At 33.4% G+C, this 57,671-nt stretch carries 48 protein-coding genes and 1 riboswitch (1 of these 49 running past the window's edge); of the genes, 36 read left to right on the forward strand and 12 right to left on the reverse strand.

Annotated elements, in window-relative coordinates; genetic code table 11:
- From CCE28_RS17360 to CCE28_RS17430, 15 genes are all read left to right on the forward strand, one after another.
- Positions 1–857 (forward strand): peptidase G2 autoproteolytic cleavage domain-containing protein (locus tag CCE28_RS17360; RefSeq protein ID WP_207652922.1); only part of this gene is annotated, 857 nt, incomplete at its 5' end.
- A gap of 195 nt (positions 858–1,052) precedes the next feature.
- Positions 1,053–2,444 (forward strand): sigma-54 interaction domain-containing protein, encoded by a 1,392-nt coding sequence (locus tag CCE28_RS17365; RefSeq protein ID WP_095134995.1) that lies wholly within the window; start codon positions 1,053–1,055, stop codon positions 2,442–2,444.
- A gap of 139 nt (positions 2,445–2,583) precedes the next feature.
- A complete protein-coding gene (locus tag CCE28_RS17370; protein WP_095134996.1) occupies positions 2,584–3,720 on the forward strand; it encodes a glucose-1-phosphate adenylyltransferase in 1,137 nt (378 codons plus the stop codon).
- Positions 3,721–3,760: 40 nt separating this feature from the next.
- Entirely contained in the window at positions 3,761–5,197 is a 1,437-nt protein-coding gene (gene glgA / locus CCE28_RS17375; RefSeq protein WP_095134997.1) for a glycogen synthase GlgA, read from the forward strand.
- Positions 5,198–5,363: 166 nt separating this feature from the next.
- Positions 5,364–6,116 (forward strand): hypothetical protein, encoded by a 753-nt coding sequence (locus CCE28_RS17380; RefSeq protein ID WP_095134998.1) that lies wholly within the window; start codon positions 5,364–5,366, stop codon positions 6,114–6,116.
- Positions 6,117–6,394: 278 nt separating this feature from the next.
- The gene (gene ord / locus CCE28_RS17385; protein ID WP_095134999.1) at positions 6,395–7,444 is read left to right on the forward strand and encodes a 2,4-diaminopentanoate dehydrogenase; all 1,050 of its coding nucleotides are present in this window, start codon (positions 6,395–6,397) and stop codon (positions 7,442–7,444) included.
- Positions 7,445–7,453: 9 nt separating this feature from the next.
- Positions 7,454–7,762 carry a 2-amino-4-oxopentanoate thiolase subunit OrtA gene (gene ortA / locus CCE28_RS17390; protein WP_095135000.1) on the forward strand — a complete coding sequence of 103 codons (309 nt, stop codon included), beginning with the start codon at positions 7,454–7,456 and terminating at the stop codon, positions 7,760–7,762.
- The gene (gene ortB, locus CCE28_RS17395) at positions 7,755–9,161 is read left to right on the forward strand and encodes a 2-amino-4-oxopentanoate thiolase subunit OrtB (protein WP_095135001.1); all 1,407 of its coding nucleotides are present in this window, start codon (positions 7,755–7,757) and stop codon (positions 9,159–9,161) included. The genes ortA and ortB overlap by 8 nt, the downstream gene beginning before the upstream one ends.
- A gap of 85 nt (positions 9,162–9,246) precedes the next feature.
- Positions 9,247–9,612, forward strand: a complete 366-nt coding sequence (locus CCE28_RS17400) for an ornithine aminomutase subunit alpha (RefSeq protein ID WP_095135002.1) — start codon at positions 9,247–9,249, stop codon at positions 9,610–9,612.
- Positions 9,612–11,822 carry a D-ornithine 4,5-aminomutase subunit OraE gene (oraE, locus tag CCE28_RS17405; RefSeq protein ID WP_095135003.1) on the forward strand — a complete coding sequence of 737 codons (2,211 nt, stop codon included), beginning with the start codon at positions 9,612–9,614 and terminating at the stop codon, positions 11,820–11,822. Before CCE28_RS17400 ends, oraE begins: the two co-directional genes overlap by 1 nt.
- The gene (locus CCE28_RS17410; protein ID WP_095135004.1) at positions 11,812–13,167 is read left to right on the forward strand and encodes a GlmL-related ornithine degradation protein; all 1,356 of its coding nucleotides are present in this window, start codon (positions 11,812–11,814) and stop codon (positions 13,165–13,167) included. The genes oraE and CCE28_RS17410 overlap by 11 nt, the downstream gene beginning before the upstream one ends.
- A 291-nt stretch (positions 13,168–13,458) precedes the next feature.
- On the forward strand, positions 13,459–14,523 hold the full coding sequence (gene orr, locus CCE28_RS17415; RefSeq protein ID WP_095135005.1) for an ornithine racemase Orr: 1,065 nt from the start codon (positions 13,459–13,461) through the stop codon (positions 14,521–14,523).
- A 110-nt stretch (positions 14,524–14,633) separates the two neighbouring features.
- Positions 14,634–16,010: an alanine/glycine:cation symporter family protein gene (locus tag CCE28_RS17420; RefSeq protein ID WP_095135006.1), complete on the forward strand. Its 1,377-nt coding sequence runs from the start codon at positions 14,634–14,636 to the stop codon at positions 16,008–16,010.
- A gap of 11 nt (positions 16,011–16,021) precedes the next feature.
- On the forward strand, positions 16,022–17,677 hold the full coding sequence (locus CCE28_RS17425) for a M20/M25/M40 family metallo-hydrolase (protein WP_095135007.1): 1,656 nt from the start codon (positions 16,022–16,024) through the stop codon (positions 17,675–17,677).
- 66 nt (positions 17,678–17,743) lie between these two features.
- Positions 17,744–18,955 (forward strand): M20 family metallopeptidase, encoded by a 1,212-nt coding sequence (locus tag CCE28_RS17430; RefSeq protein ID WP_207652923.1) that lies wholly within the window; start codon positions 17,744–17,746, stop codon positions 18,953–18,955.
- Between the two features lie 36 nt (positions 18,956–18,991).
- On the opposite strand, the gene CCE28_RS17435 is transcribed toward CCE28_RS17430, so the two are convergent.
- On the reverse strand, positions 18,992–20,611 hold the full coding sequence (locus tag CCE28_RS17435) for an amidohydrolase (RefSeq protein WP_095135008.1): 1,620 nt from the start codon (positions 20,609–20,611) through the stop codon (positions 18,992–18,994).
- Positions 20,612–20,733: 122 nt separating this feature from the next.
- On the opposite strand from CCE28_RS17435, the gene CCE28_RS17440 reads away from it, so the two are divergent.
- The gene (locus CCE28_RS17440; protein ID WP_095135009.1) at positions 20,734–22,179 is read left to right on the forward strand and encodes an alanine/glycine:cation symporter family protein; all 1,446 of its coding nucleotides are present in this window, start codon (positions 20,734–20,736) and stop codon (positions 22,177–22,179) included.
- Positions 22,180–22,230: 51 nt separating this feature from the next.
- On the opposite strand, the gene CCE28_RS17445 is transcribed toward CCE28_RS17440, so the two are convergent.
- Genes CCE28_RS17445 through CCE28_RS17455 form a run of 3 tightly spaced genes read right to left on the reverse strand, consistent with a single transcriptional unit; the run spans position 22,231 to position 24,607 of the window.
- On the reverse strand, positions 22,231–22,932 hold the full coding sequence (locus CCE28_RS17445) for a cobalt-factor II C(20)-methyltransferase (protein WP_095135010.1): 702 nt from the start codon (positions 22,930–22,932) through the stop codon (positions 22,231–22,233).
- 49 nt (positions 22,933–22,981) lie between these two features.
- Positions 22,982–23,713, reverse strand: a complete 732-nt coding sequence (locus CCE28_RS17450) for an ABC transporter permease (RefSeq protein ID WP_095135011.1) — start codon at positions 23,711–23,713, stop codon at positions 22,982–22,984.
- Positions 23,714–24,607 (reverse strand): ABC transporter ATP-binding protein, encoded by an 894-nt coding sequence (locus CCE28_RS17455; RefSeq protein ID WP_242973010.1) that lies wholly within the window; start codon positions 24,605–24,607, stop codon positions 23,714–23,716.
- 64 nt (positions 24,608–24,671) lie between these two features.
- A riboswitch (cobalamin riboswitch) is annotated at positions 24,672–24,863 on the forward strand.
- Positions 24,864–24,991: 128 nt separating this feature from the next.
- Here CCE28_RS17455 and CCE28_RS17460 point away from each other — a divergent pair.
- From CCE28_RS17460 to CCE28_RS17480, 4 genes are all read left to right on the forward strand, one after another.
- On the forward strand, positions 24,992–26,047 hold the full coding sequence (locus CCE28_RS17460) for a FecCD family ABC transporter permease (RefSeq protein WP_242973011.1): 1,056 nt from the start codon (positions 24,992–24,994) through the stop codon (positions 26,045–26,047).
- Positions 26,048–26,057: 10 nt separating this feature from the next.
- Positions 26,058–26,816, forward strand: a complete 759-nt coding sequence (locus tag CCE28_RS17465) for an ABC transporter ATP-binding protein (RefSeq protein ID WP_095135013.1) — start codon at positions 26,058–26,060, stop codon at positions 26,814–26,816.
- Positions 26,817–26,841: 25 nt separating this feature from the next.
- Complete coding sequence (locus tag CCE28_RS22880; RefSeq protein ID WP_330396882.1) at positions 26,842–28,575, forward strand: sirohydrochlorin cobaltochelatase; 1,734 nt, start codon at positions 26,842–26,844, stop codon at positions 28,573–28,575.
- A 63-nt stretch (positions 28,576–28,638) separates the two neighbouring features.
- On the forward strand, positions 28,639–30,072 hold the full coding sequence (locus CCE28_RS17480) for an ABC transporter substrate-binding protein (RefSeq protein WP_095135014.1): 1,434 nt from the start codon (positions 28,639–28,641) through the stop codon (positions 30,070–30,072).
- Here CCE28_RS17480 and CCE28_RS17485 read toward each other — a convergent pair.
- Positions 30,069–31,190: an MGDG synthase family glycosyltransferase gene (locus tag CCE28_RS17485; protein ID WP_095135015.1), complete on the reverse strand. Its 1,122-nt coding sequence runs from the start codon at positions 31,188–31,190 to the stop codon at positions 30,069–30,071. The genes CCE28_RS17480 and CCE28_RS17485 overlap by 4 nt on opposite strands.
- 329 nt (positions 31,191–31,519) lie before the next feature.
- Here CCE28_RS17485 and CCE28_RS17490 point away from each other — a divergent pair, with 329 nt between their 5' ends.
- From CCE28_RS17490 to CCE28_RS17555, 14 genes are all read left to right on the forward strand, one after another.
- On the forward strand, positions 31,520–32,143 hold the full coding sequence (locus CCE28_RS17490; protein ID WP_095135016.1) for a hypothetical protein: 624 nt from the start codon (positions 31,520–31,522) through the stop codon (positions 32,141–32,143).
- 116 nt (positions 32,144–32,259) lie between these two features.
- Positions 32,260–32,823 (forward strand): hypothetical protein, encoded by a 564-nt coding sequence (locus tag CCE28_RS17495; RefSeq protein ID WP_095135017.1) that lies wholly within the window; start codon positions 32,260–32,262, stop codon positions 32,821–32,823.
- Between the two features lie 62 nt (positions 32,824–32,885).
- Positions 32,886–33,773, forward strand: coding sequence for a triphosphoribosyl-dephospho-CoA synthase CitG (gene citG, locus CCE28_RS17500; RefSeq protein ID WP_095135018.1), 888 nt, complete (start codon positions 32,886–32,888; stop codon positions 33,771–33,773).
- 224 nt (positions 33,774–33,997) lie between these two features.
- On the forward strand, positions 33,998–35,029 hold the full coding sequence (gene citC / locus CCE28_RS17505; RefSeq protein ID WP_176461898.1) for a [citrate (pro-3S)-lyase] ligase: 1,032 nt from the start codon (positions 33,998–34,000) through the stop codon (positions 35,027–35,029).
- Positions 35,030–35,041: 12 nt separating this feature from the next.
- Complete coding sequence (citD, locus tag CCE28_RS17510) at positions 35,042–35,338, forward strand: citrate lyase acyl carrier protein (protein ID WP_095135020.1); 297 nt, start codon at positions 35,042–35,044, stop codon at positions 35,336–35,338.
- Complete coding sequence (gene citE / locus CCE28_RS17515) at positions 35,339–36,226, forward strand: citrate (pro-3S)-lyase subunit beta (RefSeq protein WP_095135021.1); 888 nt, start codon at positions 35,339–35,341, stop codon at positions 36,224–36,226.
- A gap of 1 nt (position 36,227) precedes the next feature.
- Positions 36,228–37,715 carry a citrate lyase subunit alpha gene (gene citF / locus CCE28_RS17520; RefSeq protein ID WP_095135022.1) on the forward strand — a complete coding sequence of 496 codons (1,488 nt, stop codon included), beginning with the start codon at positions 36,228–36,230 and terminating at the stop codon, positions 37,713–37,715.
- The gene (citX, locus tag CCE28_RS17525; protein WP_095135023.1) at positions 37,715–38,254 is read left to right on the forward strand and encodes a citrate lyase holo-[acyl-carrier protein] synthase; all 540 of its coding nucleotides are present in this window, start codon (positions 37,715–37,717) and stop codon (positions 38,252–38,254) included. Before citF ends, citX begins: the two co-directional genes overlap by 1 nt.
- A complete protein-coding gene (locus tag CCE28_RS17530; protein ID WP_095135024.1) occupies positions 38,248–39,276 on the forward strand; it encodes a Bug family tripartite tricarboxylate transporter substrate binding protein in 1,029 nt (342 codons plus the stop codon). The genes citX and CCE28_RS17530 overlap by 7 nt, the downstream gene beginning before the upstream one ends.
- A gap of 55 nt (positions 39,277–39,331) precedes the next feature.
- A complete protein-coding gene (locus CCE28_RS17535) occupies positions 39,332–39,832 on the forward strand; it encodes a tripartite tricarboxylate transporter TctB family protein (RefSeq protein ID WP_095135025.1) in 501 nt (166 codons plus the stop codon).
- 15 nt (positions 39,833–39,847) lie between these two features.
- The gene (locus CCE28_RS17540; protein WP_095135026.1) at positions 39,848–41,353 is read left to right on the forward strand and encodes a tripartite tricarboxylate transporter permease; all 1,506 of its coding nucleotides are present in this window, start codon (positions 39,848–39,850) and stop codon (positions 41,351–41,353) included.
- Positions 41,354–41,436: 83 nt separating this feature from the next.
- Positions 41,437–43,857: an ATP-binding protein gene (locus tag CCE28_RS17545; RefSeq protein ID WP_176461899.1), complete on the forward strand. Its 2,421-nt coding sequence runs from the start codon at positions 41,437–41,439 to the stop codon at positions 43,855–43,857.
- Positions 43,850–44,626 carry a Na-translocating system protein MpsC family protein gene (locus tag CCE28_RS17550; RefSeq protein ID WP_095135028.1) on the forward strand — a complete coding sequence of 259 codons (777 nt, stop codon included), beginning with the start codon at positions 43,850–43,852 and terminating at the stop codon, positions 44,624–44,626. The genes CCE28_RS17545 and CCE28_RS17550 overlap by 8 nt, the downstream gene beginning before the upstream one ends.
- Positions 44,627–44,690: 64 nt before the next feature.
- Positions 44,691–46,088, forward strand: coding sequence for an oxaloacetate decarboxylase subunit alpha (locus CCE28_RS17555; RefSeq protein WP_095135029.1), 1,398 nt, complete (start codon positions 44,691–44,693; stop codon positions 46,086–46,088).
- A 106-nt stretch (positions 46,089–46,194) separates the two neighbouring features.
- Here the strand turns inward: CCE28_RS17555 and CCE28_RS17560 are convergent, their stop codons facing one another.
- The 7 genes from CCE28_RS17560 to CCE28_RS17590 all read right to left on the reverse strand — a co-directional run bounded on the left by CCE28_RS17560 (position 46,195) and on the right by CCE28_RS17590 (position 55,717).
- Positions 46,195–46,518, reverse strand: a complete 324-nt coding sequence (locus tag CCE28_RS17560; protein WP_095135030.1) for a hypothetical protein — start codon at positions 46,516–46,518, stop codon at positions 46,195–46,197.
- 26 nt (positions 46,519–46,544) lie between these two features.
- Positions 46,545–47,945, reverse strand: a complete 1,401-nt coding sequence (locus CCE28_RS17565) for an aldehyde dehydrogenase family protein (RefSeq protein ID WP_095135031.1) — start codon at positions 47,943–47,945, stop codon at positions 46,545–46,547.
- 100 nt (positions 47,946–48,045) lie between these two features.
- Positions 48,046–49,620, reverse strand: a complete 1,575-nt coding sequence (locus CCE28_RS17570) for a BCCT family transporter (RefSeq protein ID WP_095135032.1) — start codon at positions 49,618–49,620, stop codon at positions 48,046–48,048.
- Between the two features lie 102 nt (positions 49,621–49,722).
- Positions 49,723–50,889 (reverse strand): mandelate racemase/muconate lactonizing enzyme family protein, encoded by a 1,167-nt coding sequence (locus CCE28_RS17575; RefSeq protein ID WP_095135033.1) that lies wholly within the window; start codon positions 50,887–50,889, stop codon positions 49,723–49,725.
- Positions 50,890–51,150: 261 nt separating this feature from the next.
- Positions 51,151–51,897, reverse strand: a complete 747-nt coding sequence (gene pflA, locus CCE28_RS17580; RefSeq protein WP_207652924.1) for a pyruvate formate-lyase-activating protein — start codon at positions 51,895–51,897, stop codon at positions 51,151–51,153.
- A gap of 9 nt (positions 51,898–51,906) precedes the next feature.
- Complete coding sequence (pflB, locus tag CCE28_RS17585) at positions 51,907–54,138, reverse strand: formate C-acetyltransferase (RefSeq protein ID WP_095135034.1); 2,232 nt, start codon at positions 54,136–54,138, stop codon at positions 51,907–51,909.
- A gap of 217 nt (positions 54,139–54,355) precedes the next feature.
- Complete coding sequence (locus CCE28_RS17590; RefSeq protein ID WP_095135035.1) at positions 54,356–55,717, reverse strand: sigma-54 interaction domain-containing protein; 1,362 nt, start codon at positions 55,715–55,717, stop codon at positions 54,356–54,358.
- Between the two features lie 763 nt (positions 55,718–56,480).
- Here CCE28_RS17590 and CCE28_RS17595 point away from each other — a divergent pair.
- Together CCE28_RS17595 and trhA are read left to right on the forward strand one after the other, a co-directional pair.
- Positions 56,481–57,107, forward strand: coding sequence for a class I SAM-dependent methyltransferase (locus tag CCE28_RS17595; protein WP_095135036.1), 627 nt, complete (start codon positions 56,481–56,483; stop codon positions 57,105–57,107).
- A 140-nt stretch (positions 57,108–57,247) separates the two neighbouring features.
- Positions 57,248–57,671: the 5' portion of a PAQR family membrane homeostasis protein TrhA gene (trhA, locus tag CCE28_RS17600; RefSeq protein WP_095135037.1), read on the forward strand. The gene runs 218 nt beyond the window's last position; the window shows 424 of its 642 coding nt (coding positions 1–424); it begins with the start codon at positions 57,248–57,250; its stop codon lies off the right edge, out of view.

Raw genomic sequence — 57,671 nt, forward strand, 5'->3', positions numbered from 1 at the left:
GATATAAAACAATAGCAAGTGGAGACTCTTCCCATGCAGAAGGTGGAGGTACTATTGCTAGTGGATCTTATTCACATGCTCAAAATGAAGGAACAATAGCACAAGGTAAGTCACAAACAGCTATTGGACGATATAATGTAGCACAGGGAACATCAAATTCATACGTGGATACAGATAATGCTTTTATAATAGGAAATGGAACAGATTCTAGTAGAAGTAATGCATTAGAAGTTAAATGGAATGGAGATACCTGGGTTAGTGGAAGTGGGGATTTTGCTGGAGATATATCTGTCGGTGGAGATGGACATTTTACTGGCAATGTATATGCAGCGGGATTTAATCCAGATTTTGCTGAGATGTTTGAAACAATTGATGGTAATCCAATTGATGTTGGATACTGTGTTGCACTAGTTGGTGATAAAATAAGAAAAGCAAATTCTAAGGATGAATATATCTTAGGAATTACTAGTGCTACTCCAGCTATAATAGCAGATGGTGGAGAAATGAGATGGAAATATAAGTATGTAATAGATGAATGGGGTAGGGTTCAGTATGAGGATGTTGTAGTCCCAGCAGAAAAAGATAAAGACGGGAAGGTCATAATTCCAAAGCGTACAGAAACTAGGCCTATTTTAAATCCTGAATATGACAATACAAAAGAGTACATTCCCCGTTCAAAAAGACCAGAATGGGTTGCCGTTGGCCTAATTGGACAGCTTTTAGTTAGAGATGATGGAACCTGTAAAGTAAATGGCTACTGTATGCCTAACGATGAAGGAATTGCCACAGCTTCTAGTACAGGGTACAGAGTAATGGAACGAACAGGAGAAAATCAAATATTAGTTTTGGTAAAATAAAACTATATAAAATTTAAGTTATGTGGATAATTTTAATGGTTAAGAGTTTAGGGTTCAGAGTTGAGAGCTTTTGACCCTAAACTCTAATCTATTAACCCTGTTAATGTAAAATTAAAGATTTTTTTCTTTAAAAGGAAAAAGTCCTTCTAAGATAGAAATTATCTATATACAAATAATTTTAAAGGTAGTGAAAGAATGAAAGAATACTTAGATGATTTGTTATATACCATAATGGAGAGCATAGATGAAGGAATTCATGTAATAGATAAAGAGGGAAAAACTATTTTTTACAATAAGGCCATGGAAAATATGGAAGGTATGGATAGGGAAGAAGTACTAAATAAAAAATTATTAAAGGTATTTCCCACATTAGATAAGGATACGAGTACTTTACTAATGGCTCTAGAACGGGGAGAAGCCATAAAAGAGAGACCACAGATTTATTATAATAATCACAATAAGGAGATAACTACCATAAACAATACTATTCCCATAATAAAGGACGATGAAATTATGGGAGCTATAGAAATAGCAAGGGATATAACTAAAATAAAGGAATTATCTACAGAAGTAGTTCAGCTCCAAAGAAAACTACAGGAACAAAACGATAAAACAGGAAAGAAAAAATTTACTTTTGATTCTATAATTGGACATAGTGAAAAATTCATTAAGGCCATAGAATATGCTAAACGAGCATCTAATTATTCTTCCAGTGTTCTCATATATGGAGAGACAGGAACAGGAAAGGAGTTAGTTGCCCAAAGTATCCACTATGCCAGTGAGAGGGCAGACAAGCCCTTTATAGCCCAAAACTGTGCAGCCATACCAGAGAGCTTGCTTGAAGCCATGCTATTTGGTACGGAAAAGGGAAGTTTCACAGGAGCCATGAGCAAAGTTGGGTTATTTGAACATGCTAATGGAGGAACCTTATTTTTAGATGAGATAAATTCCATGGGAGAAAAGCTTCAAAGTAAATTATTGAGGGTATTACAAGAAAAGATCATAAGGCGAGTTGGAGGACTTAAGGACATTGTGGTAGATGTGAGAATAATTGCATCTACAAATGAAGAACCCTATAAAATTATTGAAGAGAAAAGGCTAAGAAAAGATTTATTTTATAGAATAAATGTAATGCCTGTAAATTTACCTCCCCTTAGGGAACGAAGAGAGGATATTGAAGTTTTAGTAGAACATTTCATAGAGAAGTATAATAGAAAATTGAATGTAAACATTAAAAAAGTAGAGAAGGATGTAATAAAGTACTTTAAAAAATATAACTGGCCAGGGAATATTAGGGAACTAGAAAACTATATTCAGGGGGCTATGAACGTGGTTGGTGAAGATGAAATATTGAGAAAAGAACATTTTTCTCCCCATGTAAATACTAATGTTTTCAAGTTTCATGCTGAAAATAAATATAAACTACAGGGAACATTACCAGATACCCTAATAGCCATTGAAAAAGAAATGATTAAGGATGCATTAAACAATAATAATGGAAATATTTCAAAGGCAGCAGACCTATTAGGAATAAAAAGGCAGACTCTACAGCACAAATTAAAAAAATATAATTTAAAAGGTGATTAATAAATTGAGCAAATGGTCATTCATATGTAAAACTCTGATAAGTAAAATTACTTATCAGAGTTTTTTTGTTACTGGAACAATTTGGAAAAAGGTGCATAGTATGAAGGGAAAAGGGGGAGACAAGCAAAGGAGATGACTTATGATAAAGTCAAAAGAAGAAATAGTTGCAATGTTATTAGCAGGAGGTCGTGGATCACGATTAAGAGAATTGACTAGGAAGATGGCAAAGCCTGCAATTTATTTTGGAGGAAAATATAGACTTATTGATTTTACCTTGAGCAATTGCTCCAATTCAGGAATTAATACTGTTGGGGTACTGACGCAATATAACCCTTTAGAATTAAATTATCATATAGGAATTGGCAGTGATTGGCATATTCATAGGCCAAATGGTACTGTAACCATTTTACCACCTTATGCAGGATTAGGAGGAGGTAGATGGTATAGGGGAACTGCAAATGCCATATATGAAAATATTGATTTTGTAGATAGATATGAACCTGAATATGTTCTCATTTTATCGGGAGATCATGTCTATAAAATGAACTATTATTCATTATTAGAATATCATAAAAAGAAAAAATCATTAGTTACCGTTGCTGCTACTAGAGTGCCATGGCAGGAAACAAGTAGGTTTGGAATAATGAATATAGATAAGAACAATAGAATTTATGAATTTCAAGAAAAGAGAAAAGATGCCACAAGTAATTTGGCTTCAATGGGAGTGTATATCTTTAACTGGAATGTACTAAAAAAATATTTAATTGAAGATGAAAAGAACTCTAACTCTAGTAATGATTTTGGAAAAGATATTATTCCAAAAGTATTAGAGGATAGATTAGATATGTTTGCTTATGAATTTAAGGGATATTGGAGAGATGTGGGAACAGTAGAAAGTTTATGGCAAGCCAATATGGACTTACTAAAAGAAAATAGTGAGTTAAATTTATATGATAATAGCTGGAAGGTATACTCAAAATACCTTATTTATCCACCTCACTATGTGGGTGAAACTGGTAATGTTAAATCCACCATTTTAAGTGAAGGATGTATTATTCATGGAGAAGTACAAAACTCAGTTTTATCTCCAGAAGTGTATATAGGGAAAAATTCTAAAGTTATAGATTCAGTAGTTATGCCAAATGTCATTATTAAAGAAAATGTAACTTTGGAAAGGGTTATTGTCATGGAGAATACTGTTGTAAAGTCAGGAACTAGAATAAACAATAGAAATAATAAAATTTTAATTATAAACGGTAGCTTGAAAGGACTGTGAAAAAGCCTTTGAATAGAAAGAACCATAAGGAGTTGATAAAGTGTTAAAAGTACTATATGTGGCATCTGAAGCTGTTCCCTTTATGAAGGTAGGAGGACTTGCAGACGTGGCATTTTCTTTACCAAGGGAACTAAGAAAACTTGGAATTGATATAAGAGTTATAATCCCAAAATATAAGGGGATTTTAAAAAAGTTTAAAAGTAAAATGGCGTATGTGACTAAATTCATGGTTCCAGTAGGATGGGAAAAACAAAAGTGTAAGATTGAATATTTAGAATATGAGGGTGTTCCCTTTTACTTTATTGATGAAGAATACTATTTTCATAGGGATGGCATATATGGATTTTATGATGATGAAGAAAGATTTTCATATTTTTGCAAAGGCGTATTGGGAACAATAGAAAATCTGGATTTCAAACCACATATTATTCATTGTAATGATTGGCATAGTGGTATGATTTGTCCCCTATTGAAGGAATATAAAAGGGACAACCCTAAGTTTTCCAATATAAAAACTATGTTTACCATACACAATTTAAAGTATCAAGGGATTTATGATAAAAAAATTCTAAGATCCTTATTAAACTTGGGAATGGAGTATTATAATGATGATGCTATTAAACTTTACGACGGAGTAAGTTTCATGAAGGCAGGAATCAATTATGCTGACGTAGTTACAACCGTTAGCAAGACCTACGCCAAAGAAATACAAAACCCATCATATGGTGAAGGGCTAGATGGGCCTCTAAGGAAGAGAAAGGATAACTTATATGGCATTGTAAATGGAGTAGATTACCAAATTTATGATCCTAACAAGGATGATAATATTTTTGCTAAATACAATATAAATTCTTTGGGAAATAAGGTGGAAAACAAAGTTAATCTACAAAAATTATTAAATTTGCCACAAAATAAAGAAGTACCCGTAGTTGCTATGGTTTCTAGATTGACATATGCCAAAGGAATAAAATTATTGATCCCTATACTTGATGAGCTATTAGCTAAAGATATACAGATGGTAATTTTAGGGACAGGTGATAGGGAAATTGAATCTAGAATAAAGGATTTTGCTCATAAGTATCCTGAAAAATTATCAGCTAATATTTTGTTTCATGAGAATTTAGCACATAAAATATATGCTTCTTCGGACATGTTCTTAATGCCTTCTTTAAGGGAACCTTGTGGATTATCCCAGTTAATCGCTCTTAAATATGGAAGTATTCCTATTGTAAGAAGCACTGGAGGATTAAAGGATACGGTCAATCCATACTGTGAATCTACTGGAGAAGGTAATGGCTTTACTTTTATTGATTGTAATGGGGATGAAATACTCAATACAATTAATATGGCATTGAAGTTTTATGAAGATAAAAATATGTGGAAAAAAATTATTACAAATGCCATGGGATCAGATTATAGTTGGAAAAATTCTACTATAGAATATAAAAAGTTATATGAAAGTTTAGTTAAGGGTTAAGGGATTTTTTTCTAAACCCTTAACTCAAATTTAGTAACCTTATTAATAGAAAATAAAAATTGGACCATGTAATTAACAGGGAGAATATCTGAAAATTCCATGCATATATTAGTAAAAAGTTATCTATATAGATAACTTTTTTAATTTACTTAAAGTGGGTGAGATTATGGGGAAAGACACTTTAGACAAAATTTATGACACTCTAAAGAACATAGAAAGGTTACTTGAAAATAAAAAAACATATGACTTTAGGTTTGAAGAAAGTAATACTTTAGAAGAGGAGTTATTTAAAATAACTACAAAGGTGTACTATGATGAAGAAAAATTAAAGCAGAAAAAGGGCTTAAGGAAAAAGTCATCCATAAGAATTTACAAGAATTTAATGAAAGAGTATATGGATTTTTTTTCTACTAGAATGGAAAATTTCCAAATAGAAGAAAGCGATAACTATGGAATGATTTTATTTAAAAAGGATAATAGGTATACGGGGGCTGTTAGAATACTTACGGATCTAGGATATTATAGAAAAGAAGCCTTTTATAATTTAACTAAAAATTTGGTGAATGAGTGTTTGAGATATGGAATAAATAGAAGAAATATATACATAATAGTCCTATCACACCACAATGGATTAGATAAGGAGTTTACTAAAAAATTAATAGATAAGGGTATTGATAATAGCCAAATATTAAAGGATGAGAATAGAGAAATACTTGAAGCCTATGAGAAAAAGCATATATATAATCTAAATTCATATTTAAAGGAACCAGACAAACAGGTATTTTTCCTAGGAGCTCATATACATCCCAATTTAGTAGCAAATAGTTATTTTAATAATGAGGAATTAAAAATAACCAATTATAATTGGCTGAGTAATCCTATGGAAGACATAATAAATGAACTTAAAAGAAAAAATTAATATTATTTTTGTTAAAAGAACACCTTATTTTAGGTGTTCTTTCTATTTTGTCATAAAGAGATGCAAAAATATTTGCGTTAAGACAAGTGTAGGGTCAAAACAGGAAAAGATGCCAATGCAAAAATATTTGCACTGATGCAAATGTTTTTGCATTATGAATAAAAATATTCAGAATAGTCCAAAATAAATGGGGTTTTTATTAAAAAATTCCAAAAAAATGTGGCATGACAATTGCAAATAAAAATAGCATGAAAAATTTAATGGAGGTGCACTTTATTATGAGCAGAGAAAATGTAAAAGTGATTATTTGGGGATTAGGAGCCATGGGCGGCGGAATGGCTAAAATGTTACTTAAAAAGAAAGGTGTAGAAATAGTAGGAGTAGTAGGAAGAGGAAAGAAAATTGGAATGAGTATGTTTGACCTTCTAGGCGTTGAAAGAGGAGACAGAGAAGACGTACTTATGGGGTCTATGGAAGATGTTATTACTGAGAAGGCTGCAGATGTGGTTTTACTTTGTACTGACTCCTTTACTAAAAATTCTTTTGAGAAGATTCAGTATTGTTTAGAGAGAAAGATAAATGTTGTTTCTAGTGCAGAAGAAATGGCTTATCCAATGGCACAAGAACCAGAACTTACTAAGGAAATGGATAGAATAGCTAAGGAAAACGGTGTAACTGTACTAGGTACAGGAATAAATCCAGGACTTATTATGGACTTATTAGTAGTAACTTTAACTGGAGCTTGTGAAGAAGTAGATAGTATAACTGCAAGAAGAGTAAACAGTTTATCACCATTTGGTCCAGCAGTTATGGAAGAACAAGGTATCGGTATTACAGTAGATGAATTCAACAAAGGTGTAGAAGAGGGAACATTAGCAGGACACGTAGGATTCCCTGAGTCAGTTAGAATGATTTCAGATGCTATTGGTTGGGAATTAAGTGGAGATATTAAACAATCTATGGAACCAATCGTATCTAATGTATATAGAAAGTCTCCATATGGAGAAGCGAAGGCAGGTAATGTGGCAGGTTGTGCTATGAAGGGCTTTGGTTATGTGGATGGAGAAATGAAAATCGAAATGGATCATCCTCAACAAATAGAGCCAGAATTAGAAGGAACTAATACGGGAGACTATATCATTATAAAGGGAACTCCTGATATAAATATGAGTATAACTCCAGAAGTACCAGGTGGAATAGGAACAATAGCTATGTGTGTAAACATGATCCCTCATGTTATAAATTCAAGACCAGGAGTTAAAACTATGTTAGACTTACCTGTTCCAAGAGCTATTATGGGAGACATGAGAGATTTAATAGAAGGGTAGGTTAGTATTATGATGGCGAAGGCTGGAGATTGGGTGTTAATACACAATATAGTGTTAAAACCAGAAGAAAGAGCACCTCAAGTGCCTGATGATACAAAGAAGGTACCACTTGAGTGCTTAGTTAAAGGTTTTTTAATAGAAGATGGTGTAGTGGGAGATACAGTAAGAGTAAAGACTATTACTGGAAGAATAGAGCAGGGAACATTAAGAGAAGTTAATCCTACTTATACTCACGACTATGGAAAGTTTATTCCAGAATTACTTCAAATAGGAATTACTTTAAGAGAAACACTATTTGGAGGTGAAGACAATGAGTAAAGACATGAGTTATGCTGGTGTAATGTCAAGACGTAATGAAATAATGAAAAACGCCATAGGTATAGATTATGACGTATTTGAATCTGGAGGTATATCCTTTGACTATGAAAAGATGATGAGAGAGACTGGGTATACTCTAGAGGAAATGACTAAAATACAAAGAAGCACAGGAGTTGGAAATACTCCACTTTTAGAAATGAAAAATATAACTAAATTAGTTAGAAAAATTTCTCCTGAAGGAAAGGGAGCTAGGATTTTCATAAAGGATGAAGCCGCAAATCCTTCAGGAAGTTTTAAAGCAAGAAGGGCTGCAAATGCAGTTTATCATGCTAAAAAATTAGGATATAAGGGAGTAATTGCAGCCACTAGTGGAAACTACGGAGCAGCAGTTGCATCTCAGGCAGCCATGTATGGACTTAAATGTATTATTGTGCAAGAATGTTATGACTCTCAAGGTAAGGGACAGCCAGAGATTATAGAAAAGGCTAGAAAATGTGAGGCCTATGGAGCAGAAGTAATACAGCTTACAACAGGACCTGAACTTTTCTATACTTTCTTAAAACTACTAGAGGAAACTGGATATTTCAATGCATCTTTATATACTCCATTTGGAATTGCAGGGGTAGAAACATTGGGGTATGAAATTTCAATGGAATGTAGAGAAAAATTTGGAAGAGATCCAGACGTGGTAGTTTGTACTAATGCAGGAGGAGGAAACTTAACAGGAACAGCTAGAGGTCTACAAAAAGCTGGTGCTGATTTAGTGGAAGTAGTAGCGGCAAGTGTGGATTTGTCAGGACTTCATATGGCCAGTGATACGCAATTTAACAAGAAGTCCTTCACAACGGGACATACAGGGTTTGGAATTCCTTTTTCAACTTGGCCAGACAGATCAGATGTTCCACGTTCAGCTGGAAGACCACTTAGATATATGGACCGATATGTGATTGTTACTCAAGGAGAAGTTTTCTATACAACGGAAGCATTAGCACAACTTGAAGGTGTAGAAAGGGGTCCTGCTGGAAATACATCCCTAGCAGCGGCCATATCAATAGCAAGAGAATTAGATGAGGATAAGATAATAATAGTACAGGAAACTGAGTACACAGGAGCAGGAAAGCATATTCAACCACAATTATCCTTTGCTAGAGACAATGGTATAGAAATTAGATTTGGTGATCCTAAAGATGAAGTACCGGGGGAAAATATAATTTTACCTAAGGACCCAAGTTATATTAAAGCTAATGACATTGATTTAAATAAGTTAAAGAGATCTTATATTAAGAATTGCATAGAAAAAAATCCTGATTCTCATGTAACTAAAGAAGATATTCAGTTCTTAGCTGAGGATACTAAGAGCAGTGTAGAATTTGTAGAAAGTATATTAAAGGATCTTTAGATAGTTAGGTTAGAAGTGTGAAGGTTAAAGATAATAGAGATTACCTTTAACCTTCTAGCCTTGACTTTATTTAGGAGGGAAAACTTTGAAAAGACAAGACGATTTTAATAAAAGAAGAGATCACTTAAAAAACTTAAGTGATGAAGAATTAAAAGATAGATTTTGGCAGTTAGCAGAAAAAATAGTAGAGCCTATGCTTGAGTTGGCTCATAAAAATACATCTCCTTCTATTGAGAGATCAGTTCTTTTAAGAATGGGTTTTTCAAGTATAGAGGCACAAACTATAGTAAAGGGTGTTATGGATAGAGGTCTTATGCCAAAGGGTGCAGGACATGTGGTTTATAAGCTGGCCCTAAAAAAAGATATACCTGTTAGAGATGCTGGACTTAAACTTTTAAACGGAGAGTGTTGGGATGAGGTACAAACTCTTTTTGAAGGAGGTACTAAGTAATGAAGTTAGATATGAATGAAAAGATAAATGTTAAAGAGATACTAAATGATTTAGAAAATTATAGACCTAAAAGACGTGGATGGGTTTGGAGAGAAGAAGTTCCAGGTCTTAAAATGGGTCCCTTTGAATTTAAAAACTGCTCAGCACCTCTAAAAAATAGTGTTCCTCTACCTAGTGCTAAATATTTTGGTGACATTGACCCACAACCAGAATACACAATAACTACAGAAATAGCTTCTGGTAGATTTGAAGATGACATAAGAAGAATGAGAATGGCAGCATGGCATGGAGCTGACCACATAATGGTTATAAGAACAGCTGGACAATCTCACTTTGATGGACTTATAGAAGGAACTCCTCAAGGAATTGGTGGAATACCAATAACAAGAAAACAAGTTAGAGCACAAAGAAAGGCTCTAGATTTCATTGAAGAAGAAGTGGGAAGAGATATAAATTATCATTCCTATATTAGTGGAGTTGCAGGTCCTGAAATAGCAGTAATGTTTGCTGAAGAGGGAGTAAATGGAGCTCACCAGGATCCACAATACAACGTACTTTATAGAAATATAAATATGGTTCGTTCTTTTGTAGATGCGGCAGAATCTAAAAAGATTATGACTTGGGCAGATATAGCTCAAATAGATGGAGCTCACAATGCTAACGCCACAGCAAGGGAAGCTTGGAAGGTAATGCCTGAACTTATGGTACAACATGCCTTAAACAGTATATTCTCTGTTAAAGTTGGTATGAAAAAGTCTAATATTTGTTTATCTACAGTACCACCAACTGCACCACCAGCGCCTTGTCTACACATAGATCTACCTTATGCAGTAGCATTACGTGACTTATTCTCAGAATACAAAATGAGAGCACAGATGAATACAAAGTATATGGAGTCTTCCACTCGCGAAGCTACAGTAACTCATGTACTTAATCTACTTATTTCAAGACTTACAAGTGCAGATATTCAATCAACTATCACTCCTGATGAAGGTAGAAATGTGCCATGGCATATCTATAATGTGGAAGCTTGTGATACGGCAAAACAAGCACTAGTTGGTATGGATGCATTACTAGATTTAGTAGAACTTAAAACTGAGGGATATTTACCAGAAAAGGTTAGAGAACTTAAAGAAAGAGCCGTTTTATTCATGGAAGAAATATTAGAAGATGGTGGATACTTTAAGTCTGTAGAAGATGCATTTTTCGTAGATTCAGGTTCTTATCCAGAGAGAAATGGAGACGGAATAGGAAGAAAGATAAATGGAGGTATAGGTGTAGGTTCAATATTTGAGAGAGACGAAGATTACTTGGCTCCTGTAACTGCCCATTATGGATATAACAATGTGGCTCAATATGATGAGTATTGTGTAGATAATCCAGCAGAGCTTATAGGTGGTGGTACATTTGAAGAGCCAGATAAGATAATTTATATAGATGAATTAGATGAAATGGATAATGTTAATGTAAGAATGGAAGAAACAAAGGAATTAAGAGAAAAGAATATAGTAAAGCCAGAAGTAGAGTGGCTTGGAGATGGAGTAGTTCAATTTGACTTATTCTTACCTGTATCTAAGAGGGTTGCAGAGGCTGCAGCTTTAGAAATAGGAAAGAAAATGGGACTTGAAGAAGTGGAAGTAATCCACAGAGAAATCATGCATCCAGCAGAAGGAACTAGAGTACAAGTAAAGGGTAAGGTTGGATTTAGCATAGATCTTGATTCTTTAGTTATCCCTCCAGAGCCAGAGATCATGTCTGATGATGAAATTAGGGAAGATATTGAAAATAATCCGTTTAAAATAGTATGTGCCACAGTAGGTGAAGATGAGCACTCTGTTGGATTAAGAGAAATTATAGATATTAAACATGGTGGTATAGAAAAGTATGGTATTGAATGTCACTACCTAGGAACTTCTGTACCAGTGGAAAAATTAGTAGATGCAGCAATCGAAACTAATGCAGATGCAATCCTGGCATCTACTATAATAAGTCATGATGATATTCATTATAAAAATATGAAAAGAATCCATGAACTATGTGTAGAAAAGGGAATTAGAGATAAGATAATCATAGCTTGTGGAGGAACACAAGTAACTCCAGAAATAGCTGTAAAACAAGGTGTGGACGCTGGATTTGGTAGAGGATCTAAAGGTGTTCATGTGGCTACTTTCTTTGTTAAAAAGAGAAGAGAGATGTTAAATGAAAATTAATGTATTAGTAGCGGAAATTGGGAGCACCACTACTGTAGTTAATGGATTTAATTATATAGATAGCCCTTGTCCTAAGTTTATAGGACAGGGGCAAGCTCCTACCTCTGTTATGGAGGGGGATGTGAACATTGGCTTAAATGGAGCTATAGAAGACCTAAGGAAGAAACTACAAGTGGAAAAAATAGAGTATGATGAAATGCTAGCCACAAGTAGTGCGGCTGGTGGACTTAAAATGACAGTTCACGGTCTTGTTTATGATATGACAGCTAAAGCAGCTAAAGAGGCCGCTTTAGGAGCAGGAGCCATAATACACAAGGTAACGGCCGGTAAACTTAGAAGAACTGATATAAAGGCAATAAAGGAGATTGAGCCTAATTTAATATTAATTGCTGGTGGAGTAGATTATGGTGAGAGGGACACGGCCATATATAATGCTGAAATGATAGCTAATTCTGGTATAAAGTGCCCAATCATATATGCAGGAAATGTGGAAAATCAAGAGGAGATAAAAGAAATATTTAGTGACTTAGACAACAAGTTATATATAGTTGAAAATGTATATCCAAGAATAGATGAATTAAACATAGAGCCTACAAGGAAAGTCATACAGGATGCATTTGAAGATCATATAATCCATGCACCAGGTATGGCTAAAGTAAGGGAACTTGTAACGGGTCCAATAATTCCAACACCTGGAGCTGTTATGGAAGCTTCTAAAGTACTAAAGGAAGAGATTGGAGATTTAATCACATTAGATGTGGGTGGAGCCACTACAGATTTACATTCTGTTACAGAAGGTTCTGAAGAAATACAAAGGATAGTATTAAGTCCAGAACCCATAGCTAAAAGAACTGTGGAAGGTGACCTAGGCGTATACGTTAATATGGAGAACATAGTACAAAGGATAGGAAAAGAGAAATTAACTGAGGAATTAGGAGTACCGGTAGAGGATGTAATAAAAAATCATAAACCTATTCCTGACACACCAATACTGAAAAAATTCGTAGAAATTCTTACAAAGGAAGCAGTTATGACAGCCACCATGAGGCATGCAGGCAGATATAGAAGTATCTTTGGTCCAGGTGGAAAGAAAACCTTTGCAGAGGGGAAGGACTTGACCAGTATAAAGTGGATAGTTGGAACAGGTGGAGCATTAACTAGACTAGATGGAAGAATAGAAATATTAAAAGGTATTATGAATCTAGTTAAAGGAGATTATTTACTTCCTAAAGAGACTGCCGGGATTCTAATAGACAATGATTATATAATGGCATCCTTAGGAGTTTTATCTAAAAGACATAGGGACGCTGCAATTAACTTACTGAAAAATAGTTTGAATATTTAGGCAATGTTTAAGCTGAAGGTATAGGCACCTACTTCGTCTCAATAAGTTCAAAATTTTTTAAAAGGAAGTCACTATCAGACTGAATAGTATGAATCTTATACTTACGGTAGAAGGTTCATAATTGTTTACAGCATAAGATGTTCTGATGTTCCACCTTTTCAAAAATTATTGAACTTATTTCAACTTGTAGGTGAGCAGAATTTATTGAATTTTAATGTAGTTTATTTATAGATATGGAAGTCTATGAAATGGAACAAATTGAAAATACTTCAAGGGAAGGAGTGACAAAGTATGAAAAAGTGTCCAAGAATTGAAGTGAACTTAGAAAAATTAAAGGAAAATGCCAAAGCATTAGTTAATCTATGTTCAAAGGAAGATATAAGATCTGCCATAGTTACTAAGGCTTTTTGTGGTGATAAAAGGATTACTAAGGCCATCGTTGAAGAGGGAATAGATCTAATAGCTGATGCTAGAACTGAGAACCTGAAAAACTTGGCAGAATTTAAAGAAGAAAAGTTACTGTTAAGATTACCTATGATGAGTGAAATAAGTGATGTTATAGATTATGTGGATATAAGTCTGAACTCTGAAATAGACACTATGAGAAAATTGTCAGAAGAAGCTCTAAAGAAGGATAAAATCCATAAAGTTGTACTTATGTTAGACTTAGGGGATCTTAGAGAGGGAATTTTGGAGAAGGATATATTTTTAACAGTAGAGGAAATATTAAAGTTAAAGGGAATTAAATTAATAGGGGTTGGAACTAATTTAACTTGTTTTGGAGCAGTTATACCAGATGAAGTTAATCTTGGAAAGTTACAGGAGTATGCTGAAGAAATAGAAGAGAAATTTAATATAGAATTAACTTTAATATCAGGAGGAAATTCTAGTAGCGTATATCTTTTAGGCCAGGATAAGATGCCTAAGAGAATAAATAATTTAAGATTGGGAGAAGTGATTTTACTAGGGAATGAGACAGCCTATGGAGAAAAAATAGAAAATACTCACAATGATGTATTCCAATTAGTTGCTCAAATCGTAGAGTTAAAAGAAAAGCCATCTGTACCAACAGGGGAAATTGGTAAAGATGCCTTTGGTAATGTGCCTACATTTGAAGATAGGGGAATAAGAAAAAGAGCAATTTTAGGAGTAGGAAAACAGGATATTATGTTAGACAGCTTATATCCAATAGAAGAGAATATGATTGTATTAGGAAGTAGTAGTGATCACTTAATTGTGGATGTTACAGACTGTCATAGGGAATATAAAATAGGGGATGAGATTAAATTTAATATGGGATATGGTACTTTACTTCGCAGCATGACATCTAAGTATGTGCATAAAGAATACCTTTAAAGAAAGAGACAGTTATTTAGGATAAGACATAAATGACTGTCTTCTTTAAATAAATTGTTAAATGTTTTACAATGTTTAACAACTAAAAATCAAAAGGGGGAAAATTTTTTATGGAAGGCTTTTTGAAGTTAGTAGCAGATTTATCGGGGTGGATATGGGGGACACCTATGCTCTTAATTTTAGTGGGAGGAAGTTTATGGCTCACCATAGCTCTAGGATTTTTTCAATTTAAATACTTTCCTTTTATTATGAAAGAAACCTTTGGGAAGATATTTCAAAAGGCTGAAGGAGAAGGAACCATATCACCATTTCAGGCGGCAACATCAGCATTGGCATCAACTATTGGAGCATCTAATATAGTTGGAGTTCCAGTTGCTATTGCTTTTGGAGGGCCAGGGGCTGTATTTTGGATGTGGTTAGTATCCTTAATTGGAGCTGCATCAAAGTTTTCAGAAATCATACTGGGAATTAAATACAGAGAGAAAAATGAAAATGGAGAATATGTAGGTGGACCTATGCACTATCTAAAAAAAGGTCTAAAGTCTCCAGTTATGGGAGCTTTATTTGCCTTTGGTTTAATGGTAGAGTTAGTACCATCCATAGCCACTCAAACTGTATCCGTAGTACAAACGGCAAATACAATAGGTATACCTAATATGGTTAGTGGTGTAGTTGTTGCAATAATAGTAGCTTTAGTAGTATACGGGGGAATAAAGAGAATTGCACAAGTAACAGAAAAGCTAGTTCCATTCATGGCTATTCTATATTTAATAGGAGCATTTATTATAATAATTAGTAATGCTTCAAGAATACCAGAAGCTATAATGTTAATATTTGGTCATGCCTTTACTCCAATAGCAGCAACAGGTGGATTTGCAGGAGCAGCCATAGCCCAATCTATGAGATGGGGTATAGCAAGGGGAGTATATTCTAATGAAGCAGGTATGGGAACAGCTCCTATAGCTCACGCTGCAGCTATAACTGATCATCCAGCAAGACAGGCCATGTGGGGAATATTTGAGATCGTAGTAGACACATTAATCGTATGTACTACAACTGCATTTGTAGTATTAACTACAGGTCTTTGGAAAGAAGTTCCTGCAGACCAGGCTGCATCTATGCCAGCTAGAGCATTCCAATCTTTATTAGGAGATTCCCTAGGTGGAGGTATTGTAACATTTAGTATATTAATGTTTGTTATATCTACAATTATAGTAGTAGTTTATTATGGAGAAAAACAAGCAGAATATTTATTTGGAATAGGTTTTTCTAAAGTAATGAGAGTTGTTTATATTGCATCTATATTCCTAGGGGCAGTAGGTGGAATAGAATTCTTATATCAATTCTTAGATATTTTATTAGCAGCTATCATAATACCAAATATGATTGGTCTAGTATTAATGACCAAAGAAGTCAAGGAAATTAAAGATGATTTCTTTAATAATCCAAAGTACTATCCAGGAGCAAAGACTAAAGAGCGAGTATAGGAGGAGTAACCATGTTAAAGTGGAATAGTCCACAGGGACTTAAGGACTTGTCAATAACTTTAGTTAATCAGGAGAGTGTATCTGGAACTTGTTCAGAGAAGAGTATGGCACAACTTGTGTATGACTTGTTGAAAAATACAGAATATTTCAAAATTAATCCACAGAATGTTTTTATGAAGCCACTTAATGATTCATTAGATAGGCATTTTGTATGTGCCTTAGCTGAAGGTAATGGAAATTCTAAGGATACTTTAATATTAGTAAGCCATATGGATACGGTAGATGTGGAGGATTTTGGGAAACTAAAGGAATTTGCCTTTGATCCCTATGAATATACTAAAAGACTAGACCCAAATACATTGGGAGAAGATGCTAAGAAGGATTTACTGTCAGGAGAATGGTTATTTGGTAGAGGAATAATGGATATGAAAACTGGTATGGCCATTCAAATGTCCCTTTTAGAAGAGTATGGAGTTAGAGAGGACTTTCATGGTAATTTATTATTAATAGCAGTTCCAGATGAAGAATCTAATTCAGAGGGAGTTATAGCAGGAATTCCTTTTTTAAATAAATTAATAGAAGAGAGGGACTTAAATCCAATAGCTGTACTTAATTGTGAACCTGATTTTGCATCTTATCCAGGAGATGATAATAAGTATGTGTACTCCGGAACAGCTGGAAAATTATTATTAGGATGTTTCTTTGTTGGGAAAGAGGCCCATGTGGGAGAGTCTTTAGCAGGAGTTAATGTGGATTTAATAGCATCAGAGTTTATGAGAAGAATAGAAGTTAATACAGAACTATCTGATAGGGTAGGCTCTGAAGTCACATTACCACCGACTTGTTTAAAATATAGGGACTTGAAGGAATTATATTCTGTCCAAACTCCAGTTAGGGGAGTTTCCTATATAAATATACCGACCCTACAAAAGAACCCAAAGGATTTTATAGATAAAATACGAACATATGCGCAAGAGGCAGTAGAAGAGGCTTGTGATAAAGTAAATAGGCAAAGGGAAATATATAAGGACATGTCTAACTTACCTGTAGGGGGAGATGGATTTAATCCCGTGGTCTATACATATGATGAACTATATAATCTATGCGTAGAATCAGCTGGAGGAGAATTTGAGAATCACTTAAAAGAATGTATTAGTGAATGGAAAAAAGACAGTTCCATTGATGAAAGGGAACTTAGCACAAAAATAGTGGCTGAGACTCAAAGATATTGTCCAGTAAGGGAGCCTATGATAATACTATTCTTTGCCCCTCCTTATTATCCACATGTGGGATTAAAAGAAGAGACTGACTTTGAAAAACATATTGTTAAAGTTTGTGATAAATTAATAGAAAAGGCAGATAAAGAGTATGGAGAAAAAATATTAAAACAAAGATATTTCCAAGGCTTATCTGATTTAAGTTATTTTGCTGTTCAAGATGCAGACAAAGTAGTAGAGTACTTAAAACCTAATATGCCAGCATGGGGAATTAGATATGAAGTGCCAATTGAAGAAATAAAGAAATTGGATTTACCTGTAATGAACTATGGTCCCCATGGAAGAGATCCTCATAAGTATACGGAGAGGATATTGGTAGATTATTCTTATAATGTAACTCCTAAGTTAGTAAGGTTTATTGTGGATGAATTATTTAAATACAGGAAATAGAGCCATTGGCTCTATTTTTCTGTAAAATGATATTAGACAATATTATTTTATAAAGGAGACAAAAAGGTGAACAAAAAGGTAAGTGATTATATTAATGGTGATACAATAATCAAATTGCTAACAAAACTTATAGAAATTCCTAGTCCCTATTTTTATGAAGAAAAAATTATGGCGTTTACTTATTCTTGGTTAAAGGAAAGGAGTTTAAATCCAGAGTTTCATAAGTATGAGGAAAATAATATTACAAATTTTAAGGGAACAAATATTATTGGAAAATTAAAAGGAAGGGAAAAGGGACCTAGTATATTATTAAATGGACATTTAGATACGGTTAACATTTGTGAAGGATGGGTAAAAGAACCATTAAAGGGAACCGTAGAAGGAAATAAGCTGTATGGATTAGGTGCTTTGGATATGAAATCTGGTTGTACAGCCCTATTATTAGCACTCGAAGCTTTTAAAAACACGGTAAAAGATTTTAAAGGAGAAATTATATATTCTTTTGTTTCAGATGAAGAAGGTCCCTATGGTTTAGGAACAAATGCGATTATAGAAGATGGATTGGTGAATCATGTTGATGCGGTTATTGTAACAGAACCAAGCAGTGGATTTTGTGCCATTGATTTTCCTTGTATTTGCTTAGGGGCTAGAGGCGGATACAATTATACAGTTAAATTTAAAGGAACGGCTGCCCATGCGGCCAATCCTGAAATGGGAAATAGTGCTATTTTGGATTGTGCCAAGGTTATGTTGGAACTGAAAAAATCTGAAATGATAGAAGATCCTAAATTAGGAAAAGGCTCCATATGTATTATAGAATCTGGAGGCGGAGGGCAGGCTTGTAGTGTGGCAGATATGGCATTTTTCACTGTCTTTAGACATGTAGTAAGAGGTGAAGATAAATATTATGTTGAAAAAGAATTATATGAAGCAGTAAAAAGAGCAAATATCAAATCTCAGGTTGAAATGAAATTCAGAGATGGACCTAGTAGTGAAAGTGAAGGATTTGAACCTTATATTGTGGATGAATCAAATCCATATATGGATAAAATGGTAAATAGCATAGAAAGAATTTGTGATAAAAAACCGCAAATTTCATATTTTTCTAGTATTGGAGATTTTAATTATTTTGGTTCTAGACTAAATGTTCCAACTTTTGTATTTGGTCCCCATGGGCACAATTATCATACTGCAGATGAATATGTAGAAATAGATACGGTTGTTAAAACTGCTCATGTAATTTATGAATTTTTAGTAAACACTCTTATGATAGATTAAAAAAGGGATGGTTATTGTGATAACCATCCCTTTAATTTACTTTTTATACTTTAGTTCTCCATCTACAAAGGTCATTAATACTTTAGTATCCTTTATTTCTTCTGGGGTAATATTTAAAATATCCCTATCTAAAACCACAAAGTCTGCCAGATAGTTTTCTTTTATAAGACCTTTAACATTTTCTTCAAAGGAAGCATAGGCACCTTCATGGGTGAAATTGTATAAAGCATCTTCCACAGAAACTTTTTCATTTGGCAACCATCCATTTTTAGGGTATCCAGATAAATCTTGTCTAGTAACTGCAGAATATATACCCCTAAATACATTAAAGGGCTCTACTGGACAATCAGATCCATAAGCTGTATGAACACCATTATCCATAAGAGTTTTAAAATTATAAGTTTCCTTAGCTCTATCTTTTCCTACTCTGTCTTCTACAATATGTATATCGTAGTCTAAAAATATAGGTTGTATGTATGCAAGGACATTATTTTCTTTGAATTCATCTATTAACTTATTGGTAGTTATTTGAGCATGGACTATACCATGTCTATGGTCACTTTTAGGGGCTTTATCTAAGGCATTTTTTATACTTTTAAAGGACATATCCATTATCTTATCACCGATACAGTGGATGGCCACTTGCATATTATTTTTATGGGCAGTTAAAACTAACTCATCTAATTCATCTTGAGTAAAAACTCCTATACCACAAGTGGTGGAATCATCAGCATAAGGCTGTGACAAATAGGCAGTTCTAGCACCTAATGAACCATCAGCTAATAGTTTTAAAGGTCCTATCTTAAAGAAATCATCTCCATATCCAGTAGAGTACCCTTTAGATAAAAAGCTGTTTAATCTTTCCGTATTTTGTAGTAAGCATTGTTCATATATTCTTATAGGTAATTTTCCTTCATTGTTTAATTCTTTATAGGCCTTAATTATCTTGTGAAAATCCTTATCAGGAAAGGCCTCAAAGTCATCCGTTTGAATAGATGTAATTCCATCAGCTAAGGCTAATTTACAAGCATCTAATATAATTTTTTTTATTTCATCAACTGTAGGAGTAGGAATTTTTTTATATATTAGATTTAAAGCATTTTCTCTAAAAATACCTAGGGGATTATTATGTGTGTCCACATCAAAATATCCACCATCCACTTGACTAGAAGAACTATCTATGTCAGCCATTTCTAAGGCTTTTGAGTTTACAACTAAAACATGACCACAAGCCCGTACATAACAAACTGGAAATTCTGTAGATATTTTATCTAGGTCATATCGTGTAGGGAACTCCTTTTCATGAAAGTTATCCTGATTCCATCCTCTACCTATTATCCAATCCTTATGATTAGGATTAGTACTTAAGTAATCTTTTCCCATGCCTATTAGATCATCTATAGATTTACAATTAGTCAAAGGTATCATATGTAATGAATTAGCAAAGTTTACTAAATGCATATGGCTATCGTTGAAACCTGGTACTACTGTTTTATTTTCTAGGTCAATTAATCTAGTGTTTTCATCCTTTAAAGAGAATATTTCTTCATTTTTTCCCACCTTAAAAAACTTATTGTCCCTTATGAAAAGTGCTTCTGATTTAGGTGATTTAGAGTCCATAGTGATTATGTTTCCATTGTATAAAATTGTGTTCATAAAAACCCCTCCTTTAAAAACTATGTAAAGTTCTCATTTAATTATAATATATATATGAATTTTTTCATACAATATAAAAAATATTCAAAAAAATCTAAAAAAAGAAAAGGAGGAGATGAATTTTGGCTCAATTTCTAGACAAGTTAGTAGGTTGGTTATGGGGAACACCGTTGATTTTGACCATTTTATTCACGGGAATTTTCTTCACAGCACTGTCGGGATTTTTTCAGTTTAGATTCTTTGGGCACATAATGAAGGAGACATTTGGGAAAATGCTTAAAAAGGATGAAAGTGAAGATGAAGGAATTTTATCACCCTTTGAAGCAGTAAGTACAGCAATTGGTGGCTCTGTTGGAGTTGGTAATATAGGTGGAGTTGCAACGGCCATTGCCGTAGGTGGACCTGGAGCTGTATTTTGGATGTGGGTAACAGCATTAGTTGGAATGTTAATTAAAAATGTGGAAGTTACATTGGCTGTTTATTACAGGCGTACTGATGAAGAAGGTAAACCCTATGGTGGGCCTACTTACTACATGGAAAGGGGACTAGGAGAAGAAAAGGGATTTAAGGCTTGGGGAATACTGGCATTTATTTTTGGTGCTGGAATATTTACAACTTTCTTTATAACCCTTCAAAATTATACTGTATCTGAGGCTGTAAGTTCAACTCTTGGAGTCAATATGATTGTAGTAAGCTTTGCATTTTTAGCTTTAACTTATCTTTGTATTTGGGGTGGAATTCCTGCTTTAGGACGAATTGCAGGTAAATTAGTTCCATTCATGTGTTTATTCTATGTTTGTGGCGGAATTATTATTATACTTATGAACATATCTAATTTAGGAGAATCTTTTGGACTTATATTTGGAAGTGCATTTAATGGCATGGCAGCTGTTGGAGGATTTACAGGGGCAGCCTTTGCACAGGTAATCAGAATGGGTGTAGCAAGAAGTGTTTACTCTAATGAAGCTGGTTGGGGTACATCTCCTATGATCCATTCTACAGCTAAAACTGACCATCCTATTAGACAAGGATTATGGGGAAGTTTTGAGGTCTTTGTAGATACTATTATTGTATGTACAATAACTGCATTAATAATTATTATTACAGGTCATTGGTCAAGTGGAGTAAGTGGAGCAACCCTTACATTGAATGCTTTTGAGGCGGGCCTTGGATATACGGGAAGATTTATTGTAGCCATAGGAGTATTTTTATTTGGATTGACTACTGCAAGTGGTTGGTATTCTTACTATGAAATACTTCTAAGACATTTATTTAAAGATAATCCATCTAAGAAAAATACCATATTAAAAATATATAAGGCTACTTATGCCATACCAGGATTCTTACTAGTTGTAATGGCAGTTACTATAGGGTTACCAGGTAAAGCCGTATGGTTATTTGCAGACATAACATCAGCCATACCTACCTTTGTAAACATAATAGTAATATTAACCTTATCAGGAACTTACTTCAAGTTATTAAAGGATTATAAAGCTAGACATTTAGGTATTGGAGAAGTGGATGAAAACTTTAAAATTTTCTATGAAGAAAAGAATAAGAATATATAAATTATAGAGTAGTACTATAAAAATAAAAAAGCCGTCAATGACGGCTTTTTTCTATACATTAGAGTTTTTATTTATTAATATAGTTGAGAAATAAGAAATTTGTTCCTTAGTAACTTCTTCAATGTTAGTATAAGTAGTTTCACTATCCAATGAAGAGTTACTAACTAGTATGGCATGCTTAGATAAACCATGCTTTTTAATCTTCTCGATTATAGATTTAAAATTCTTATAAACCTTCATTAAAACTATACAATCATGATTTTCAAGTGTAGAATCTATCTTTTCCTCACTAGCTGTACAGGGTAATATAACTAGTGGATCTCTGTCCATAACTAAGGGGAAATTGTTGCTAGATGCTATATTTGAGAAAGAACTTATTCCAGGAATAGTTTCCACTTCAATTTCATCATCTAATCTATTTAATATATATACGTAAGTACTGTAAATCATTGGATCTCCCAAAGTTACAAAACCTACATTTTTACCAGATTTTACATCATCTATTATTTCCTTGGCAATACCTTGCCAAGCAACTTCCTTTTCTTCTGAGTTAAAGTTCATAGGAAAATGTCTTTCTTTTATTTGAACACTTTCAGGAATGTATTCCTTTACTATGGATAATGCTAAGCTCTCTCCACCTTCTTTGGGTTGAGGTGTAACTAGAATATCTAATTTTTCTAATGTCTTAACTGCCTTTATAGTTACTAAAGAACTGTCTCCTGGTCCTGTACCAATTCCATAAAATTTTGCCATCTTTTATACGAGTATAAGCTCTAATTGCTTATCTCATGTCCCCCCTTTATTAGATTTCTCTGTGACTTGCGTGTACGCCAAGTATGTAAAATACAACAATGTAACATATAAGAACAAATATTGATGTATAATCAAAAGTATTTCTTAAGGCAATACCTCTTAATGAATTTATAGTATGAGTAAGAGGTAATATATATATTAGCTTTTTTATTATTAGTGGCATCTTATCTAAAGAGAAAAAAGTACCACATATGAACGTCATGGGAGTTATGATAAAACTAGTAAATCTGTTCATATCATAGTGTGAGTTTATAACCATAGCAGCATAATATCCGAATGCTGCAAATAATAAACTATTTAACATTGCTATGGCAATAAAGGCAAGATTAACATGAATATAGGCTTTAAATAAGTAAGATATTAATAAAATTATCATACCAGCGTAAAGTCCCCTTAATGCTCCTGCTAGAATATATCCTAAAGTTAAAAAGGATAAATTAACAGGTGCAGTCATATAATCTTCAAAGCTTTTTTCATGAAGCCTAGCAACGGAAATCCTTATGGATACGGCATTATAGCTAGTGTGCATAGTAGACATGGCTATAATACCAGGGATAATATAGTGCATGTAGTTATTACCATCTATCACAATATCAGAACCTAGGCCCCAACCAAAGGCCAAGAGATATAATAGGGGTGTCACTACAGATTGGGATGTGATCTTAAAAACTCTTTTTTGAAAGAATTTAAATTCTCTCCAAAGTATTGTTGAAATTTCCATCTATAACACCTTCCTATTTGTAAAGTTGAAGAATACATCTTCTAAGTTTGTATTTCTAAGAACATAATCACAACTTAGTTCCTTAGCATACTCCTGTGCATTAACAATATTAGAAAAGTATTTATATATGGTCTTATCATCTTCACTAAAATATTCTATGGTATATTTACCAATTTTTTCTTTTAGGTTGTCATTTGTATCGTAATGGAATATCTTACCTTTATCCATTAATCCTATTTTGTCACACAAGTATTCGGCTTCTTCCATGTAGTGGGTTGTTAAAATTATGGTTTTGCCCTTGTGTTTCATTTTCTTTAGGATGTCCCAAATCTTTCTTCTGTTGTTCAAATCAATACCTACAGTAGGTTCGTCTAAAAATAAAATCTCAGGATCATTAACTAATGATTTGGCAATCATTAGTTTTCTTTTCATTCCTCCAGATAATTTTTTAGTAATACGATTTTGAACGCCTTTAAGATCTGAAAATTCAAGTAAATCCTCTACTAGAGGCTTTATTTGTTCCTTTGGTATTTTGTATAGCTTTGCTGCAAATATTAAGTTTTCTTCCACAGTAAGTTCCTTATCTAGATTAATATGTTGGGGAACTATACCTATCTTGCTTTTTAAAGAAGTATTTCCTCTATGCATTTTTTCACCTTTAATTAGTATTTCTCCAGAAGTGGGTTTCAAAAGACCTACTAACATTTTTATTAAGGTGGTTTTACCAGCTCCATTAGGACCTAAAAGGCCTACAAAAGTACCTTTTTCAATATTTAAATGGAGATGATCTACTGCATTAAAAGTTTGGAAGCTTTTGGTAATATTTTGTATTCTTATCATATTAACCAGTCCTTCACATATAAATTTATCATTTATAACTCTAGCAAAAAACATGTAAATTAGCAACTCCTAAAAAAAAATGGACTTTAATTAGGCTTAATTATTGACTTTAAAAAATTAATAATATATAATCCAAGTGTAAGTGAATAATTAAACATATTAATCGTAGGGAAAGTGGTAAAATCCACTGCAGCCCCCGCTACTGTAAGGCAGATGAAACCTTCATAACCACTGGAAAATGAGCATTCTGGGAAGGGAAGGTATGAATATGAAGCCAAGCCAGGAGACCTTGTTTAGTATGAAGTATTCAACTTTCGGAGGGAAAGTACGGAATATACAACAGAAAATATGATGGGAAAAAATTCCATTGTATAAATATGGTGTATATAACAAGAGCTTCGAAGAAAGCTCTTTTTTTATTGCAAGTAAGGAGAAATGATGAAAGAGTCGCTGATTAATGAGTTAAAATCAAAAAAGTATGGAAACAAAATAGTGGGAGTGTTTATTTTTATTCTTTTGATTGTCACATTGATACTATGTGTAAATTTAGGAAGAGCAGAAATAACATACGTAGATGTAGTTAAAGTAATAGGTGGGAAAATAATCAAAAATCCTGAAATGTATAGTGAAATAAAGAATTCTTATGTGAAAATAATATGGGATGTGCGTTTACCCAGAATTCTTACTGCTATTGTAGTGGGTGCAGGTCTAGCTGTTTCAGGAATAGTGTTTCAATCACTTTTAATGAATCCTTTGGCAGATTCATATACTATGGGTGTTTCATCAGGAGCGGCCCTTGGAGCCACTTTGGCCATATACATAAATTTATTTTATGACATTTATGTACCTATAACCATAAGTTCTTTTATTGGAGCCTTTGTCACCCTATTTATAGTAATATTCATAGCACGTACTAAGGGATACATAAGTGGATCTAATCTAATAATAGCGGGAATAATAGTTAGTTCCATATTTTCAGCTGGAATTAAGTTTATTAAAAGTTTAGCTGGGGAAAACGTATCGGCCATAGTCAATTGGCTCATGGGTAGTTTAGCTGCTAGAAGCTGGGTACATGTGAAAATTGGTTTTTTTACTATAAGTATCTGTATAATCATATGTTGGTATTACGCTAAGGATTTAAACTTACTGTGTCTAGGTGAAAGGGAAGCTAGGAGTCTTGGAATAGACACGAAAAAGGTTAAAAAGATATTTTTAATCTGTGGATCCTTAATAACGGCAGTTTGTGTATCCATAAGTGGAATAATAGGATTTGTAGGACTTGTAGTTCCTCACATGTTAAGATTTACTGTAGGTTCAGACAATAGAGTATTGTTACCTTTGGGTGCTCTTTTGGGAGGAGAACTACTGTTGTTAGCAGATACTGGGTCTAGGGCTCTTATGAATGTGGAAATACCTGTGGGAGTACTTACTACCTTACTTGGAGGACCATTTTTTATCTACATATTCATCACAAGGAATAAGAGTTTGAATTAGGAGGAGTTATATGTTTCAAGTTAAAAATTTATCCTTTTCCTATGGAGAAAAGGAAACACTTAGAAATCTTAATTTTCAACTAGAAGAGGGTACAATGACTACCATTATAGGACCTAATGGTAGTGGGAAGACAACCCTTTTAAATGTGATGACTAATAATTTAGATAATTATAGTGGAGATGTATATTTAAGAAATAAAAGCTTAAAGGACTATTCTATTAAGGAACTAAGTCAAAATCTTGCCATAGTTTATCAGAATGTAGATATAAAATTTCCATTTACCTGTATGGAAGTGGTGGCCATGGGAAGAACCCCTTTTTCTAGTAGGATGAAGGATCTTACCAAGGAAGATTCGGAAATAATATATGAAGTTATGGATATGACAGACACTACTTGTTTTATGAATAAGGATATAACTTGTCTAAGTGGTGGAGAAAAGCAAAGGATAATGTTAGCACGAGCTTTAGCTCAAACACCAAAAATATTAGTCCTTGATGAAGCCTTTTCAAATATGGATATAAAATATACTATAAAATTTTTAGATTTATTAAAGGAAAAAGTTAAAAATGATGGCATGACTGTCATAAATATAATGCACGATTTAAATCTCACTGATATATACAGCGATAACATTTTAGCCCTTTCGAAAGGAAATTTAGTAAAATCAGGTAAAACCGAGGATGTAATGAAGCCTCAATTTATTAAATCACTCTTTGGAATTAACACAAGAAAAATTTCAGATAGGGGATTAGCAATACTACCTATGTAGGTGTAAAATATTGGAGGGGTACATTTTGAAAAGAATAATAAGTTCTATATTAATACTGGGATTAATGTTTACAATGATGACTGGCTGTGCTAAAAAGGAAGAAGCTAATGTTACTTCAAATGAAGCACCAGCTCAAACTGAAGAAGTTAAAAAAGCTATATTAGCGGTTAGTTTTGGAACAAGCTACGCAGATACGAGAGAAGTAACTATAGAAGCAACTGAAAAAGCTTTAAGTGAAGCTTTTCCAGAGTATGAAGTAAGAAGAGCCTTTACTTCTGATATGATAATTAAGAAGTTAAAGGAAAGAGATAATATTCAAGTTGATACGGTAAAGGAAGCTATGGACAAATTAAAGTCAGAAGGGTTTAATGAAGTAGTAGTTCAACCACTTCATGTGATTCCTGGAGCTGAATACAATGACGTTAAAGAAGAGCTTAGAGCATATAACGATGGTTCTTTTGACGTATTTAAACTTGGAAGACCAATTCTTACAACAGAGGAAGACTACAAAGCAGCAGTAGAAGCTATGGCTTCTCAAATTAAAGAGGATATGGGAGCTGTAGTATTAATGGGTCATGGAACTCATCATCCAGCAAATGCAAGTTATGGTGCATTACAAGAAGCATTTGTGAAGGCAGATATGCCTGTATATGTGGGAACTGTAGAAGGATATCCAACATTAGATGATGTTATGAAGAGACTTAAGAAGGATAAGGCTGCAAAAGTTACATTAATGCCATACATGTTGGTTGCAGGAGACCATGCACAAAATGACATGGCAGGAGACGAAGAAGATTCTTGGAAGACTGTACTTAAAAAAGAAGGATTTGAAGTTGAAATTTACTTACATGGATTAGGTGAAAACCCTGAATACAGAAAAATCTATATAAACCATGCTAAAGAAGCAATTGAAGGAGAAGGAGAAATAATTCCTCAACCTTTAAATAAAGTAGAAAAGGGAACTCAAGAGGCTGGAAAAAAAGGTATTCTAGTAGTGAGTTTTGGAACAAGCTACGCAGATACGAGAAAAGTAACTATAGAAGCAGTTGAAGAGAAAATAGCAAAAGAATTTGCTGATTATGAAGTAAAAAGAGCATTTACTTCAAATATGATTATTAAAAAGTTAAAAGAACGTGATGGAATTATGGTAGATACTCCAGAGGAAGCTTTAAACAGAATGAAAGAAGAAGGTTTTGAAGAAGTAATAGTACAACCTCTTCATATAATGGCTGGAGCTGAATATGATGATTTAGTAGAAGCAACTAAAGCTTATAAAGATACATTTAAGAAATTATCAGTAGGAAATCCTGTATTAGCAGGTCCTGTTTCTTATGAAAAAGCTGTTAATGCTTTAATGACTCAAGTTGGAAAATTAGAGAAGGGTGAAGCTGCGGTAGTTATGGGACATGGTACTCACCATGCAGCTAATGCAAGTTATGCTGCTCTTCAAAATAAGTTTGATGATAAGGAATTACCTGTATATGTGGGAACTGTAGAAGCTCATCCAGCTTTAGAAGACGTTATAGCTAAATTAAAGAAGGATAATGTGAAAAAGGTTAAATTAATGCCTTACATGCTAGTTGCTGGAGATCATGCACAAAATGATATGGCAGGAGACGAAGAAGATTCTTGGAAGACTGTTCTTAAGAAAGAAGGATTTGAAGTTGAAATATACCTTCACGGATTAGGGGAAAATAAGGAATATCAAAATATATATGTAGAAAACACTAAAGAAGCAATTTCTGGTGAACATGAATAAATAATAAATAAAAAGGGACGGTCGTAAGGGGCCGTCCCAATTTTGAATTGTAGGAGGTATAAGATGAAAAATAAAATTAGTATAGTATTTTTAGCCCTTTGTATAATATTTACCTTTAGTGCATGTGGAAAAAATGTTCCTTCTACAGCTACTGTAAAAGAAGAAGCTAATATACAAATAGTAGATGATATGAATAATACCATATCTATGGATAAACCTGCTAAAAGAATTATAAGTTTATACTCAGCTCATACGGAGAATTTATTTGCACTAGAACTTAGTGATGAAATAGTAGGAGTGGGAAAAAGTGATGCATATCCATATGAAGTAACTAAGAAAAATGTATTTGACTATAAGTCAGATCCTGAAAAGGTAATTGCAGAAGATCCAGATTTAGTATTAATAAGACCATTTATAAATAAGAGTAAACCAGAGTTTGTAGAGGCCTTAAAAAATGCAGGGATAAATGTGGTTAGTTTATACCCAGATTCCTTTGAGAAATTTCCTGAATATATAATGAAATTAGGAATACTTACAGGGAAAGAAGATATGGCTAAGAATAAGTTAGATAAGTTTAATGAAGATATAGAAGAATTAAGAAAAGTAACAGAGAATATGAATCCTAAAACTAAAGTGTTCTTTGAATCTACAGAGACAAACTATAGAACTATAACTCCAAATTCCATGGCTGCCCATGCCATAGAATATGCAGGTGGAGAAAATGTGGCCAGTGATGCTGTGGCAATGAGAAAAGGAACTACTATAGCATCCTATGGTATAGAGCGTATATTGGAAAAGGCTGAGGATATAGAAGTATATATATCTCAAAGGGGAGCCATGAACTCAGGGGGAAATTTACATTCCATATCTATAAGACCTGGATTTGATGCAATAAAGGCTCTACAAGATGAGAGAGTGTATACTATAAATGAAAAATTAGTATCTAGCCCAACCTTTAGATTTGTTAAGGGAGTAAAAGAATTATCTAGAATGTTTTATCCTGAAATTATAGATAATTTAGATGAATTTAACAAGGATGAAAGATTAAATAAAAGAGAATTTGCTAAGATGGCTGTTATGGCTAAACATAGACCAATATTTAGCCCTACGTCAAAATATTATAGAAAAGAACATAGGGGCCATACCTATGGTACCTTTGAAGATATAGATTTTACAGATGTGGATTTTGACTACATTGAAACGGCTGTATTAGCTGGATATGTAGATTATGAGGATACATTATTTAATCCTAATAAAGAGATTACAAGGGAAGAGTTGGCAAAGAGTATTTATGTAATGTATGAACTTAAGAATAAGGATCTAATATCTATAAATATTAGAGATATAGAAGAATGTGACAATAAGAATATAGCAGAAATAGTAGTGAAGAATAATATATTATCCTTAGAGGATGGAAGTTTTAATCCAAAGAGGGTAGTTACTAAAAAAGAAGCTCTAGAGGCTATAAATAAGGCAAAAGAAATAAGCATGGATTAACCATGCTTATTTTGTTTGTTTAAACTTAATATGAATTCACATATATTTTTAACAGAGTCTGCTTTTTTCATTTTGTTCATGTTGTTTTTTAACTCATAATATTTATAAGTATCATCTTTTAAAGTATTAATACAAGATATTAGGGAGTTAGGACTAGTGGCTATCATGCCTATACTGTTATTTAGTATGAACTCTGTATTTCTTTCTTCTTGCCCTGGTAATGAATAGGAAACTACTATGGGTAATTCTTTACTTAAGGCTTCTGTCACTGTAATACCACCAGGTTTTGTAATTATAAAGTCCGATATACTCATAAGCTCATTAATATTATCTACAAATCCGTATACTTTGAGATTTTGGTTATCTATGTTAGTTAGATACTTATACAGGGATTCATTCCTGCCTGTAATGGCAATTATTTGCATATCACTGTTATATTTTAATACATAATCTAGTGTTTCTTTTATATTTCCAAGGCCAAAGCCGCCACCCATAAGTAGAGTTGTAAAGGAATTTTTTATACTTAATTTATTACAAAGTTCTTCCCTATCTTCATCCATATAGAATTTATTGTCTATAGGAATTCCAAAAAAACGAGCCTTTTCCCTTGGAATATGCCAATAGTCTAGTTGATACTCAAAGGAATCACATGGAAAAACAAAGTAATCTACTTCCGAATTTATCCAACTAGGATGTATAGTATAATCTGTAAGTACATTTACAATTGGAACGGAAATTTGCCCCTTCCTCTTCAATGCAGAAAGTGCTTCAGAAGGAAATGGATGGGTACATACTATAACATCTGGATTAAAATCTTTGAGTAATTTTTTTAATTTTCTAGATAATAATATTGTATTTAAAAAATCTCCCACATCCATAATAGAACTATCATTTACTTCTGTTTTTTTATATACATATCCATATAAAGTTGGTATATATTTTATAGATTTCATATAAGTCTCTATTATTATTTTGTGTAGATTAGAATTTACATAATGAAATGTATCAATAATTTCTGTATTGTTATAGGGGAAATTGTTCTCAATATAATTTGAAATGGTTGCGGCTACTTTATTGTGCCCTTCTCCAGCTGAGACTGTAAAAAATAGTATATTCAATAGTAAAACCTCCTTGCATAGGTGTTTATCCGAAGACTAACAATTCTAGCCCTAGTTTCAAGTAGGAGTAAAGAATTGCAGAATCTTTGGAATGGTCAAACTAAAATTCACATGGCATAAAAATTTCATCTGAATACAGTGTCACCCTATACCAAAAGAATATTATACACTATTTATTGTGATTTTAGACAACAAATATAAAATTTATACAAATAAGAGAGTTTTTTCTAGTTTTAGACTAAATTTTCATCATATTAAGGATGAAGGATTGAAAAGTAGCATGGGTATGTTAAAATAATTAAGAGATTAATTACAAAGGTGGTCGCCATATGAATAGGATATTACATATACTAAAGAATCATTCATTAGAAGAAATGTTTTATACAGAAAATATGAAAGAATTCCAATGGATTTGGTTTAATAATGAAACTCTCAAGGATATATTTATAAACTTATCTTTATATGATGAGAGGGAAGAAGAAATAAATAAATATATTCAGGAGGAGAATTTCAAAGAAATAGAAGAATTCTTTACAGGACTCTTTAAGGAAAAGGGATTCGAGCTAATGGACCAAAATCTATTTGCTTCATTAGAAGAAGGATATAAGACCACAAAAGATATAGATACTGTCATATATTTAAATGATAAATACTATAAAAAATTACATATAAAGTGTATGAAAGAATATGGATGGATATTAATGGCCATGGCCATAGATACATATAAAAACCTAGCTAGCCACTATGAGAGTAAAGAAAAGGTATATGAAGAAATGTATGAAGATAATAGTCGAATGCTGGAGGAAGTTCTTTCAACGGGAGAATATAAGCATATGATAGGAACTTGGAAGCTAGATCGTGAATGTGGTCTTCTTAGATTTTATAAGGGTAAAAAATTCTATAATAGCTGGAGTAAAGAAGAAGTGGAAGCCATTTTTAGAAATAAACACTAGGCAATTAGGTGGAATTTACTTATTTGTAAATTATAGTAATAGCATATTATGATATAATTTAGGGAGATATAGTATGATTTAGCCATATATAGTACATTTTGTGGAAGGAGATTAAAATGCAAGGCAAGGTTCGCAATATTAAAAGGGTAGCCACTCATATTGAATGGGCAATGACAATAGGAAATAAAGAAAAATTAATAAATCACATAGATGAAATGATGTCATTATGCAGTGAAGTGAAGGCTGAAATGATGGAAAAGAAAAGCTTTGGAGATAAGATAAAGGTAGAAATAATAAATGAGATACCATTTCTATATAAACCAATTCTTAAGAAGGACTATTATGAAGGTACATATTTAGAAGAGTTTGCAGAAAAGAGAAGCGATGAATTAAAATTGTCAAAATCAATTAACAATCACAACAAGTTCTGGCAAAGTTATGAAATAATAAAGGGAAATATATTTGGATCTGTACCAATGGAGTTACTTAATGAGGATGGCATTAGGGATTTAAAGCGTTTTGGTTGGGATGAATGCAATGTCCGTGTAATTGATGTTTTAGAAAGAAAATGTGATTTTAATGAAATGATAGAATTCTGTGATACTGAGTACGGAAAATATGTAATAGTTAAAGAAAAATCTACAGGAGTAGAAATGATATTACATTATATGATAGGATAGAAAACAATAAGATTATAATCTTATTGTTTTTTTGTTTGAAATTTTATTTAAAGGAGAAATATATGGTAGATAATAAAAGCTTTTCAAGACAAATAGAAAACATGGCAATAAGGTCTCTTTTATATGAAGTATCCGCTAGTCCGAAGCCAGGCCTAGTGGATAGGCATAATAATGGTGCCCATAATGACATGGACTTTTTTACTTTTATAGACAGTAGTACCATACTAGGAGAAACCTTTTATGAATGTACTTTAATGGCAATAGAAGAAGATTATCCTATTGAAGGATTATTAAATATAATTAGACCTATTGGAATAAAGGGTGAAAAAAATATGTTTTACATGACGAAAGATGTAAACACCCATAAGGGTCTTATTTTTTCACTAGGAATCATATGTGCTGCCTGTGGCTTTTTATATAAAAGAAAAGAGTCAATTACTGCTGAGAATATATGTGCTAAAGTGGAGAAAATGACTAAGAACATTGTAAATAAAGAGCTTATGAATAAAAAGGATTTAACACCATCTACCTATGGGGAAAAATTATACCTAAAATACGGAACTACTGGTATTAGAGGAGAGGTTGCTTCTGGATTTGAGACAGTAAGGAAATATGCCCTCCCCTCATTAAAAGAAATGATGGAGAAGAAGAACTTATGTAAAAATGATATTTTTGTACATGTACTTATAAATCTTATGGCCAATACAGAGGACTCTAATATACTAGGCCGTCATAATAAAGAAGTATTAAAAGTAGTGCAAAATAGGGCTAAGTCAATCTTAGAAATAGGTGGTATGAATACGGTGAGGGGCAGAGAAGAAATAAAAGTTTTTGATAAATGGTGTATAGAAAATTGGGTTAGTCCAGGAGGCTCAGCAGATTTATTAGCCGTAAGTATAATGCTCTATTTATTAGAAGATTTTAATGAAAAGAGAAAATATTTGAAATAATGGAATTAGTATGATAGAATAAAGTTGTACTTAGGCTTTCGATAGATATTGGGTAGAATAAGCTATTAAAAAGATAAGTATTATAACTATAAAATAAAACAATTTAATAAATTTTTGGTAAAGAGAAAGATAACGTTTTGTTAAGCTTTTAAAGGCCATTACGTGAGATTCAAAGGAATCTTATGTAATGGCCTTTTTTAATTGGAAAAAGGAGGGAACCTAGATTGGAATTTAGTATAAGAGAGATTTTAATATATGAAGAAATAGTAAAAGCTGAAGAACTTCTATCTAGAAATAATTTATCTCTAGGCCAAAATTTAGATCATATTTTAGGAATTTATAATAAAGGACAGTTAATAGGAACAGGTGGCATAAAGGGAAATACCTTAAGGTGCATAGCCATAGACCAATCATATAAGGGAACTAATGTACTTAATAAATTAATATCTGAATTAATAAAAATTCAGTATTTCCGAGGTAATACTCATATTTTCATATTTACAAAACCAAGTGCTAAGGGAAGTTTTAATCATATGGGTTTTTATGAAATAGAAGAAGTGAAAAATGAAGTAGTTTTAATGGAAAATAGGAAAAGTGGTTTAGAAGAATACTTAAAATCATTAAGGGACTATAAAACTTGTGGAGAGGATATTGGAGCCATTGTAATGAATGGAAATCCTTTTACCCTAGGTCATAGATATTTAATTGAAAGGGCAGCAGAGGATTGTGACCATTTACATATATTTGTTTTGTCATCTGAGAAGTCTACATTTTCTCATAAGGTAAGGTATGACCTTATAAAAAAGGGGACTGAACATATTAAAAATATTACAGTGCACTCAGGTGGACCTTACATAATATCAGAAGCTACCTTTCCAACTTATTTCATGAAAGAAAAAAGTGATAAATCACGCATTCATGCTATTTTGGATTCTAAAATATTCTCAAAAAATATAGGTCCATCACTAGGGATTAATACTAGATATGTGGGGGATGAGCCCTATTGTAAGACAACTAACATGTATAACAATATATTAAAAGAAATATTACCTTCTCATAATATAGATTTAAAAGTCATTAAAAGGAAATCCCATGACCATAAACCTATAAGTGCATCTCTAGTAAGGGATTACATGAAAAATGAAGAGTATGAAAAGATAAAAAATCTGGTTCCTAATACTACTTATAACTATTTAGTATCTGAAGAAGGTAAGAAAATAATAAAAAAAATAAAGGGAAAAGAAGAAAGACACTAGGGAGGGATACATATGAAGCTTATTAAGAATGGTATGGCTGGAACTATGGAATCATGTGATATTCAAATTATGGTGGAGAATAACTCTAATGAGGGAATAAAGATATTCTTAGAGAGTATAGTAAAAAAACAGTTTGGAGATGAAATAATAAAAGTCATTGAAGAAACTGTTAAAGAAATGAATATGGATAATATAACCATTAGAGCCAATGATAAGGGGGCTTTAGATTGTACCATAAAAGCTAGAGTCCAAAGTGCCATATTAAGAGGATTGGAAAAAGAAAATCATATGGATTGGCAGGTGATATAGATGAGTAGGCTTAGAAGAACTATGATGTATGTTCCAGGACATAATCCTGGAATGATGATAGATGCAAACATATATGGAGCAGACTCCATAATGTTTGACTTAGAAGACTCTGTATCTTTAATGGAAAAGGATTCGGCTAGAATGTTAGTCTATAATGCCATAAAACATATTGACTATGGAGATACGGAAGTAGTTGTAAGAATTAATGGATTAGATACGCCCTATGGATATTCAGATATAGAAGCCATGGTAAGGGCAGGAATCCATGTAATAAGATTACCTAAGACAGAGACAGCACAAGATATATGGGCTGTGGAGAAAAAAATTGAAGAAGTGGAAAAGGCCATAGGAAGAGAAGTGGGAAGCACAAAGATGATGGCAGCCATAGAAAGTGCCCTAGGAGTAGTTAATGCAGTAGAAATAGCTAAAGCAAGTGATAGGTTAATAGGTATAGCCATTGGAGCAGAAGACTTTGTTACTAACATGAAGACAAAGAGAAGCGTTGATGGAATAGAGTTACTTTATGCTAGAAGTCAAATATTGGTGGCAGCAAGGGCTGCTAATATTGCTGCCCTTGATACGGTATATTCTGATGTGAATAACGAAGAAGGTTTTAAAAAGGAAGTTGAACTCATAAAACAATTGGGCTTTGATGGGAAGTCTGTCATAAATCCAAGACAAATTGAACCTGTCCATGAAATATATGCTCCATCTAAGGCTGAAATAATTCATGCTAAGAATGTTATTAAAGCCATAGAAGAAGCTGAGAAAAAGGGTAGTGGAGTAATATCTTTAAATGGAAAGATGATAGATAAACCCATAGTGGAAAGGGCACAGCGAATATTAACACTGGCTAATATACAGATAAACAACGAGGAGGTGGAATAATATGTTGAAAAATTATGAAAGACCCTTTAAAGAACAACCTAAAGGAAGAAAGGCATCTCCTCTACTTAAGGCAGTAAGTCCCCATGACAATAAGGTATTAGCCTCTATAGGAGAGGCTATAAATAGGAGTGGACTTAAAGATGGTATGACCATATCCTTTCACCATCACTTTAGAAATGGAGATTATATATTAAACAATATAGTAAAAATCATTGATGAATTAGGATTTAAGAATATTACATTGGCACCAAGTTCACTATCAACTGTTAATTCTGAAATAATACCCTATATTGAAAATGGAACCATAACTAAAATACATACGAGTGGAGTAAGGGGTAAATTAGCAGAGGCCATATCTAATGGAGCACTAGAGGAGCCTGTTATGATACGCTCCCATGGAGGAAGGGCAAGAGCTATAGAAAGTGGAGACATAAAAATTCATGTAGCTTTTTTAGGAGCACCATCCTGTGATGAATATGGAAATGCTTCAGGAAAAGGATCCCATACCACATGCGGTTCATTAGGTTATGCTAAGGTGGATGCTAAGCACGCAGATTGTGTGATTATAATAACTGATGACTTAGTACCCTATCCAAATATGCCTGCTAGTATATTTCAAACAGATGTGGATTATGTAGTTAAGATAGATGAAATAGGAGACCCTATGGGAATTGCATCAGGGGCTACTAGATATACTAAAAATCCTAAGGAATTATTAATAGCTAAAAGAGCAAGTGAAGTTATAAAGAACTCAGGATATTTTAAAGATGGATTTTCTTTTCAAACGGGATCTGGAGGAATTTCATTAGCTGTGGCTAGATTCCTAAAGGAATATATGAAGGAAAGTGACATAAGAGCTAAGTTTGCCTTAGGTGGAATAACTAAACCTATGGTAGAAATGCATGAAGAAAGATATATAGAGAATCTATTTGATGTACAGACCTTTGATTTAGCGGCTTGTGAATCCATATTGAAAAACGAAAAACATTATGAAATAGATGCATCCCAATATGCTAATCCTCACAATAAGGGATGTGTGGCAAATAAATTAGATATTGTCATATTAAGTGCCCTAGAAATTGATAAGGACTTTAATGTAAATGTGATTACAGGTTCTGATGGAGTCATAATGGGAGCGTCAGGTGGGCATTGTGATACGGCAGCAGGTTCTAAAATGAGTGTAATAGTGGCTCCGCTTATTAGGGGAAGAATACCTACGGTAGTAGATAAGGTAAATACCATAATAACTCCAGGAGAGACTGTAGATGTACTAGTAACAGATAGGGGAGTAGTAGTTAACCCTAATAGGACAGATTTAATAGAAAGATTAAAGAATGCTTCTATAAATCTAGTGACTATGGAGTATTTAAAGGATGAAGCCCAAAAGTTAGTAGGGAAGCCTAAAGAAATAGAATATGATGATAAAATTGTGGCTCTTGTAGAGTATAGGGATGGAACTATTATAGATGTGATAAAGAAGGTAAAGTAATGGAAAATAGAAATCTTAAGAGTATTTTAGAGGCAAAGGAAAAACGTTTTCTTTATCAAAGGGGCTTATTAGATAAATATAAAAGCACTATAATATCTTTTAAATTAAATATACCTGGTCCTGATAAAAGGATAGATGTGAGCAAGGTCATATTTACCATAGGCATAGATCATTTAAAAGAAATACTTAAAAGGGAAGACATATTTATAAAGTCTTATGTGGAACTTGATTTAAGTACGGGCTATGAAGCTCTATTAGTAGTAGATAGGTATCCTACTTTTATCAAATGCCTGTGTATGGAAGTCGAAGAGGAAACCCCTTTAGGTCGAATATATGACTTTGATGTTATAGATAAAAATGGAGAGTCTGTTAGTAGAAAATCTCTAGGCAAAGGGGAACGAAAATGTTTTATGTGTGAAAATCTAGTATGGGAGTGTTCAAGAAATAGAACCCATAGTGTGCCAGCTATGATAAACCATATTAGAGATTTATATAATAATTATTTAAAAAAGTATAAGGGAGGAAAATTAACATGTTGAAAAAGAAAGTTTTAGCAGCACTTATGGCCACTACTTTGTTAGTGACGGGGATGCTAACAGGTTGTGGAGCTAAAAGTACACAGACAGATACGGCAGAGGCTTCTAAAGACAAATATCCAAAAGGAAAGATGGAATTTATTGCACCAGGTGGAGCAGGTGGTGGCTGGGATTTAACTATTAGAACTACTGCTAAGACTCTAAAGGATGCTAACTTAGTATCTGTACCAATGCCTATTACTAATAAGCCTGGAGGCGGTGGAGCTGTAAACTTAGCTTACATGCAAACTAAAGATGGGTCAGATAGTTTGATTTCTGTATATTCTCCACCACTATTATTAACTAACTTAAATGGATCTACAGAGTATAGCTATAAAAATACTACCCCTATAGCTAGATTAATTACAGATTATGGTGCTTTTGTAGTTCCTAAGGATTCACCATATAACAGTATGAGTGATGTAATAGATTCTCTTAAAAAGGATATTAAAAGCGTAAAAATTGGTGGTAACTCCTCAGCTGGTAGTATGGACCATATTCAATTTTTAATGGTTGCAAAGGCTGCAGGGATTGAAAACATAAAGGATATAGATTACATTAGTTTCCAAGATGGCGCAGCTACAGCTCAATTATTAGGTGGTCATGTGGCATTACTTTCTACAGGATTAGGTGATGTGGAACAGTTATTAAAGAGTGGAGATGTAAAGGTACTAGCTCAAACATCATCAAAGCGTGTAGGAGAAGGTGTAATGGCAGAAATTCCTACAGTTAAGGAACAGGGAATTGATGTGGTATTTGAAAACTGGAGAGGTCTATTTGGAGCACCAAATATGCCAGAGCATGCAGTAGATTATTGGAGAGAGACTCTATCAAAAATGGTTGAAACCCCTGAATGGGAAGAAGCATGCAAAAAAAATGGTTGGGATAAGGCTTATTTAGATAAGGATGACTTTGAAGAGTTCTTAGGTAAGGTAAATGAAGATTACAAAGGTGTATTATCAGATATAGGAATGTTAAAGAAGTAATTGATTATGGGACGGTTATCTAGATAACCGTCCTAAATAAAAAGGTGGTGTAGATTTGAGTAATAAAAAAAGTAATATGGATTTTAATTTTTTAACGGCAGTAATTGTCCTTTTATTTGGAATTATATACTCCCTTAGAGCCTATAGCCTTCCTAGAGCCAGTATAGGAAGTCCAATGGCTCCTTCCATATATCCTCTTTTATTAGGAGGAAGTATGATAGTTTTAGGATTAATCTTATTAATGAAAAGTAGTTTACAAAAAACCAAAGAATCCATAAAAGAAGTTATGACAAAAGCTACTGAAAATGAGATTATTAGTAGAAAAATGATAAAAATAACTTGTATAGTTTCTATAGTATATGCTCTTTTATTTGATCATTTAGGATATATAATATCCACATTTCTCTTTTTACAGTCCATGTTATTTCTAACTAACGGAAAGAAAAAGTGGGTTATAAACACAATAGTATCTATAAGTTTTAGTATTGGTATATATGTTATATTCTCTAAGTTATTGGGAATTAGTTTACCGCCAATACCCTATTTATATATTTAAGATGGAGGTGTAGTAGTGGACGTATTACTTAGTTTGGGAAAAGGATTCTTAGTAGCATTAGAACCATATCATATATTATTAGTAACAATAGGTGGAATACTTGGAACTATTGTAGGGATGCTTCCTGGTTTAGGTCCTGCCACAGGAGTGGCTGTATTATTGCCTATTACCTTTACCATGGGACCTACAGCAGCTCTTATAACTATGACGGGTGTATACTATGGAGCCATGTTTGGAGGATCTAGGAGTTCTATACTTATAAATACTCCAGGAGATGGGGCAGCCCTTGCTGCTACCTTTGATGGGTATCCAATGGCCATGAAGGGAAAGGCCGAATCTGCTTTAGCCATATCGGCCATAGCATCCTTTATAGGAGGATTAATAGCGGCCATATTCATGGTAGTGTTAGCAAATCCTGTAGCTAGATTTGCCCTTAAATTTGGCCCTGCAGAATATTTTCTACTTATGATAGCAGCCCTATCTATGACAGCTTCCATGGCTAAGGGAAATGTGCTAAAGGGTTTTATTGCCATGGTAGTAGGTCTCATGATAGGTACAGTGGGAATAGATGCTCAATCGGGAGTAGAAAGATTTACATTTGGAATACTAGAATTACAAACGGGTATAGATTTTTTAATTGTGATTATAGGTATATATGCATTAGGAGAAGTATTTAAGAGTTTCAAAATGATAAATGAAGGAACTAAAAAAGCTCAGAAAAAATTCGGGAAGATTTGGATTAATAAAGAAGAGTGGAACAAAAGTAAAATGCCTATACTTAGAAGTGCACCCCTAGGGTTTATAATAGGAGCACTACCCGGTGCAGGTGGAACAATGGCATCTTTAATGGCCTATAATAATGAAAAACAATTGTCAAAGTATCCAGAGGAATTTGGTAAGGGAGCTATCGAAGGACTAGCTGCTCCAGAATCAGCTAATAATGCAGCTTCGGTTGGAGCTTTAATACCAATGCTGACCCTAGGTATACCTGGGTCTGGAACTACAGCTGTTATGATGGGAGCCTTACTTATGTTAGGTATTCAACCAGGACCATTATTATTTACTCAGCATCCAGATATGGCATGGGGATTAATTGCCAGTATGTTTATTGGAAATATTATATTGGCCATAATAAATATTCCACTGGCAGGATTACTAGTAAGAGTATTATCTATACCGGCTAAAATACTGTATCCTATAGTATTGACATTGGCCTTTGTAGGAACATATGCCATCTCAAACAGTGTAGTAGATTTTTATATATTAGTCATATTTGGTATAGTGGGATACTTAATGAATAAAATAAAAATGCCTACAGCACCTATGATCTTAGCAGCTATTGTAGGTAGTACAATGGAACAGTCCTTTAGGCAAGCCCTTAGAATTTCTGATGGACAAATAAGTATATTCTTTAAGTCAGGTGTGGCAATGAGTTTAATTGGAATTATAGTAATATCAATCTGTTATCCTATTTGGAAAGATTGGAGAGATTCAAAGCTGGTAGGGAAAGAAGTGGCTTAAATTTATAGGCTTATATTATTAATATAGGCCTATAAATTAATAAAAAAAGACCTATGATATAATGATTTCAGGTGATGAAAATTATGAAAAAAATTAAGAGAATTAAAGATATAGATAAATTAATGGTAGGTTTTTTAATGGTTTTATTAGGTGTATTATTACAATCCTACGGAAATTATATTGAAGTACAAAGACATGTAATTGAAAAAGAGCAACAACAATTATTAACTATTTCAAAATCCATATCAAAGAGTATAGAATTATACTTTGACTACGAAGTTGAGAAAATTAAAGGAATGCCAAAGAATATATCCTTTAGGCATGAATTTAATGAATACTTGAAATCAGATGAAGAGATTAAGGAATTTTATAGTATAGATGATTACTATATGATGAGGGAGAATGAAATTGAAGAGATACAAGTCATAAACAATGACTTTGACATAATAAAAACTTATCCTACGAATAAAGAAAATTTAAATACAAATATAAAAAGAGAATTATACAAAGTCATGGCTAGAAAAACTGCATTTATAGGTAGTGAATATATGAAGGATGGGAATTTCTATGTTAGATTGTATGAGCCCGTATTACATGAATCAAAAGTGAAATTAATTCTTTCTGTGGAAATTAGCTTAGACAAGATTTATAAAAAATTTGTTAAACCGGTTAAAGCTGGTGAGAAAGGTTATGCATCTGTAAAAAATCAAAATGGTGTTTTACTAATGCATCCTAAAAGGGAAGATATAGGGAGAGAAGTTATAAAGGCAAGAAAGGATGAGTTTCCTGATTATGACTGGTCTGAACTAGAGTCTATTGTGGAAAAACAAAAAAAGGGAGAATCAGGGGTAGGTATATACCACTCCATATGGTATCACGATAAGGAAAAAAATAGGATTAAAAAATATAGTGCATACTCACCTGCTAGAATAGGGGATGGCTTTTGGATAATAAATCTATCTATGGATTATTTAGAAGTAAGCGATTTTTTAAGTAAAAAAACTTATAAAAATAATGTTTTTAGTTTTGTGATTTTACTAATTTTTATATCCTTTATGATATATATATATAAAATAAAAAATGATAAGAAACAGCTAAAAATACAGGCTGATTTATCTACCCAATTAAATAGTTTAAATAAGGAATTGGAAAAAGATATAGAAAAGAGAAAGTTACTTGAAAAGGAACTAATAAAGAATAAGGAAAAATATGAAAGTTTATTTAATAGTGCAAGTGATTGTATATTCGTATTAAATTTAGATAACGAGGGCCTAACTACAGAGTTTTTAGAGGTGAATGATAAAGCTTGCACAAGCCTTGGGTATGATAAAAAACAATTTTCAAAAATGTCTTACTTAGATATATCTAATGAAGGAAGCGATGAAAAGTTCATGTCTATGCTTCAACTATTAAAACAAAAGAGAAATATCATATTTGAAGATACTCTTGTAACTAAGGACAATGGACATATTCCAGTAGAAATAAGTGCCCATTTATTTAAACTTGGAAATGAATATAAAATAATATTAAACTCTAGGGATATGACTAATAAGAAGGTACAAAGGGAAGCTCTAAAGAGAAGTGAGAAGAGATTTAGAAATATTATAAACAAGGTTGCAACGGGAATTTATGATGAAGATAAGGATATATTCAAGGAAAATGAAAATCCTAGGGAGTTCTCATCGGAAGAGGAAAATAAAAACCGTATGGCTCTAGAATTAGAAAAGATAAATATTGAGCTAGAGAAGATGTTTGAAAAGGAAGTAAATGAAAATCGGAGAAAAGAGGCACTTATGGTATATCAGTCTAGATTGGCAGCCATGGGAGAGATGATTGGAAATATAGCTCATCAATGGAGACAACCCTTAAGTGGACTTGGATTAATAATATCTAATATTGAAGATGCTTATTATTATAATGATTTAGATGAAAAATCTATTAGGGAATTATCTGAAAGGGGTAAGAAATTAATACTTAGAATGAATCAAACTATAGATGACTTTAGATATTTTTTCAATCCTAAAACAGAAAAAATCACTTTCTCATTAAAAGAAAATATAAAGAATACAATTGATTTCTTACAAGAACACCTAAGGCTCCATGGCATAAATCTTACTATAGACGCTAAGGAAGATGGAATGATAGATGGCCATTCTAATCAATATTCTCAGGTCATATTTAATATAGTTATAAACTCCATAGATGCTTTAGTTGAAAATAGAAAAGAAGATAGGAATATTAATATTGAAGTTTACTCAGAGGATAATAATCATGTGGTTGAAATAAAAGATAATGGTTATGGAATCCAGGAGGACCTATTAGATAAGGTCTTTGAAGCTCATTTTACTAAAAAGAATGAAAATAAGGGTACAGGCCTTGGTTTATATATGTCAAAGGTCATTATTGAAAAAAATTTTAATGGAAAGATAAAACTTTTTAATATAAAAGAAGGACTTTGTGTAAAAATAACAGTACCAAAAAGTGGGGTCGAAGATAATGAATAAGGAAGAGAATCTTTTATACAATTTAAAGGTTTTATACGTAGAAGATGAAGATATTATAAGGGAAGAGTTAAGCAGATTCATAAAGAGAAGAGTGGGCAAGCTTCAAGTTGCTAAAGACGGAGAAGAGGGAATAAAAAAATTTAATGAATATAAACCTGATATGGTAATTACAGATTTGAAGATGCCTAAACTAGACGGGATAGGAATGGCTAGTAAAATAAGAAAAGTTGATAATATATGCCCTATTATAGTTATAACAGCTCTATCAGATGTACAATCTATAATAAGTACTATAGATGTGGGAATAGATAAATATATAATAAAGCCTATAGATACAAAGGCATTAGTGGAAGCTATGGAGGCTATGGCTATAAAATTATATAAGCTAAAATCTAAAGAAAACATTATAAACGGATCAGTTCTCACAAAGGAAGAAAAAAAGGAAGTAGAAAAAAAGATAGAAAATACTATGGCAAAGTTCATTAAAGGGAGTACAGGTAAGGGACCTAAGAATGTGAAGACATTCATTCAAGGAGATATGATGACTATACAATTCTTTGAGACAAGGACCCTATATGAGAAGAATTTATTAAATAATGACGACAATACTAGAATAATTGATTATGCTAGAGAAGTATTTTTTAAAGAAAATAGGACCGTAATTGAAAATACAATAAAGGATATACTAAACCTACAAGTTGAGGTACAAGAAATTACTATTAACTCTAAATTAGATATAGATGAAATTAAAATTAGATTATATATATAGATTAATGGTAAATATAATTAATAAAGGGAATTAAAAACTATATATAGGAACAAGGGGTGATTAAATGGGAAAGGTAAAAATAACGGAAACTATTTTGAGAGATGCCCATCAATCTTTAATTGCTACAAGACTTAAAACGGAAGAAATGTTACCTATACTTGAAAAGTTGGACTCAGTGGGATATTATGCCTTAGAAATGTGGGGAGGAGCTACCTTTGATGCATCTTTACGATTTTTAAATGAGGATCCTTGGGAAAGACTTAGGACCATAAGGAAACATGTTAAAAAAACTAAATTACAAATGCTTTTAAGGGGACAAAATATACTTGGATATAAACACTATGCAGATGATGTGGTAGAGGAATTTGTTAAGAGGTCTATAAGTAATGGAATAGACATTATAAGAATATTTGACGCCCTAAACGACGTGAGAAATATTAGGGTAGCCTTAGAGACTACTAAAAGGGAAGGGGCCCATGCACAAGCTGCCATATCCTATACAATAAGTCCTGTACACACGGTTAAAACCTATATGGATTTAGCTAAAAGGATGGAATCCATGGGAGCTGACTCCATATGTATAAAAGACATGTCAGGATTACTCACTCCCTATTTGGCCTATGAATTAGTAGAGGGCCTTAAAAGTGTAGTAAATGTACCAATAGAACTACATTCCCATAGTACAAGTGGTTTAGCTAGTATGATGTATTTAAAGGGAGTAGAAGCAGGAGCTAATATTATAGATACGGCCATATCACCATTTTCATTAGGAACTAGTCAACCACCAACAGAATCTATTGTGTCAACCCTAGAGGGAACAAAGTATGATACGGGTCTAAATTTAAATGCTCTTAATGAGATAGCAGAGTATTTTGCACCAATAAGGGAAAAAGCCCTAGAGACAGGTCTTCTAAATCCTAAAGTTTTAGGTGTTAATATTAAAACTTTAACTTATCAGGTGCCAGGAGGTATGTTATCTAACCTTGTATCTCAACTAAAGGAACAAAATGCCCTAGATAAATTTGATGATGTATTAAAAGAAGTTCCTAGGGTTAGGGAAGACCTAGGGTACCCACCATTAGTAACCCCTACAAGCCAAATAGTAGGAACTCAATCTGTGTTAAATATATTAACTGGTGAAAGATATAAGATGATTCCAAAGGAAGTTAAGGAATATGTTAAAGGTATGTATGGAAAACCTACCGTACCAATTAAAGAAGAAATAATTAAAAAAATTATTGGAGATGAAAAAGTAATTACCACAAGACCAGCTGATTTAATAGATCCTCAATTAAAGTCCATAAGGGATGAAATGAAAGAGTACTTAGAACAAGAAGAAGACGTACTATCATATGCCTTATTCCCTCAAGTGGCAGAAAAATTCTTTAAATATAGAGAAGCGCAAAAATATAAAATAGATAGTGAATATGTAGATAAGAAAGAAAAGACTTCACCTGTATAAAAATATGCCCATACAAATTTGTATGGGCATATTTTTATATTTACAAAAGGTAGGTATTCTATCAAATACCCTTCCAAAAATTTGACACAGAGCCTTATCAAAAAAATCAATTTAAAACTTCAGCTAGTTCAAAAAGAACCCTATCTTTTACAGCAAAGCAGATTTTAAGTTTTTTATTTATAGATACCGGGGGGTATGCTACATAATCAAATTGTTTAATTGCTTCTTCTATACTATCTACTTGAATGGCTAAGTGCTTTTCTTTTTTAACTATCTCTGGCAAGGGTGAATCGGGCTCTGCCCAAACAAATTGAAGCTTAAATTCATGCTCGTCAGGATTTGTTACATATAATTTTATTTTTTCAACATAAGAATATGTTTTTTTTTCAATTTTGTTCTCTGTTGGGATACCTAAATGTAATAACTTCATAATAAAATTACCTCTTTTTTATATTTTTAGTCTTCTAACATAACATCTCCAAATAATTCTTCATCCGTTGGTACAACAGGAGTAAAATGTTTTGATACCCAAGTCGTATTGATTAAATGCTTCCAAGTAATGTTTTCAGAAACACTGTTTCCACCCCAAGATCCGCAGCCAAGACTTGTTGTAAATGGCATACCATTGAACCAGTTCCCTGTATTTGCAAGTGATTGACCTTGATTTACATTCATACGGCTTACCTTTGTTTTAAGTGCAAGCTGCATAATATGATCTTCATTGAATGAGTGAATACCGCAGGAGTGACCCATTCCTTGATATCTTGTTATTTCGTTTACTCTATTTACAGCTTCTTCAAAATCATTATATTTAAATATTGCTACTACTACAGAAAGTTTTTCTCCAGAGAATGGATGGTCTTTTCCAACACCATTTTCTTCAACCATGATGAATTTTCTGTCATTACCAATAGTAATAGCTGCTACATCTGCAATAGTTTGCGCAGATTGTGCGATGATTTTTGCATTTAAATGTCCGTCTACCCATACAGCATTTTGAAGTTTTTCTTTTTCTTTAGCATTCGTTAAATAACCGCCTTCTGCTTTAAGTGCTTCGATTAACTCATCATATATGCTTTCTTGAACAACCAATGAGTTTTCTGCAGAACAGCTTGTTGCAAAGTCAAAAGTTTTACTTAACATAATTTTGTGTGCAGCATCTTTGATATCAGCAGTTTCATCTACAACGATTACAGCATTACCAGCACCTACACCATAAGCTGGTGTACCAGATGAATAAGCAGATTTAACAAGTCCTGCTCCACCAGTTGCTAGAACCATATCACACTGCTTCATTAATTCATTACTAATATCCATAGTAGGTTCTTCCATTGCAATTACTAAATCTTCAGGAGCACCATATTTTTTTAGTGTTTCTCTCATTATGTTTGCAATAAAAGTATTTGTTTTCTTTGTACGAGGATGTGGAGATAATATAATGGCATTTCTTCCTTTTAATGCATGAGATACTTTAACAGTAGGTGTTGCCTCAGGATTTGTACAAGGAATTAAAGCACCAATAACCCCTACTGGTTTTGCAATTTTCATGATTTGTTTTTCTTCATCTACTTCAATTACGCCAACAGATTTTTTACCGATCATGTCGCGAAGGGCACCTTTTCCTTTTGCCATAAGTTTGTTGTATTTTCCTTCAAAGTTACCCATTCTAGATTCTTCTACAGCCAATTTAGATATTTCTTGTGCAGGACCATCCTTTACAATATTCCATACAACAGCAGCAACCAACTTATCCACTTGCTCCTGACTATAATCTTCAAGTACCTCTTGTGCTTTTCTGGCTCTTTCTACAAGTTCTGCTACATATGCTGCAGCATTTTGATTAGTTTCATTACTCATTCTAATTCCCCCTTATGTTATGTTAAAATTGAATCTATTAACGTAGTACAAGTAAATTATCTAATACTGAGTTGATAGGTTTAAAAAATTCCATAGATTATTATACTGGCATATCTATTTTTTTATTTTCCTGTAAAATAATTTGCTCTCTTGTTAAAGCGCCGTAATCACGGAAAATCCACTTAGCTCCGCCTATCAAGGCAATAATTGTAAATATTGCTATCGGAGTCGCTGTCAAAACAGCCAGAGATTGGAAGGCTGTCAATGAAGCACCGGCAAAAAGAAGACTACAAGGAATAACTGCTAACATAATAGCCCAAAATAGTTTAAACATTCTAGCAGGATGCTCTCCTTCGCACAGCCCTTTTGTTGTTGTAGCCGCTAAAGTGTAAGATGATGAATCAAGTGTTGTAGCCAAGAATACTATTGCGATTAATGCCCACACAAACAGAATAATCTTACCTAAAGGAAGCGTTAATACTAGATTTGTAATAGTTTGAGGTTGACCGTATTCAGCAAGAGAAGCAACAAGATCAAGTTCTCCGCCAAGCTGAAGGTCAAGAGTGTAACCGCCTATAGCTCCAAAATAAAGCATACATCCCGCACTTCCAGCAATTAGCATACCAAGCATTACTTGGCGCAGCGTTCTACCTCTAGAAATTCTTGTAGTAAATATCCACATCCATGGACCAAGAGCAAGCCACCAAGCCCAGTAAAATGACGTCCATCCTTCCGGGAAGCCTCCCTGATTAACAGGATCTGTCCACAAACTCATGCTAAGAAAATTATTACTCATAAATGCAATAGCATTAGTGAAAAGATTTATCTGGAAAAGGGTAGGTCCAACAGTAAGGAAGTATACAGCTAACGCGATTGCAGCATAAGCATTCCAGTCTGAAAGGTTTTTCATTCCTTTATCAAGACCTAACCATGAACTTGTCATAAATAACGCTGTAACGATTCCTATAAGAATCATACCCGTTGCTAATGTATCAGGAAGTCCGAAAAGGTTTGCAACATTATTTTGAATCATTGGGATACCTAGTACAAGGGTTGTACCGTGTCCTCCCAAAATGCCAAATACAACTATTATTTCGATAATCTTTCCAATTGGGCCTGATATTTTATCTCCCAACACGCCTTCGCAGGCTGCCGATAGAGATAGCCCTGGTTTTTTCAGGATATAAAATCTGTAGCAAAGCGGAATTGCACCAACGGCAAATAGTCCCCATGCAGTAAATGTCCAATGAAATATACCATATGTTCCTGCCAATTCATAGGCTTTTGCGCTAAAAGGTTCTGCTCCAAGAGGCGGACCAGATACATAATATAATGGCTCTACAACTGACCATAACATCATGCTTGATCCCATACCTGCACAAAACATCATTACAAGCCAGCTAAATGTATTAAATTCAGGCTTACCATTACCAAACCTAATATGCCCGTATTTCGAAAAAGAAAAGTATAAAAGATAAACAAGGCAGCCCAAACCTAACCACAAATAAAAAGGCGAGAGCACCTTTACTGTGCTGGCTTTTACGGCACCAATGGTCTCTACTGCTGAATCAGGTTTAAAAATCAACCAGGATCCAAGTAATAAAACTACAAGAAAACTTATGCTTACTGAGACAAAATCTATACTTCTTCGTATCGCTGTAGCTGTTTTATACATAAATTTTAACCTCCCTTAAATAATTTTTTCTAAAAGCAATGAATTACCTATTTTGCACGGGAAGCTTTGACAGCGCTTCCCGTGTAAATGTGTTATAGAAGTTTACTCTAGTATAACTCCTGTTTTTTCCTTGAAGTATTCTTTATTAATCTTCATTCCAAGTCCGGGTTCGTCACTTCCAGCAACAGTTCCATCAATAATTTCAGGATCATCTATAGTTAGGTTATTAATTAATTCACCCGGCCAGAAATCTCTATGTAAATATTCTGGGTACATAGCAGTTCGACTAGCCATTCCAAAATGACGTATTGCTGCTGCGGTTATTCCTGTTGCCCAACCATGAGGCATTAGTTGAACATTATAATTATCGCAAAGTTCTTGAATTCTCATTATAGCTGTAAGTCCTCCAGCTCTGTTGTAGTCAAGCTGAATAGCTGAAATATTTGTATTTTTTACCCATTCCATAATTTCGTAATGAGTGGTCATCATTTCGCATGCGCCTATTCTGGTCGATACTGCATTAGCAAGTTTTTTGTGTCCTTCAAGATCATCATGCTGCAAAACTGCCTCAGCAAGATAAATATCAGCATCTTCAAGCTTGTTAAGAGTCCAGCGAGCAGCCTGCCAATCATTCCAACGATAAAGGAAATCTACTAGAAGTTTTACATCATCACCAAGTTGTTTTCTAAGTGTTTTAATATATCGGACAACTTCTTTGTCATCGTGAAGTGAAATAACACCTGGAGACAAGCATACTTTAACAGCTTTACATTTTCTCTCTCTGGCTTTTGCGGTCAATGGTTCATACAATCTAAGATAATCATCTACTGTAGGATGTTCGATGTTATGGGACGGATAAAGAGTAAAATATGGTGCTACAACATCCCGATGTTTACCTCCTAAAAGTTTATATACTGGAAGGTTATGCTGTTTGCCCGCAAGGTCATATAATGCCATATCTATGCCGGACATGGCAAATATTCCAACACCCCTTGAGCCTATCCATTTACTTTTGTCATACATTTCATCCCAAATTGCTTTAAATTCCATTGGGTCTCTTCCGATAGCTACTTCACAAATATTTGTAAGCTGAAAATGTTCTGTTTCAAGTTCACCGTAGGCTTTTATTACACTAGGAGAACCATCAGCCTCTCCTATGCCGTATAACCCGTTTTCATCAGTAACTTTGACAACAGTTGTGTTTTCACTCCAGCCTGATGCTGGAACATCTAATTTAATGAATTCAATAGATTTAATGTTGTTTCCCATAATTCATTTCCCCCTAACTTGAAATTATTATTAATCAACAAACTAAAGATAAACCAAAGATTTAAGGTTTTTCCCTATAATTTACCTCCTTATATCCTGGAATTTTTATTAACCAACAAACGTTTTCCCCTATGACGCACCTCCTTTCAATGGCTGCCTAGCAGTTATCCAACATACAAGCCTTGTTTTCTTAATAAACAAGAAAACAGGCAACCATAAATTTGAGTAGTGTCTTCAAAAAAGCTATAAGCGTCTCCTAAGTTAATTAACTTTTATCCCCCTGTTTTTGTATATATTCTTTGCGTTTTCAATTCGCTCGGCGGTAGGCGGCTCAGTATCTTTTAACGCATACTCAATGCCGAGTTTTTCATATTTGCTAAGAGCAAGCTTATGAAAAGGCAATATTTCAACTTTTTCAACATTTTTTAAGCTAGAAACATAGTCCGCGTGTTTTTCTATCAGATCATCACGGTCTGTTATTCCAGGTACCAGAACATAACGTATCCACACAGATATACCTTGCTCGGATAAGTACTCGGCAAAATCAAGCGTCGGCTGGAGAGGCTGCCCTGTAAGTGATTTATGTATATCAGGGTCAATACATTTCACATCCAGTAACACCATATCCGTATAGGTAAGCGCCGCTTTTACTTCGTCTGTAAGGCAGCCCCCCCCTGTATCAATGGCAGTATGTATTCTCTCCGCTTTACAAAGTTTAAAAAATTCCTTTATAAATGTTGGCTGCAACAAAGGTTCTCCTCCGGAAATAGTTACCCCACCTTTTTTATAAAAAACTTTAAATTTTTCCATTTTTCCAAAGACCTGTTCCGGACTTAACATAAAAGAGGCAGCACCCAAGTCAAAGGTATCAGGATTGTGGCAGTAAAGACATCTGAATTTGCACCCCTGCATAAAAATCACAAACCTTATACCCGGACCATCAACAGTTCCAAAACTTTCAAAAGAATGTATTTTTCCTATTATCGAAGCTTTTTCATCAAATTTCATAAAATATACCTACTTTGTTTCATTTATTGTTCTAGAAATAACATCAAGCTGTTGCTCCCTAGTTAACTTAACAAAATTAACGGCGTATCCTGATACCCTTATAGTAAGCTGAGGATATTTTTCAGGATGCTCCATGGCATCTTCTAACAAAGAGCGGTCAAAAACATTTACGTTCAAATGCTGTCCTCCGTTAGGAGTAAAATATCCGTCAAGAAGTTTTGCTAGATTTTCTTGTCTGTCGTTAAAACCCTTGCCCAATGCTGGAGGAGTGATAGCGAATGTATACGAAATGCCGTCACGGGCACAGGTATACGGTATGTCGCTAACCGATGTTAGGGAAGCAACCGCCCCGTTTTTATCCCTTCCGTTCATAGGGTTTACACCTGGTGAGAAAGGTGTGTCTGCTGGTCTTCCGCAAGGCGTGGATCCAGTCATTTTTCCATAAACAACATTTGATGTGATTGTTAAAAGGGACATGGTTGGTTTTGCATTCCTGTGCATTTTATGTGGACGAATAAAATTGTAAAAATCTTTTGTTAGTTTAACCGCCAATTTGTCGCTTTCTTCTCCGCTGTTCCCAAAAGGGACGTAATCGCCGGTAGTTTCAAAATCTACAGCCAACCCCTCTTCGTTTCTAATAACCTTAACTTTAGCGTTTTTAATGGCCATAAGTGAATCTACAGTAATTGCAAGTCCTGCAATTCCAAACGTTTCATAGCGTTTTATGTTTAGATCATGCAGTGACATTTGAAAAGCTTCATAGGCGTATTTATCATGCATGTAATGAATAATATTTACAGCCTGAACATAAATGCCCACAAGCCATTTTTGAACTTCATAAAATCTCTCTATCACCTCATCATAATCAAGGTATTCAGAAGTTATTGGGGCAAACTTCGGCGAAACCTGCGCTCCGTTTTTTTCATCACGGCCTCCATTTATAGCGTAAAGCAGAGCTTTAGGCAAGTTTACGCGAGCTCCAAAATGTTGGGTTGACTTTCCAATCTCCAAAGCTCCTACACACCCGGAAATAGCGTAATCATCACCAAATTCTGGTCGCATTAAATCATCGTTTTCGTACTGGATTGATGATGTTTCTATAGATAACCTTGCACAATAGTTTTTCCAGGTTTCCGGCAGACGCTCCGACCAAAGGACGGTCATGTTAGGCTCTGGGCCAACACCTAGGTTATATAGAGTATGCAAATAACGGTAAGAAGTTTTTGTTACCATCACTCTTCCGTCAACACCAAAACCTCCAATAGACTCTGTTATCCAAGTAGGGTCACCTGAAAATAATTCATTGTATTCTGGTGATCTAAGAAAACGGAATATTCTAAGTTTCATAATGAAGTGGTCAATAAGCTCTTGAGCTTCAACTTCAGTGATAATATTATTTTTCAAGTCTCTTTCAACATAAACATCAATAAAAGTGGATGTTCTTCCAAGTGAAATGGTTACCCCGTCATGCTGTTTAGCTGCTGCCAGAATTGCAAAATATACAAATTGGATAGCCTCCTGAGCTGTTTTTGCCGGCTTAGATACATCAAAACCGTAAGAAGCGCACATTTCACGAAAATCATTTAATGAGTTTAATTGATCAGTAAGCTCTTCTCTCTGCTGAATAACCTCAGGCGTCATTTCTCCTGGTTCAAGAAGCTTAAATTCCTTCTCTTTTTCAGAAATAATAAAATCAAGACCGTAAAGAGCAACCCTACGGTAATCACCTATATGGCGTCCCCTACCGTAATTGTCAGGTAAACCAGTAATTATTCCAGCTTCACATGCTTTGCGGATTTCCGGCGTATAAGCAGCCATAACCCCTTCATTGTGGGTTTTTCTATGATTTGAATAAATATCTTTTATTGTTTTATCCAGCTTATATCCGTAATTTTCTAACGCTTCTTCAAGGGGTGAAATACCGCCTCGAGGAAAGATAGCCCTTTTAAGCGGATTATCTGTCTGCAAACCTACAATCTTTTCAAGCTCTTTATCTATGTAACCAGGCTTATGTGATGTTATTGTTGAAGCAGTTTTTGTATCTACATCATAAACACCGCATCTTTCTCTTTCAAGCTCAAACATTTTTGATAGTTTTTCCCACAGCGTTTTTGTTGCTTCGGTAGGTCCAGCTAAAAACGATTGGTCACCCTCGTAAGGAGCATAATTCTCTTGAATAAAATCCCTAACATTTATCTCGGCTTTCCATAAATCACCTTTAAAACCATTCCAGCAATCCATTTTTTCCCTCCTCATAATTTTTAAATAAAGATAGGCATCTATATTTACGCATTATATTGCCACAATAAAGAAGATTGCAAATAGTGTGCCAATTTGACTTTTTATTAGGAAACGTTAAATTTTCAACAGTTGTTAAATAGTTATAATTAAATAAAAAAAATAAAAAACGAGTCAACATTGACTCGTTTTTTCATTATTGACTCACTTATTTTCTTTATTAGTCATTTAAATCCATTTCTTCATCTAAATATTTTCTGATCAGTCTGGTTGCTTTGGATTGGCTGATTTTCAACTTCTTTGCAACTTTACGGGAACTCTTGTATTTATTATATGCTTCAACAACAATGGCTTTTTTAAATTCATCAACCATATCGTCAAAGCAATCTTGACTTGATACAACAGTATCCTTATTAATTTCAAACAAACTACTTGGAAGGTGATGGGGTCTTATTATAAAATCACTTACCGTAACAACAAGTCTCTCAATCAAATGGGATAATTCTCTGATGTTTCCTCTCCAAGAATAGTTTCTAAGAATATTTAATACCTCTGTAGATAATTGATGATTCTTTTTATACGTTTTATTGAATTGCTTAAGGAAGTAAAATGTTAATAGTTCTATATCTTCTTTTCTTTCTCGTAATGGTGGAATATTGATTTCAAAAACACTTAACCGATAATATAAATCTTCTCTGAAGCTTCCGGCAACGGCAAGCTTTTTCAAATTTTTATTTGTGGCAGTGATTATTTTCACATCTACTTTCTTCATTTTATTACTGCCAACAGGCATGAATTCTTTTTCTTGAACCACATGTAGTAACTTGGATTGGAGCAGATAGGGCAATTCAGAAATCTCATCTAAAAGAAGAGTACCTCCGTCAGCAGCATCAAAGATGCCTTTTTTTCCTTGTTTTTTAGCACCGGTAAAAGACCCTTCTTCATATCCAAATAACTCTGATTCCATTAACTCCTTAGGAATAGCACCACAATTTACGGTGATAAAAGGCTTGTCTTTTCTCTTGCTACTATTATGCATTACTCGCGCCAATCGGGTTTTACCTACTCCTGATTCACCTAAAATAACAACCGGTGAATCTACATCAGATAACGTATGGGCTAGTTCCATAATTTCTTTCATCATAGAACTCTTGAATAGCAATGAAGATGAAGAAATATGTCGTTCTTCATACCTTTTTCTTTCAATCTCATCTACACTTAAATAGTAAATATCTTCTAGGCCATCTCTAATACTGGAAACAACATATTCTAGTTCTCCATTCTCGTCAAAGAATGGAACGACTATGCTTGTTATTGTGGCTCCAATATGTGTTTTCTGAGTCCTCATTACTGGGACTTTTTCTTTATAGACATATGGAAGAAGAGCTGGATGCCAATAATCTTCTTCCATAAAATCAAAATAATTCTTGCCAATCATATCTTCTTTTTTAAAACCATAATGTCGTTCACAAGCGCTATTAATATATAACAAATTATAATTGCTATCCCATATATTGATTTCATCATGGAGGCTATCAACGAGCTTAAGAAACATATCATAATCCAGTCTGTTTTTAATCACAATATCACCTTCAGAAAATTTATTTTGAAATTATTACAGCATATATCTTTTTCTTTAAGATCTATGCTTTTTCTAAAATTCTACAAATTAACCATAATTTCCTTCTATTAGCATGTATCACTTTTTCTCATATTGATACCAACTAAATGCAACTATAGCATAATTAATGACGTCTTTTAAATATAATTACAAAAGAAGAGGATGCCTAGAATCCTCTTCCTATTGCAGATAGTTTTTATTTTTTTTGTCTTAAACTCTTTATTTTAAGGGGTTATGGGTAACTTATTCTTGTTGGAAAGTCGACCATGCTAAAATTCATACATATGAGAAATAAAGAGGAATAAAAGAAATGAGTCTATTTAGACTCAGTAAGTTTAAATAGACTTATTTTAAGTTATTTATTTAAATATATTATGGGAAATTTTAATGATGTAAAAAGCAAAAATCATTACTAACTGAAGGTTGAAAGAGATTAATATTTAATATTGTAGTATAATTTTGATTATACTAAAAAAACTCAATATACGACAAAAAGTTTAAAAAAACAAACGAAAATTGTCAAAATTTATATTGGTTATATTTACCAAATAAATAAGTTGTAATATAATTATATAAGAGGAAAATTAATTGATGTATTAGATTGGGGGGAAATGAAAGAAACATTTATATAAGCCAGTATGATATAGTTATTAAGTAGAGATAGAGATAAAGATAAAAATAAAAAAAAGCGAAGTGGAATTAATGGAGATAGGGAGAACAAATTATGAGTGAGTACTGGAAAAATAGATTTAAGAATAAGGAGATGATATGGGGAACGGAACCTAGTAAGACAGCTATTGCTGCAAAAGAAATATTTCAACATCAAAAGATTAAGGATATACTAATACCTGGAGGGGGATATGGTCGGAATACTAAAGTATTTTCCGATGCTCAATTCAATGTGGATACTATTGAACTTTCAGAAGAAGCAATAGGTCTTGGAAAACAATGGGACGAAAGAGCAAACTTTATCCAAGGATCCGTATTAGATATGCCTTTGACAGATAAAAAATATGAGGGTATATATTGTTATAATATACTACATTTGTTTTTAAAAGAGGATAGAAAAATATTCATACAAAAGTGTTATAAACAATTAAAACAAGATGGATTAATATTCTTCACCTTTTTTTCAGAACAAGACGAGAGCCTTGGACGTGGAGAGATGATTGAATATAATACTTTTGAAGATGAAAATGGAAAGATAGTACATTATTTTACGGAAAAGGACACAAAAATACATTTTGAAAATTTTACCATAATAAAGATAGGCGAAATTGAAGATAAGATTATAACTCATGATATTGGCGAGAGAATATGCAAATTGAGATACATTTTGGCGAAAAAATAAAATTTTTAGGTTGTTTATAAGGATTAATAATCCTTATAAACAACCTAATTTTTTTATTTCACAAATAGGTTGAGTATTTTGCCTATTAATTGAGTATATATATAATTAGGGATTTAATTCTTTTAGAAAGGAATAAGATAATGAAGGATATAGAAGAATTTACAAAAGCAGAAGAGATTACTAATGCCATATCCCATGGAATAGGATTATTATTGGCAATAGGGGCCCTGGTTATATTAATAATATTTGCTAGTACATATGGCGATACATGGCATGTGGTGAGTTTTTCCATATATGGTGCAACTTTAGTGATTTTATATTTGGCTTCTACTTTGTATCACTCGTTTAAAAGGGGAAAGGTAAAGGATCTTTTTCAAATATTTGATCATTCTGCAATATATTTATTAATAGCAGGAACCTATACACCAATAGTGTTAAATCCATTAAGAGGGCCCTTAGGTTGGACTCTATTTGGAATTGTATGGGGATTAGCCCTAGTGGGGATCGTGTTTAAAGCCTTTTATGTTAAGAAGTTTGTAGGTATATCAACCTTAATATATATAG

Source organism: Anaeromicrobium sediminis (assembly GCF_002270055.1).
GTDB classification, from domain to species: Bacteria; Bacillota; Clostridia; order Peptostreptococcales; family Thermotaleaceae; genus Anaeromicrobium; species Anaeromicrobium sediminis.

Bases quoted from the DNA above. Each gene is read 5' to 3' on its own strand.
- CCE28_RS17365 (WP_095134995.1), top strand. From the start codon at position 1,053: ATGAAAGAATACTTAGATGATTTGTTATATACCATAATGGAGAGCATA.
- CCE28_RS17370 (WP_095134996.1), top strand. From the start codon at position 2,584: ATGATAAAGTCAAAAGAAGAAATAGTTGCAATGTTATTAGCAGGAGGT.
- CCE28_RS17380 (WP_095134998.1), top strand. From the start codon at position 5,364: ATGGGGAAAGACACTTTAGACAAAATTTATGACACTCTAAAGAACATA.
- ord (WP_095134999.1), top strand. From the start codon at position 6,395: ATGAGCAGAGAAAATGTAAAAGTGATTATTTGGGGATTAGGAGCCATG.
- ortA (WP_095135000.1), top strand. From the start codon at position 7,454: ATGATGGCGAAGGCTGGAGATTGGGTGTTAATACACAATATAGTGTTA.
- ortB (WP_095135001.1), top strand. From the start codon at position 7,755: ATGAGTAAAGACATGAGTTATGCTGGTGTAATGTCAAGACGTAATGAA.
- oraE (WP_095135003.1), top strand. From the start codon at position 9,612: ATGAAGTTAGATATGAATGAAAAGATAAATGTTAAAGAGATACTAAAT.
- CCE28_RS17410 (WP_095135004.1), top strand. From the start codon at position 11,812: ATGAAAATTAATGTATTAGTAGCGGAAATTGGGAGCACCACTACTGTA.
- orr (WP_095135005.1), top strand. From the start codon at position 13,459: ATGAAAAAGTGTCCAAGAATTGAAGTGAACTTAGAAAAATTAAAGGAA.
- CCE28_RS17420 (WP_095135006.1), top strand. From the start codon at position 14,634: ATGGAAGGCTTTTTGAAGTTAGTAGCAGATTTATCGGGGTGGATATGG.
- CCE28_RS17425 (WP_095135007.1), top strand. From the start codon at position 16,022: ATGTTAAAGTGGAATAGTCCACAGGGACTTAAGGACTTGTCAATAACT.
- CCE28_RS17435 (WP_095135008.1), bottom strand. From the start codon at position 20,611: ATGAACACAATTTTATACAATGGAAACATAATCACTATGGACTCTAAA.
- CCE28_RS17445 (WP_095135010.1), bottom strand. From the start codon at position 22,932: ATGGCAAAATTTTATGGAATTGGTACAGGACCAGGAGACAGTTCTTTA.
- CCE28_RS17450 (WP_095135011.1), bottom strand. From the start codon at position 23,713: ATGGAAATTTCAACAATACTTTGGAGAGAATTTAAATTCTTTCAAAAA.
- CCE28_RS17455 (WP_242973010.1), bottom strand. From the start codon at position 24,607: ATGTTTTTTGCTAGAGTTATAAATGATAAATTTATATGTGAAGGACTG.
- CCE28_RS17460 (WP_242973011.1), top strand. From the start codon at position 24,992: ATGAAAGAGTCGCTGATTAATGAGTTAAAATCAAAAAAGTATGGAAAC.
- CCE28_RS17465 (WP_095135013.1), top strand. From the start codon at position 26,058: ATGTTTCAAGTTAAAAATTTATCCTTTTCCTATGGAGAAAAGGAAACA.
- CCE28_RS17480 (WP_095135014.1), top strand. From the start codon at position 28,639: ATGAAAAATAAAATTAGTATAGTATTTTTAGCCCTTTGTATAATATTT.
- CCE28_RS17490 (WP_095135016.1), top strand. From the start codon at position 31,520: ATGAATAGGATATTACATATACTAAAGAATCATTCATTAGAAGAAATG.
- CCE28_RS17495 (WP_095135017.1), top strand. From the start codon at position 32,260: ATGCAAGGCAAGGTTCGCAATATTAAAAGGGTAGCCACTCATATTGAA.
- citG (WP_095135018.1), top strand. From the start codon at position 32,886: ATGGTAGATAATAAAAGCTTTTCAAGACAAATAGAAAACATGGCAATA.
- citD (WP_095135020.1), top strand. From the start codon at position 35,042: ATGAAGCTTATTAAGAATGGTATGGCTGGAACTATGGAATCATGTGAT.
- citE (WP_095135021.1), top strand. From the start codon at position 35,339: ATGAGTAGGCTTAGAAGAACTATGATGTATGTTCCAGGACATAATCCT.
- citF (WP_095135022.1), top strand. From the start codon at position 36,228: ATGTTGAAAAATTATGAAAGACCCTTTAAAGAACAACCTAAAGGAAGA.
- citX (WP_095135023.1), top strand. From the start codon at position 37,715: ATGGAAAATAGAAATCTTAAGAGTATTTTAGAGGCAAAGGAAAAACGT.
- CCE28_RS17530 (WP_095135024.1), top strand. From the start codon at position 38,248: ATGTTGAAAAAGAAAGTTTTAGCAGCACTTATGGCCACTACTTTGTTA.
- CCE28_RS17545 (WP_176461899.1), top strand. From the start codon at position 41,437: ATGAAAAAAATTAAGAGAATTAAAGATATAGATAAATTAATGGTAGGT.
- CCE28_RS17550 (WP_095135028.1), top strand. From the start codon at position 43,850: ATGAATAAGGAAGAGAATCTTTTATACAATTTAAAGGTTTTATACGTA.
- CCE28_RS17555 (WP_095135029.1), top strand. From the start codon at position 44,691: ATGGGAAAGGTAAAAATAACGGAAACTATTTTGAGAGATGCCCATCAA.
- CCE28_RS17560 (WP_095135030.1), bottom strand. From the start codon at position 46,518: ATGAAGTTATTACATTTAGGTATCCCAACAGAGAACAAAATTGAAAAA.
- CCE28_RS17565 (WP_095135031.1), bottom strand. From the start codon at position 47,945: ATGAGTAATGAAACTAATCAAAATGCTGCAGCATATGTAGCAGAACTT.
- CCE28_RS17570 (WP_095135032.1), bottom strand. From the start codon at position 49,620: ATGTATAAAACAGCTACAGCGATACGAAGAAGTATAGATTTTGTCTCA.
- CCE28_RS17575 (WP_095135033.1), bottom strand. From the start codon at position 50,889: ATGGGAAACAACATTAAATCTATTGAATTCATTAAATTAGATGTTCCA.
- pflA (WP_207652924.1), bottom strand. From the start codon at position 51,897: ATGAAATTTGATGAAAAAGCTTCGATAATAGGAAAAATACATTCTTTT.
- pflB (WP_095135034.1), bottom strand. From the start codon at position 54,138: ATGGATTGCTGGAATGGTTTTAAAGGTGATTTATGGAAAGCCGAGATA.
- CCE28_RS17595 (WP_095135036.1), top strand. From the start codon at position 56,481: ATGAGTGAGTACTGGAAAAATAGATTTAAGAATAAGGAGATGATATGG.